Source organism: Microcoleus sp. PH2017_24_DOB_U_A (assembly GCF_020738205.1).
Taxonomy (GTDB): Bacteria; Cyanobacteriota; Cyanobacteriia; order Cyanobacteriales; family Microcoleaceae; genus Microcoleus.
This window is the reverse complement of sequence record NZ_JAEQCT010000016.1, coordinates 57,672-115,070: the sequence shown is the minus strand read 5'-3', so window position 1 is coordinate 115,070 and position 57,399 is coordinate 57,672. Positions and strand designations below refer to the sequence as shown.

Annotated in this window: 55 protein-coding genes and 1 pseudogene (2 of these 56 running past the window's edge); 27 read left to right on the top strand and 29 right to left on the bottom strand. The window is 45.5% G+C overall.

Annotated features, from left to right (window positions below; translation table 11 throughout):
• The 3 genes in view from csx10 to cas10 are tightly spaced (each overlapping or abutting the next) and all read right to left on the bottom strand, a layout consistent with a single transcriptional unit that may run on beyond the window.
• Positions 1-470, bottom strand: partial view of a CRISPR-associated RAMP protein Csx10 gene (gene csx10, locus JGK07_RS01225; protein ID WP_293241267.1) — the 5' end (the start) only. 799 nt of this gene lie to the left of the window's left edge; 470 of the gene's 1,269 nt are visible here — the first part of the coding sequence; it begins with the start codon at positions 468-470; the stop codon falls past the left edge of the window.
• Positions 457-1,182, bottom strand: a complete 726-nt coding sequence (locus JGK07_RS01220; RefSeq protein ID WP_293174784.1) for an RAMP superfamily CRISPR-associated protein — start codon at positions 1,180-1,182, stop codon at positions 457-459. The genes csx10 and JGK07_RS01220 overlap by 14 nt, the downstream gene beginning before the upstream one ends.
• Entirely contained in the window at positions 1,179-3,554 is a 2,376-nt protein-coding gene (cas10, locus tag JGK07_RS01215) for a type III-B CRISPR-associated protein Cas10/Cmr2 (protein WP_293274438.1), read from the bottom strand. Before cas10 ends, JGK07_RS01220 begins: the two co-directional genes overlap by 4 nt.
• A gap of 328 nt (positions 3,555-3,882) precedes the next feature.
• On the opposite strand from cas10, the gene JGK07_RS01210 reads away from it, so the two are divergent.
• Together JGK07_RS01210 and JGK07_RS01205 are read left to right on the top strand one after the other, a co-directional pair.
• Positions 3,883-4,209, top strand: coding sequence for an MgPME-cyclase complex family protein (locus JGK07_RS01210; RefSeq protein WP_293174790.1), 327 nt, complete (start codon positions 3,883-3,885; stop codon positions 4,207-4,209).
• Complete coding sequence (locus JGK07_RS01205; RefSeq protein ID WP_293174793.1) at positions 4,206-4,943, top strand: hypothetical protein; 738 nt, start codon at positions 4,206-4,208, stop codon at positions 4,941-4,943. Before JGK07_RS01210 ends, JGK07_RS01205 begins: the two co-directional genes overlap by 4 nt.
• Positions 4,944-5,116: 173 nt before the next feature.
• Here JGK07_RS01205 and JGK07_RS01200 read toward each other — a convergent pair whose 3' ends face one another.
• The 5 genes from JGK07_RS01200 to JGK07_RS01180 all read right to left on the bottom strand — a co-directional run bounded on the left by JGK07_RS01200 (position 5,117) and on the right by JGK07_RS01180 (position 10,832).
• On the bottom strand, positions 5,117-6,004 hold the full coding sequence (locus JGK07_RS01200) for an Rpn family recombination-promoting nuclease/putative transposase (protein ID WP_293195724.1): 888 nt from the start codon (positions 6,002-6,004) through the stop codon (positions 5,117-5,119).
• Positions 6,005-6,082: 78 nt separating this feature from the next.
• Positions 6,083-8,278, bottom strand: a complete 2,196-nt coding sequence (locus JGK07_RS01195) for a serine/threonine-protein kinase (RefSeq protein WP_293225542.1) — start codon at positions 8,276-8,278, stop codon at positions 6,083-6,085.
• Positions 8,279-8,491: 213 nt separating this feature from the next.
• Positions 8,492-9,418: an Rpn family recombination-promoting nuclease/putative transposase gene (locus JGK07_RS01190; RefSeq protein WP_293174799.1), complete on the bottom strand. Its 927-nt coding sequence runs from the start codon at positions 9,416-9,418 to the stop codon at positions 8,492-8,494.
• 276 nt (positions 9,419-9,694) lie between these two features.
• A complete protein-coding gene (locus JGK07_RS01185; protein WP_293174802.1) occupies positions 9,695-10,630 on the bottom strand; it encodes an NAD-dependent epimerase/dehydratase family protein in 936 nt (311 codons plus the stop codon).
• A 70-nt stretch (positions 10,631-10,700) separates the two neighbouring features.
• Positions 10,701-10,832, bottom strand: a complete 132-nt coding sequence (locus tag JGK07_RS01180; protein WP_293202797.1) for a hypothetical protein — start codon at positions 10,830-10,832, stop codon at positions 10,701-10,703.
• 26 nt (positions 10,833-10,858) lie between these two features.
• Between JGK07_RS01180 and dnaG the strand changes: the two genes are divergently transcribed.
• Entirely contained in the window at positions 10,859-12,859 is a 2,001-nt protein-coding gene (gene dnaG, locus JGK07_RS01175; RefSeq protein ID WP_293189657.1) for a DNA primase, read from the top strand.
• A gap of 149 nt (positions 12,860-13,008) precedes the next feature.
• Here dnaG and JGK07_RS01170 read toward each other — a convergent pair whose 3' ends face one another.
• Entirely contained in the window at positions 13,009-13,530 is a 522-nt protein-coding gene (locus tag JGK07_RS01170) for a pentapeptide repeat-containing protein (protein WP_293189655.1), read from the bottom strand.
• A 12-nt stretch (positions 13,531-13,542) separates the two neighbouring features.
• Here JGK07_RS01170 and JGK07_RS01165 point away from each other — a divergent pair, with 12 nt between their 5' ends.
• Complete coding sequence (locus tag JGK07_RS01165) at positions 13,543-14,109, top strand: YraN family protein (RefSeq protein WP_293225544.1); 567 nt, start codon at positions 13,543-13,545, stop codon at positions 14,107-14,109.
• Positions 14,110-14,305: 196 nt separating this feature from the next.
• Here JGK07_RS01165 and JGK07_RS01160 read toward each other — a convergent pair whose 3' ends face one another.
• A complete protein-coding gene (locus JGK07_RS01160) occupies positions 14,306-14,695 on the bottom strand; it encodes a hypothetical protein (RefSeq protein WP_293154581.1) in 390 nt (129 codons plus the stop codon).
• A gap of 145 nt (positions 14,696-14,840) precedes the next feature.
• On the opposite strand from JGK07_RS01160, the gene queA reads away from it, so the two are divergent.
• Entirely contained in the window at positions 14,841-15,971 is a 1,131-nt protein-coding gene (gene queA, locus JGK07_RS01155) for a tRNA preQ1(34) S-adenosylmethionine ribosyltransferase-isomerase QueA (RefSeq protein ID WP_293216404.1), read from the top strand.
• 153 nt (positions 15,972-16,124) lie between these two features.
• Here queA and rpmF read toward each other — a convergent pair whose 3' ends face one another.
• From rpmF to JGK07_RS01140, 3 genes are all read right to left on the bottom strand, one after another.
• Positions 16,125-16,298 (bottom strand): 50S ribosomal protein L32, encoded by a 174-nt coding sequence (gene rpmF / locus JGK07_RS01150; protein WP_006632406.1) that lies wholly within the window; start codon positions 16,296-16,298, stop codon positions 16,125-16,127.
• A gap of 369 nt (positions 16,299-16,667) precedes the next feature.
• Positions 16,668-17,144, bottom strand: a complete 477-nt coding sequence (locus JGK07_RS01145; protein ID WP_293174814.1) for a TM2 domain-containing protein — start codon at positions 17,142-17,144, stop codon at positions 16,668-16,670.
• 112 nt (positions 17,145-17,256) lie between these two features.
• Complete coding sequence (locus JGK07_RS01140; RefSeq protein ID WP_293174817.1) at positions 17,257-17,526, bottom strand: hypothetical protein; 270 nt, start codon at positions 17,524-17,526, stop codon at positions 17,257-17,259.
• 7 nt (positions 17,527-17,533) lie between these two features.
• Between JGK07_RS01140 and acsF the strand changes: the two genes are divergently transcribed.
• From acsF to JGK07_RS01125, 3 genes are all read left to right on the top strand, one after another.
• Positions 17,534-18,607, top strand: a complete 1,074-nt coding sequence (gene acsF, locus JGK07_RS01135) for a magnesium-protoporphyrin IX monomethyl ester (oxidative) cyclase (protein ID WP_293189653.1) — start codon at positions 17,534-17,536, stop codon at positions 18,605-18,607.
• A gap of 104 nt (positions 18,608-18,711) precedes the next feature.
• Positions 18,712-19,314, top strand: coding sequence for a Uma2 family endonuclease (locus tag JGK07_RS01130; RefSeq protein WP_293195728.1), 603 nt, complete (start codon positions 18,712-18,714; stop codon positions 19,312-19,314).
• A 58-nt stretch (positions 19,315-19,372) separates the two neighbouring features.
• Positions 19,373-19,615, top strand: coding sequence for a hypothetical protein (locus JGK07_RS01125; protein ID WP_293225546.1), 243 nt, complete (start codon positions 19,373-19,375; stop codon positions 19,613-19,615).
• Positions 19,616-19,782: 167 nt separating this feature from the next.
• On the opposite strand, the gene JGK07_RS01120 is transcribed toward JGK07_RS01125, so the two are convergent.
• Together JGK07_RS01120 and JGK07_RS01115 are read right to left on the bottom strand one after the other, a co-directional pair.
• A complete protein-coding gene (locus tag JGK07_RS01120) occupies positions 19,783-22,602 on the bottom strand; it encodes a tetratricopeptide repeat protein (RefSeq protein ID WP_293225548.1) in 2,820 nt (939 codons plus the stop codon).
• Positions 22,603-22,638: 36 nt separating this feature from the next.
• Complete coding sequence (locus JGK07_RS01115) at positions 22,639-22,794, bottom strand: hypothetical protein (RefSeq protein ID WP_293174832.1); 156 nt, start codon at positions 22,792-22,794, stop codon at positions 22,639-22,641.
• Positions 22,795-22,881: 87 nt separating this feature from the next.
• Here JGK07_RS01115 and JGK07_RS01110 point away from each other — a divergent pair, with 87 nt between their 5' ends.
• The 4 genes and pseudogenes from JGK07_RS01110 to JGK07_RS01095 all read left to right on the top strand — a co-directional run bounded on the left by JGK07_RS01110 (position 22,882) and on the right by JGK07_RS01095 (position 26,821).
• Positions 22,882-24,396 carry a phospholipid carrier-dependent glycosyltransferase gene (locus JGK07_RS01110; RefSeq protein ID WP_293225550.1) on the top strand — a complete coding sequence of 505 codons (1,515 nt, stop codon included), beginning with the start codon at positions 22,882-22,884 and terminating at the stop codon, positions 24,394-24,396.
• Positions 24,397-24,489: 93 nt separating this feature from the next.
• On the top strand, positions 24,490-25,119 hold the full coding sequence (locus tag JGK07_RS01105; protein ID WP_293213260.1) for a hypothetical protein: 630 nt from the start codon (positions 24,490-24,492) through the stop codon (positions 25,117-25,119).
• A gap of 22 nt (positions 25,120-25,141) precedes the next feature.
• A pseudogene (locus tag JGK07_RS01100) lies at positions 25,142-26,009 on the top strand (Uma2 family endonuclease).
• Between the two features lie 275 nt (positions 26,010-26,284).
• The gene (locus JGK07_RS01095) at positions 26,285-26,821 is read left to right on the top strand and encodes a lipase family protein (RefSeq protein WP_293225568.1); all 537 of its coding nucleotides are present in this window, start codon (positions 26,285-26,287) and stop codon (positions 26,819-26,821) included.
• Between the two features lie 394 nt (positions 26,822-27,215).
• On the opposite strand, the gene trmB is transcribed toward JGK07_RS01095, so the two are convergent.
• From trmB to csaB, 3 genes are all read right to left on the bottom strand, one after another.
• Positions 27,216-27,848 (bottom strand): tRNA (guanosine(46)-N7)-methyltransferase TrmB, encoded by a 633-nt coding sequence (gene trmB, locus JGK07_RS01090; RefSeq protein WP_293214159.1) that lies wholly within the window; start codon positions 27,846-27,848, stop codon positions 27,216-27,218.
• A 121-nt stretch (positions 27,849-27,969) separates the two neighbouring features.
• Positions 27,970-28,680 (bottom strand): Uma2 family endonuclease, encoded by a 711-nt coding sequence (locus tag JGK07_RS01085; protein WP_293174847.1) that lies wholly within the window; start codon positions 28,678-28,680, stop codon positions 27,970-27,972.
• A 101-nt stretch (positions 28,681-28,781) separates the two neighbouring features.
• Positions 28,782-29,828, bottom strand: a complete 1,047-nt coding sequence (gene csaB / locus JGK07_RS01080; RefSeq protein ID WP_293174850.1) for a polysaccharide pyruvyl transferase CsaB — start codon at positions 29,826-29,828, stop codon at positions 28,782-28,784.
• Positions 29,829-30,152: 324 nt separating this feature from the next.
• On the opposite strand from csaB, the gene JGK07_RS01075 reads away from it, so the two are divergent.
• The 5 genes from JGK07_RS01075 (at position 30,153) to JGK07_RS01055 (ending at position 36,281) form a co-directional block, all read left to right on the top strand.
• A complete protein-coding gene (locus tag JGK07_RS01075) occupies positions 30,153-30,461 on the top strand; it encodes a DUF2499 domain-containing protein (RefSeq protein WP_293174853.1) in 309 nt (102 codons plus the stop codon).
• A 62-nt stretch (positions 30,462-30,523) separates the two neighbouring features.
• Entirely contained in the window at positions 30,524-30,943 is a 420-nt protein-coding gene (locus JGK07_RS01070; protein ID WP_293174856.1) for a lysozyme inhibitor LprI family protein, read from the top strand.
• Positions 30,944-31,155: 212 nt separating this feature from the next.
• Positions 31,156-33,819, top strand: a complete 2,664-nt coding sequence (locus JGK07_RS01065; RefSeq protein ID WP_293174859.1) for a DNA polymerase III subunit alpha — start codon at positions 31,156-31,158, stop codon at positions 33,817-33,819.
• A gap of 1 nt (position 33,820) precedes the next feature.
• Positions 33,821-34,600 carry an endonuclease gene (locus tag JGK07_RS01060; protein WP_293189643.1) on the top strand — a complete coding sequence of 260 codons (780 nt, stop codon included), beginning with the start codon at positions 33,821-33,823 and terminating at the stop codon, positions 34,598-34,600.
• Complete coding sequence (locus JGK07_RS01055) at positions 34,593-36,281, top strand: OB-fold nucleic acid binding domain-containing protein (protein WP_293241264.1); 1,689 nt, start codon at positions 34,593-34,595, stop codon at positions 36,279-36,281. The genes JGK07_RS01060 and JGK07_RS01055 overlap by 8 nt, the downstream gene beginning before the upstream one ends.
• On the opposite strand, the gene JGK07_RS01050 is transcribed toward JGK07_RS01055, so the two are convergent.
• The 3 genes from JGK07_RS01050 to JGK07_RS01040 all read right to left on the bottom strand — a co-directional run bounded on the left by JGK07_RS01050 (position 36,258) and on the right by JGK07_RS01040 (position 37,766).
• Positions 36,258-36,494 carry a hypothetical protein gene (locus tag JGK07_RS01050; protein ID WP_293174868.1) on the bottom strand — a complete coding sequence of 79 codons (237 nt, stop codon included), beginning with the start codon at positions 36,492-36,494 and terminating at the stop codon, positions 36,258-36,260. The genes JGK07_RS01055 and JGK07_RS01050 overlap by 24 nt on opposite strands.
• Positions 36,487-36,828: a DUF3593 domain-containing protein gene (locus JGK07_RS01045; RefSeq protein WP_293206103.1), complete on the bottom strand. Its 342-nt coding sequence runs from the start codon at positions 36,826-36,828 to the stop codon at positions 36,487-36,489. Before JGK07_RS01045 ends, JGK07_RS01050 begins: the two co-directional genes overlap by 8 nt.
• Before the next feature lie 287 nt (positions 36,829-37,115).
• Entirely contained in the window at positions 37,116-37,766 is a 651-nt protein-coding gene (locus JGK07_RS01040; RefSeq protein ID WP_293174873.1) for an ATP-binding protein, read from the bottom strand.
• 858 nt (positions 37,767-38,624) lie between these two features.
• Here JGK07_RS01040 and JGK07_RS01035 point away from each other — a divergent pair.
• Positions 38,625-39,368 carry a pentapeptide repeat-containing protein gene (locus JGK07_RS01035; protein ID WP_293241262.1) on the top strand — a complete coding sequence of 248 codons (744 nt, stop codon included), beginning with the start codon at positions 38,625-38,627 and terminating at the stop codon, positions 39,366-39,368.
• Positions 39,369-39,511: 143 nt separating this feature from the next.
• Here the strand turns inward: JGK07_RS01035 and JGK07_RS01030 are convergent, their stop codons facing one another.
• Complete coding sequence (locus JGK07_RS01030) at positions 39,512-40,549, bottom strand: alpha/beta fold hydrolase (protein WP_293206098.1); 1,038 nt, start codon at positions 40,547-40,549, stop codon at positions 39,512-39,514.
• A 122-nt stretch (positions 40,550-40,671) separates the two neighbouring features.
• Positions 40,672-42,132 carry an Asp-tRNA(Asn)/Glu-tRNA(Gln) amidotransferase subunit GatA gene (gene gatA / locus JGK07_RS01025; RefSeq protein ID WP_293241288.1) on the bottom strand — a complete coding sequence of 487 codons (1,461 nt, stop codon included), beginning with the start codon at positions 42,130-42,132 and terminating at the stop codon, positions 40,672-40,674.
• Between the two features lie 217 nt (positions 42,133-42,349).
• Here gatA and JGK07_RS01020 point away from each other — a divergent pair, with 217 nt between their 5' ends.
• The 4 genes from JGK07_RS01020 to JGK07_RS01005 all read left to right on the top strand — a co-directional run bounded on the left by JGK07_RS01020 (position 42,350) and on the right by JGK07_RS01005 (position 45,816).
• Positions 42,350-42,805 carry a helix-turn-helix domain-containing protein gene (locus JGK07_RS01020; protein ID WP_293175010.1) on the top strand — a complete coding sequence of 152 codons (456 nt, stop codon included), beginning with the start codon at positions 42,350-42,352 and terminating at the stop codon, positions 42,803-42,805.
• 374 nt (positions 42,806-43,179) lie between these two features.
• Positions 43,180-44,484, top strand: a complete 1,305-nt coding sequence (locus JGK07_RS01015) for a serine hydrolase (RefSeq protein WP_293174881.1) — start codon at positions 43,180-43,182, stop codon at positions 44,482-44,484.
• A gap of 36 nt (positions 44,485-44,520) precedes the next feature.
• Positions 44,521-44,748, top strand: coding sequence for a hypothetical protein (locus tag JGK07_RS01010; protein WP_293290668.1), 228 nt, complete (start codon positions 44,521-44,523; stop codon positions 44,746-44,748).
• Between the two features lie 231 nt (positions 44,749-44,979).
• Positions 44,980-45,816, top strand: a complete 837-nt coding sequence (locus JGK07_RS01005) for an alpha/beta hydrolase (RefSeq protein ID WP_293174887.1) — start codon at positions 44,980-44,982, stop codon at positions 45,814-45,816.
• Positions 45,817-46,005: 189 nt separating this feature from the next.
• On the opposite strand, the gene JGK07_RS01000 is transcribed toward JGK07_RS01005, so the two are convergent.
• The 5 genes from JGK07_RS01000 to carA all read right to left on the bottom strand — a co-directional run bounded on the left by JGK07_RS01000 (position 46,006) and on the right by carA (position 50,881).
• Complete coding sequence (locus tag JGK07_RS01000) at positions 46,006-46,284, bottom strand: DUF1816 domain-containing protein (RefSeq protein ID WP_293174890.1); 279 nt, start codon at positions 46,282-46,284, stop codon at positions 46,006-46,008.
• Positions 46,285-46,778: 494 nt separating this feature from the next.
• Complete coding sequence (rlmB, locus tag JGK07_RS00995; protein WP_293225556.1) at positions 46,779-48,206, bottom strand: 23S rRNA (guanosine(2251)-2'-O)-methyltransferase RlmB; 1,428 nt, start codon at positions 48,204-48,206, stop codon at positions 46,779-46,781.
• A gap of 232 nt (positions 48,207-48,438) precedes the next feature.
• Positions 48,439-48,894: a ribonuclease III domain-containing protein gene (locus tag JGK07_RS00990; RefSeq protein WP_293241260.1), complete on the bottom strand. Its 456-nt coding sequence runs from the start codon at positions 48,892-48,894 to the stop codon at positions 48,439-48,441.
• 212 nt (positions 48,895-49,106) lie between these two features.
• On the bottom strand, positions 49,107-49,463 hold the full coding sequence (locus JGK07_RS00985; protein WP_293155451.1) for an STAS domain-containing protein: 357 nt from the start codon (positions 49,461-49,463) through the stop codon (positions 49,107-49,109).
• A gap of 266 nt (positions 49,464-49,729) precedes the next feature.
• Positions 49,730-50,881: a glutamine-hydrolyzing carbamoyl-phosphate synthase small subunit gene (gene carA / locus JGK07_RS00980; protein ID WP_293174899.1), complete on the bottom strand. Its 1,152-nt coding sequence runs from the start codon at positions 50,879-50,881 to the stop codon at positions 49,730-49,732.
• 137 nt (positions 50,882-51,018) lie between these two features.
• On the opposite strand from carA, the gene JGK07_RS00975 reads away from it, so the two are divergent.
• Complete coding sequence (locus tag JGK07_RS00975; RefSeq protein ID WP_293174902.1) at positions 51,019-51,744, top strand: retropepsin-like aspartic protease; 726 nt, start codon at positions 51,019-51,021, stop codon at positions 51,742-51,744.
• A gap of 255 nt (positions 51,745-51,999) precedes the next feature.
• Here the strand turns inward: JGK07_RS00975 and trpD are convergent, their stop codons facing one another.
• Complete coding sequence (trpD, locus tag JGK07_RS00970; protein WP_293175013.1) at positions 52,000-53,115, bottom strand: anthranilate phosphoribosyltransferase; 1,116 nt, start codon at positions 53,113-53,115, stop codon at positions 52,000-52,002.
• A gap of 302 nt (positions 53,116-53,417) precedes the next feature.
• Between trpD and JGK07_RS00965 the strand changes: the two genes are divergently transcribed.
• The 4 genes from JGK07_RS00965 to JGK07_RS00950 form a co-directional block, all read left to right on the top strand.
• Positions 53,418-54,311 carry an RNA-guided endonuclease TnpB family protein gene (locus JGK07_RS00965; protein ID WP_293241258.1) on the top strand — a complete coding sequence of 298 codons (894 nt, stop codon included), beginning with the start codon at positions 53,418-53,420 and terminating at the stop codon, positions 54,309-54,311.
• Between the two features lie 10 nt (positions 54,312-54,321).
• A complete protein-coding gene (locus JGK07_RS00960) occupies positions 54,322-54,504 on the top strand; it encodes a zinc ribbon domain-containing protein (RefSeq protein ID WP_363319142.1) in 183 nt (60 codons plus the stop codon).
• 267 nt (positions 54,505-54,771) lie between these two features.
• Positions 54,772-55,047, top strand: coding sequence for a hypothetical protein (locus JGK07_RS00955; protein WP_293174912.1), 276 nt, complete (start codon positions 54,772-54,774; stop codon positions 55,045-55,047).
• A gap of 332 nt (positions 55,048-55,379) precedes the next feature.
• A protein-coding gene (locus JGK07_RS00950) for a PAS domain S-box protein (RefSeq protein WP_293174915.1) crosses the window boundary here: on the top strand, positions 55,380-57,399 show its 5' portion. Its footprint extends 995 nt past the window's final position; 2,020 of the gene's 3,015 nt are visible here — the first part of the coding sequence; its start codon is at positions 55,380-55,382; its stop codon lies beyond the right edge, outside the window.

Genomic DNA, 57,399 nt, shown 5'->3' with positions numbered 1-57,399 from the left:
CCAGCAGCATCGACTCTCCCTCCGTCTTCCGGGCAATTCGGATCGTAGGGATATCCGTAACCTTCTGCACAAAAGCGATCGATCAAAGTGTCAAAAACGCCATTTTTTTCTGGATCTTTGTCTTTGCGTTTGAAACCAGGCTTATTTTTAGAACTGAGTGCAGTTGCAGGTAAAACTCCATTTTCTTCAAATCTATCTTTAGGGATGAGCTTGCCATTAATTATCAGGGCTGGATAAGCATTTTGGAAAATTGCGGGATTTTCACTCAAGAATAAAGCTTGAAAATCGCCGCCATTTTGGGTCAAATCAGTCGATCGCCCATTTGATAGATCCAAAATCTGAGCAGCCACAGCACCCCGAATCACCGTACCCGGAATATAGCCCACAGCCTCGCTAATCGAACCTCCCGGTTTCTGGCGGGCGATCGCCAAAGGAGACAAAACCTTAATTTCCAGTTCAATTCGCTGCATTTTCCCCTCCCTTCGCTAGACAATCCCAATCTGCATCAGTAACTTCAAAATTCGGTAAAGTTTCCCAACTCAGCCATCCCAAACCTGCCGATTTACTTCCACCTAATGCGTGAATGTGCTTGAAACCAGCCAACATCAGAGGTTTCGCATAACTGGGACAATTTGGTAACAGATGAATTTGACCTTTAAACTTCAGTGAAACATTCGGCGGAGAAGTCTCTAAAAAGTAAAGTTTGTTTTCTTCAGCGGTGCGACGGCGGCGATTAATTGTGACTCCCGGACGTATAAATTCAGCTAAATTTTCCGGGTCTTCTGTGCAAATTAAGTCGTCAATAATTATGCGCGACGGCAAAACTGGATCGCCGAAAATTTGACTAATTAAACAGTGATAAGTATCATTATATCCTAATACTTCGTATTCGTTGCGCTTAAATTCATTCGGTGCATTCTCTCTGCGGACAACCATTTTACCGGCATTCGGAGATTCGCAAATTTCCCACCCCAAACCTCTCGCAATTTTCTCGCATTCGTGACGGAGGCGGCCTTTGATTTGAGAACCGGGAATTAACAAGTTGTCTTCTGAATTGCGGACGATCGGCTTATCTGCAAGGGAACCGGAGGAACCGCCCGCGCCTACACACAAAGCTGTATCAATTACTGCTGTAAGTGCGTAAGTCTCTATTGACGTTGATAAAGTCCTGAGAACAATCATGATTCAACCTCCGCCTCTGCCGAGCTTTCTGAACTTAATTGGGAATCTTCTAATTCAATGAAATCGTAAATATCTACAATTTCCCGCCAGATCGTTTCATATACGGTTCGTTTATTTTCCTCTATCACAGACATCCAAGGAGCTAGATTACCATAATTTTCTGCATTTTTTGGCTTGCACCAAGCTTCTTCAAACTCTTTTTTAAGTATTTCTGAATTACCATCTTTGAGTCTGGTTCGGAAATAGCGGTAGTTGAGAATCGTTGTATTTTTCCCTTGTTCTAGGAAACTGCGAATTTGGTAGAGTTGCGATTTGGGAAATTCAGCTTCTTTCAGCGCTTTGACCGACTCAATCAATCCGCCAATTTCATGCAAAGTGTACGGTGCGGCGTACAACTTAAGTTCTTGAGGACTGTCTTTGGTTAATGCTTCCTTGCGGAAGTCCTCAATGCTAGATGAAAGGGCAGTTACCGATTTCATTACCAGAAAATCAACTGTACCTCCACAGTATCCGTGTTTTTTTAAATCCTTAGCACGTTTTTTGGCTGATTTGAGCAATTGCTCGTAAAGTTTTTTGGCATAATAAATCGGAGTTTTCTGGTCGGCAATTAACACGCCGATTGATGTGCTTAATTGACATTTGCTAGCTGCTGCATTTTGACTTAGGTAGCGGTGACACTTACTGAGATCGATCGGCTTTTCTGGCTGAGTTTTAGTTTCATAGTTTCCTTTGATTTCCACGCCCGGTATCTGAACTTGTTTGAGCAAGATTTGTTCAAACTGTTCGCCGATAGTTTTGGCGATCGCCAATGCCCGATCTGCGGGTACAATCAAGATAATGTCATCGCCACCAATCGTAATAATCTCAAAGGGATGAATCCAAGCACCATCGGGAAGAGTCGATTCTGACTTGTTATTTTCTTTGACTTGGCGGGGATGAAGATGCTCGGCTAAGGCTTGATAAACAGCATATTTAGTGGCATTGTCAACATCTTCGCTAAAATCTTGATATTTTTGGGGAGTGGTGATTTTTTGAATATAGCCACCCATGTTATTGCCGTCAGCATAGATGTAGGCTACAAAGCCTTTACTCAAACTACCAAGCTGAGTTAAAGATTGAGCTACTTCAACTGTCTCAAGGTCGTTATCGCCGCAGTATTTCTGAAGTTTTTCGGGATGCTTTTCTAAGAAATCCTCAAATTTGTCAACCCAACCTTCAATGACATCAGGACGCCATTCTGCGTACCAATGAGTGTCTTTGATTGTTCCCTTCTTAGCCCGATCGCCCGCTTTGCGTTTCCGTGCAGAAACTTCCGAAAACCAAGGATTTCCCGGAAGACCTTTTTGACTACCATTATCGGTAGCGCGCGTGATAGCCGATCGCCGATCCGACTGATCTCTTTGCAAATAAGGGTGCGTTTCCAACATCGGCGGATAGCGGCGGCTGGGACGCTTTTCAACGTCATTCCCTTCAAAGTCATTACCACTGCGCCGTTGATTAAACATCACGGCTAATTTAGTAGTTAATTCATTAAAACTCTTGCGATTTATAAACGCCTCTTCAATATGAGATGAATAGACAGGTTGATTTGACTCTTTATCCAGCTTGCCAAAATAAGCTGCAACCACCGGATTTTTATATTCTGGGCGGTATTTATCTAGCCAGAAAGTTTCTTCTATCTGGTCTCGCAGCAAGCCAAATCGAATTTCTAAAAGCTTAAACGTATCTCCCACCGCGCAGGAATTAGCAGTTATGGTTTCATGGGAATAGCGTTTTTCAATGGCATCAGTTAACTCATTCACAAAAGCTGCTGGGCAGAAAGCTAAAATATTGCCACCAGTAGAATAGACAATCATTTCGGAAATCAAAGCCTCTGAAAGCTTTGGAACTCCAGTAAAGTTTTTATCCAGCCATTTTTTTACTTCTAAAGACTGAATTTTATCACTTGCAGATTCAGGACGTTTGCCAAAAAAAGCTGGCAAATCAACTAAGTTTATGCGATCGAGTAGTGCAGATGCACCGCGAATGTCTGGCAGTTTTGCGTCTTCAAATACATACTGCTTAACCTTAGTGACACCGCCGTACACTAAACCAATTTTTCCCGGCTGATTCCACAAATTCGGGTATTTATTTTGCAAATCAATAATTGTTTCTGGAAACTCTTCTCTGGAAATATTTTCTGGAATAGCCAGAAGTTCCCGCACCCGATCGACAATTTCCCTCACCTGGGGCGGCACTTCCTCCCCAGAAGTCAACGCCCGTCGCATTTCCTGCAACACGCTTAGATCAAATTGAGGTTTCCGTCGATCGCCCCACGCGACACACCAAGCAATACCGATCGCAATACTGTCCATATGCAAACCACTCCTCATCCGGTATGACAGCCCAAGATTGCCTTAATAATTTGTAATTCTTCAACGTACAACTCTATCTAATTTACTATTGTCACCTAAATTTTCCACAAAAATCAACCCTCAGAAAAATAATCCCCAACTCCCCCAACTCCCCTCAAACCAATCATTTTTCAGACATAACTGGCGCTGCACCTACCCAAAATGACAACAAATAGGGTAAAGTAAACGGCACAATAGTCTAAGGTTCTCGAACTGCCACAACTCGGCACATTCACCCTTAATCGACAAAACTCACAGATACAGGCGACATTCACCACCAACTACCAACCCCTAACAACCGACAAAAATGCAAACCTACTACTACGTTTTAGCCAGCCAACGCTTTTTGCTAGAAGAAGAAGCCCTTGATGAAGTGTTTAAAGAAAGAACTCGCAACTACCATGAACAAGAAAAACAAATAGACTTCTGGTTGGTCAAACAACCCGCTTTCCTAGAAGCACCCGCAATGGCAGCCATTAAAGCAAAATGCCCTCAACCAGCAGCAGCTATTGTTTCCACAGATCCAGTGTTCATTACTTGGTTAAAACTGCGATTAGAATATGTACTGACAGGTGAATTTCAAGCACCGTCAGCAACTATTCCCGATGCCCTCGCATCCCTACAGACAGCATGAATAAACAAGCACAAAAATCCACAGCGAAGTTAGGAAAATTTAGGGAAGAATTGTACAATTTTATTGTGTCTATTCCCCTATTTTCTGCTACTTCGATCGCAATTTTGACATTGACAATTTTGGCGAGTTCTGTTAAAGCTCAGTCAAGCTGCGAACCACCGAAGTCCGACGAATATCTACTGTTAATTGTCACCCGAACACCGGAACAGCAAGAAAAAGCAAAACGCTCTTTTCCCGGAAATAATGACAATACAGTTTGTCGGTACATTAACGATACTGTGACGAGGGTTGGTGGGTTTCGTAACTCGCAAATTGCGATCGATTGGGTTAAATACATCAAAGATGTTGTCGGATTGCAGGCTTACGTAGTTCGATCGCCCGCAGCAGCACTTCCCCAAAACCTGCCAGTCTACAACCCCCAGCCAGCACCAGGTTCAGAACCAATCGCCAATCCCCAGACTGGGAATAGTGGGTTCAATCCCCAAGCCCTCGGCCCCGGTTACGCCGTGTTAGTAGATTACTTCAATCAACCGGAATTAGCCGGCCAAGTCAAGCAAGCATTGGGTACGCAAGTAGGCTTAGCTTCCTACGGCCAACGTCCCTTTTTATTCGTTGCTTATACAACGGATCAAAACGCTGCTACTGCGGCGGTAAAAGCATTGAGCGATCGCGGTTTTTGGCCGATGTTGGTAGATAGCCGCCGTGTTACGGTAATTAGTCCTGCTGTTAGGTAAAATAGGACTTACGCCAGCACAATATATAGCTTGACAAAAGTGACGATCGCCCGTTAAATAGAAATGAGCGATCGTCGTATTTAAAATTTTGCAAGATGCCTTCGATACCCGCTTGACTTGGATGTGGATCTCGATTCAAATGTTGCGATCGCACGGACAAGTTCGCAAAATTCTTATATTTCCGACTGCTGCGCCTCCAGCCAAGCCTGCAAATCCGCCCCAGTAGCAAAATCCAACAGCGCCTCACTCAAATCTTCGAGTATCGGCAAGGGCAGATTAGCAACGCGCGATCGCATTTCCTCAGACATTTCCTGCTGTAACCGACGAGTCAATTGTCGGACAATCAGCGCACAGGCTTCTGCTTGTCGTCCTTGCTGTAATCCTTGCTGCAATCCTTGCTGCAATCCTTCCGCTTTAGCTTCTTGATAGAACCTCGTTTCCTGTAGTGTAATTCCCAACATCGATTCCACCTCCGCTCGACTTAACTGTGTAAATTTGTATGACATAATAGTCGTCAATAGTTCTATTATGTCACGGCTGGCTTCTGGGGCAACTTCTTGCTCCATTCGGCTCAGCAAATATCTTGCTTCTGCTGGTGCTTGAGCCTCTTCGACAGTCGTCAACACCATCAGCGCAATTCCCAAAGGCAAGGCCCGAATATCCCCCAACTCATCTAAGCACACCCGATGCACTTGATTGCTGTTGAGCAGAGCTCGATAAGGATAAACATCGCTTTGTTCAATGCTACGAGATGGATAAATCACCACAGCTTGCCAATCGCTATAACGACTGCGATTGCGGTAAAAATATAAAAATGATTCGCCAAACAACCTTTCGTAAAGTTGTTCATCTTTTTGAAACTGAACTTCACAAAAATAGACGATGCCTGCACCTTCAGATTCTGGTGGCAAAAATACGCCATCAATTTCAAATTTAGGTTCTTTGACTGCAACCGAGTCAAAGCGATAATTGGCAGCATTTGCTGGAGTTGTAGCCAGTAGATCGAACAGTAAAGTTGGCGCTTGCCCGAACATTTTGTAGAAGATTGAATCTCGTCGCATGAAATATTTGCAAAGAAAGAGAGATTAATTAATAATACATCATGGGATTGGCAGATTCCTAATATGATATAAGTCCTGTTATTGTCGTTGAAGCTGTTGCGGATTGTTTCCTAACTGACTTTCGGCCCGTTTTTTTGCCTCCACAGCCGCTCCATAATCCGGCTTGTAGCGAATTGCTTTGTCGTAAGAGCCGATCGCATCTCCGAATCTTTTCACCGCTACAAGGGCGTTACCGCGGCTGTACCAGGCTTCCGAATAGTCCGGTTTGACATAGACAGCTTCGTTGTAAGAGGCGATCGCATCTTCGTACCGCTTCAAATTGTACTGAGCATTACCTCTATTGTACCAGCCTTGAGATTCTTTCGGATTTAAATCCAAGGCTTTACTGTAACACTCAATAGCTGATTCGTACTTGCGTAATTCGTGGTAAGACCAACCTAAATTATACCATGCTTGATGATAATCCGGTTTTAATTTAACAGCTTTTTCGTAAGCTTCTACCGCTTCTTCATGTCGGCGCATTTTCAGCAAAGCTATGCCTTTACTATACCAAGCTTGATAAAAATTAGGCTGAAACCGCACCGCTTTTTCATAAGCTTCAAAAGCTTCTTGGTTTTTGTTCAATTCTAGGAAAACATTGCCTAAATTGTACCAAGCATCAGAATTGTCGAATTTGATTTCAACGGCTTTTTGATAGGATTCAACAGCGCGATCGTACTGTTTCAAATTTTGGTGAGCTTGGCCGCGATTGTACCACGCAAGGTACAAATTTGGCTGAAAATGTACGGCTTTTTCGTAGGATGCGATCGCCTCTTCGTAGCGCTGCGAGTCTAACAAAGCATCGCCTCTACCTTCCCAGGCTGCGGGATAATCCGGCTGGATTTTCAAAGCATTGTCAAAAGATGCGATCGCCTCCTTTGACTGTTCTAACTTATCCAAAGCATAACCGCGTCCCGTCCAAGCCTCCAAATACTCCGGCTTTAATTCTATAGCTTTATCGTAGGCTGACTGTGATTCCTTGTATTTTTTCAACTCATATAAAGTTTTAGCTTTTTCCTGCCAAACTTCCGCATAATCCGGGCGGAGAGTTATGGCTCGTTCGTAAGCTGCTAGAGCTTCTTCAAACTTGCTTAAATTGTAAAGAGTAATCCCTCGATTGTGCAAGTCAGTTGCATTTGCAGAATTAAAAGTATTGACACCATAAATTGATGCTAGAATAGTGATACCAATAAAACTGGCGATTGCGCCAATTTTAAAATATAGTTTTTGTCGCGGTTGAGGCAGCTTTTTTGCAGCAACAACCGGAGGTAATATCGGAACAGTACCGCTGAAAGAATTTTGCAACTCTTTAATAGCTTGCAGAGTTTCGCCAGCACTCGCATAACGCTGCCGAAAATCGTACTTTACCATCCGATCTAAAATCTTCGCAAATTCAGGACTCACCGATGCTTTATCCTGCCAAATAATTTCCTCTGTATCAGGATTTTTCGGCATTTGGTGCGGATTTATGCCCGTAAGGAACTGAATTGCGATCGCACCTGCTGCATAAATATCGCTGCTGAGTTTCGGATTACCGTGAGCTTGTTCGCTGGGCATATAACCGGGAGTACCGATGCTCACACTTAGGCTATTCTTGGGCTGAGGATTAGTAATTTGAGTAGTAATTTCCTTGACTGCGCCGAAGTCAATTAACACTAACTTACCATCTCGATCTCGGCGCAGGATATTGCGCGGATTGACATCGCGGTGAATCACATTTTGCTGGTGTACAAAATCTAAAATTTCCAGAAGTTCCTGCAAAATTGCAATCACTTCATCTTCTTTCATACCTCCGGCATTTCTAGAAGAACCCCCCCCAGCCCCCCCTTGGTAAGGGGGGGAGCCAACTCCAGCCCCCCCTTGGTAAGGGGGGGAGGCAACTCCAGCCCCCCCTTGGTAAGGGGGGGTTTGGGGGGGTGTAATTTCTTGACTTAAATCGTGGCCTTCGATAAATTCTTGAACGAGATAAAACTCTTGATTTTCTTCAAAGTAAGCAAAAAGTTGCGGAATGCGATCGTGATTTCCCAACTTATACAAAACTTGTGCTTCCGTATCAAACAAACGTCTTGCTATCTGTAAAGTTTCGGGATCGGTTGCTTGAGGTTTAAGCTGCTTGACGACGCACAGGTGATTACCTGGTAGCTGCTTATCTTCAGCTAAATAAGTTTGAGCAAATCCGCCGCCTCCCAAGTGACGGATAATGCTGTAGCGAGTGCCGAGTGTGATTCCAAGCATGAAATTTACCTGATATTTCCGAGTTTTTCTCCCCTTTCGGAGTAAAACAGGGGTTTGGGGAGAGGTTTTGTATCTGATTCAGTTTAACTAATTTGCGATCGGCTTTACAGCAGAAAGTCTGTAAACTTACAAGATGATTCTGCCGACAAGTGGTAAAATAGTCAGCGAATCATCTTTGCTCTGACAGTTTTACTTCAAAAAAGAGTGGTTAGTTTATTGAGAATTAACCTCCAACCAAGCAGTCAAATCTTCCGCGTTGGAGAAATCTAACAGGGCTTCTGTTAAATCATCCAATTTGTCGATCGACAATTCGCTAATTATGATTTGACTATCGGGATTTACTTGAGCAAAACGGCGAGTCAGTAAACGCATAATTAACTCTATTTTTCGTTCTTTTCTTCCTAATTTTAGACCTTCTTGTCTGCCTTGCTCAAATAAGGTTTGTTCATGGCTTTGCTGATCGTGCGCGAAAAACTCTTGTTTCTGCAATATGTCAAATTCTTCGCGAGTTAGATTAACATCCTGGGCTATTTCAAAAGCTCTATTAATTTGTGGTACTTCGCCCAATATTGCTGGAATTTCACGTAAAATCCCGCTATTTTTGATAAAGTAAATCCACTTATCAGTAATATTTTCTAATTGGTCTAATTCCTTCTTAAATTTTGGCAACTCTACAAAAACTAACTCCATCTGAGTATAGGGATAATCAAACAAGTAAGTTGTTTCTTTCAAAGCAAAGCGCGAACTTATATTTTGATGATTTTTAAACATTTTAAAATCTGCTATTGCCAAAAAAATGACAGACTGCAATCCCTTGTACAATTCCTGAATCATGAATTGTGTTCCATAAGTTTTTGCTGTATCCGACAAAACTAGCTTGGCAGATGTCTGCACGTGCAAAACTTGTATTTTAATAATTACAGATGTGTTGTTGTTAAGTGTGGCTTGGACATCTAAATAGCTGTTTGTCGATCCAATTATTGGGTAAGTCACATTGGGATCGATTATATCTAGGCTTTCAATTATTGTTTTTCCTTGATATAGTAAAGCATTCAAAAAATTAATTAAGATATCTGTATTGTCGGATGAGCCAAATATTTTCGTAAATGCAAAATAGATTTTGGGATTGATGAATCTCATGTTACTTTTCTCCCTTCAGATGCGTATTGTGCGGACTGTGCACTTTACTTTGATTTAACATGGTTTAGACGCATGGGCTAGAAACCTGGTTTCTACGAGTTTTGCCAACAATAACGATAACTATAGCCTTTCTCAAAGAGATGAGGTATGATTGACAGCTTCTATAACCATTAAACGTATAGGGCTGAAGCCCAACTACATACCTCATCTTTCTGAGAACCGCTATATGAAGAAACCGGGTTTCTGAAGTCGCAGGTGCCTCAGTCTAATTTTAGTTTAAACGGCTTTCAAAATCTGATCGTCAACGGAAAAATCTATCTCAGCTTTGTCTCTTCCCGAAACTACATAATCATTCTGAAATGAATCTTTCAATCCCGAAACTAAGTCAAACTCCGGTTTCCAGTTAAGTTCGGTGACAGCTTTATTAACTGAGGCGAAAAAGTGCTGCAATCTCATGGGGAAAGCTTTCTTTTTGCCAAAGTCAAATTGTTTCGGATCGTAGTGTACAATCTTAATAGCATCGGGTGATTTGCCTGCGGCTTGAATGCAGGCGCGCGCTAAACCATCAAAGGTGACAAATCGATCGCCCGAAACGTTGTAAATTTGCCCGATCGCCCTTTCGTTACCCAAAACCCCCGCCATCGCCATCGCCAAATCCTGACAGTGCCCCAACTGCGTGAAGTGCATCCCGTTACCAGGAATCGGAATCGGGCGATCGCGCGCAATGCGATCGAAAAACCAAGCCTCCAAATCGTTATAATTTTGAGGGCCGTAGATGTAAGTCGGGCGGATCGAAGTCCAAGGCAAACCGGACTCTGCCAAATAATTTTCCGTGTCGCACTTACCCAAATGTCGGCTTTTCGGATCCGTAGCGTCTCCTTCGATATGAGGCATTTGGTCGGATTTCAAATAAACCCCCGCAGAACTCATATAAACAAAGTGCTGCACCCGCCCCTTAAATATCTCAGCTAAAGGCTTTGTATCGCTCAATTCCCGACCGTTGTTGTCAAAAACCGCGTCAAACTCAACCGCCGATAACTGTTCTTGCAATTGTGCAACATTTGTGCGATCGCCCAAAATCTGTTTCACCCCCGCAACCGGCACAGGCTTATTGCCCCGGTTAAACAACACCACTTCATGCCCTTGTGCTGCTAAAATCTTAGTAAGATAAACCCCAATAAACCGAGTACCGCCCATCATTAAAATTCGCATTATTGCCCATGCTCCTTAAAGTTAGTCTCAATATCTTACAATAAAGCGAGTATCTTGCTTTGCCAACACTTCACGAGCGCATCGAACTCAAATAAACCGGATTTTCAAACCGAATATCCTGGCTGACTAGAAGTATTTTCGTAAAAAACCCGGTTTCTACGTACAGAAAAACTCCAATTGTGCGATCGATCAAAACAAACATAATTTTAACTCACCTAACATAGTCCTATGCAAGTTCCTAGGCTGCACCCAGAAACAATCGAAGAAGTCAAACAACGAGCCGACATAGTAGATGTTATTTCCGGTAGAGTTATCTTAAAAAAACGCGGCAAAGAATTCGTCGGCTTGTGTCCATTCCACGACGAAAAATCTCCCAGTTTCACCGTCAACCAAGCCAAACAAATGTACTATTGTTTCGGCTGCGGTGCAGGAGGCAATGCCTTTAAATTCCTCATGGAATTAGAAAAACGCTCCTTCAGCGAAGTCGTATTAGAATTAGCTAAAAATTATCAAGTTCCCATCAAAACAGTCGAACCGGAACACCGACAAGAATTGCAGCGCCAAATTTCTTTGCGGGAACAACTCTATGAAATCTCAGCACTAACCGCCAAATTTTACGAACACGCTTTACGGCAATCTCAAGGAGAAGAACCCTTAGCATATCTCAAATCAGAACGCAAGCTCAGCGAAGAAACTATCCAACAATTTCAACTAGGTTATGCACCCCAAGGTTGGGAAGCACTTTACAGTTATTTAGTAGAACAAAAAAACTATCCGGCGCAATTAGTAGAGCAAGCAGGATTAATTGTACCGCGCAAATCAGGCGGAAGTGGCTATTACGATCGCTTCCGCAACCGCATCATGATTCCCATTCGCGATACCCAAGGCAGAGTCATCGGTTTCGGCGGCAGAGCTCTCGGCGACGAACAACCTAAATATCTCAATTCTCCCGAAACAGAACTATTCGACAAAGGCAAGACTTTATATGGCTTAGATACAGCCAAAACAGCCATTAGCAAAGCCGATCGCGCGATCGTCGTAGAGGGGTACTTTGATGCGATCGCACTTCAAGCAGCGGGCATCTCCAACGCCGTAGCTTCCCTCGGCACAGCCCTGAGCTTAAACCAAGTGCGGCAGTTATTGCGCTACACGGACTCCAAACAAATTATCCTCAACTTCGACGCCGACAAAGCAGGAACCAAAGCAGCAGAGCGTGCCATTGGAGAAATAGAACAACTCGCCTATCAAGGAGAAGTACAACTGCGAGTGCTCAACATTCCCGACGGCAAAGATGCCGACGAATACCTCAAAACTTACTCCCCAGAACAATATCGAGAATTGCTCGACAATTCCCCATTGTGGCTTGATTGGCAAATCCAACAAATGCTCGTCAATCAAGATTTGAAGCAAGCGGATACTTCCCAACAAATCACCAAAAGAATCATTAAATTATTAACTAATATTACTGACGACAATCAGTTATCACATTATCTGCAAAAAAGCGCCGAAATCCTCAGCAAAGGAGATTTTAGACTCACAAAGATGATAGCAGAAAACTTACTCAATCAAGTAGTCAGCGATTGGGGACAGCGGCTGAATCAAGACGAAGCATTGACAATGCCACTGTTAATTAGAAACAAGCTGAAGCCGAGCAAACAATATAAAAAGCAGCGTGCAAGCAGCGACAGCAAAAGTTCAAAAACAGGCTTTTCAGTAGCAGCCCGCAGTCTGTTAGAAGAAGCAGAAGCACAATTATTGCAGATTTATTTGCACTGTCCCGAATACCGTCAAGAAGTCAGAGAAGCCATAGAAGCTAGAGACGTGCAGTTTAGCTTGTCTCACCACAGATTTTTGTGGCACCTGATTTTGAATGCAGAAATACTGCACAACATCTATTTACAAGCAGCGCCTTCTGAGTTAATATTGAAATTACAAGATAGCTTTATAGAATATCCGACCCAACTCAATCAAATCTCGCATTTATTTCATTTAAACGAGTTTTCGGAAAAAAATGTGTATCGCGCGCCTTTAGTTATTCGATCGGCGATCGCCTGTATCGAGCAAATCATCAGCATCAAGCGGCGCCGGATTGCCCTCGATATGTGGAAAAAAACCGATGCTGCTATAGAATATTACCAACAACTCTGCGCCGAACAAGAATGGATAGAGGAATTAGAGCGGCTGCGTCAAGTTAATTTTTACGATTTAACCTCTGTACCTTGGGGCTAATAAGATTTTAGAAGACACGGCGGTTTCAACCGCCGTCTTATAGCCTTTCTCAAAAAGGTGAGGTATGACTGACAGGTTATATAACCACTGAAACCAAGAGGGCTGAAGCCCAACAACATACCTCATCTTTCTGAGAACCGCTATATCTTTTAATAATCACAAAACAGAGTTTCGCGAGTCTCTCTACCAGTCACCGGATTAGTACCTTTGGCAACCTTACAAAGCTTTTCGATCATATCGTCTCGGAGGAGAGTCTCAGTAAAATCAGCACCGTCAATCACAGCTCCTTCCAGTCTGGTATTGTAAGCAAAAGCACCCTCAAGGATAGCATTAGTTAAATTAGCTTTCATCATGCGAGCCAAATCCAAAGTCGCACCCCTTAAATTAGCGCCTTCAAAATTTGCCTCTTCCATATTGGCGCCAAACAGACTTACGCCTCCTAAATCTGCATTGGTAAAATTGCTGTTGCGAAGATTGGCTTTATTAAAACTGTCGTTAGTCAAAACTTGTCCGCTAAAATCAGCGCCAACTAGGATTTCTTTGTCGCGATCCAAGGCGAAAGCAGGTGCGGGATTAATCGCGATCGCCCCAGCGGCAATTACTGCTAAAATAACAAAACTCAGCAAGAAATTATAAATATTTTTGCGATGTTGGCGAATTCCAGAATTCATAAGTTAAAGCTAATGGGCAGCAATGACAGTTCAGAATTGAATTCTACCAGAAAGCGCTCCTCTTCGGTGGTTCCCGCCGCCTCCAACTCTCCCCAACCGACAAACTCTCGGGATCTCGGCACGTTGGGAGAAAACTTAGTCGCCCAGTGGTTACAGCAGCAAGGTTGGGAAATCCTGCACCGTCAGTACCACTGTCGCTGGGGAGAGATTGACATCATCGCCCTCGGAAGAGATGAAGAGGGCGAAAAAAACCCAGGAATTCGCGATCGCCAATTCCCAACATTAGCCTTTGTAGAGGTGAAAACTCGCCGTCGTGGAAATTGGGATGCTGGGGGAATCTTGGCTGTTAGTGCAGCAAAACAAGCCAAACTTTGGCAAACCGCCGAAATATTTTTAAGCACTCGTCCAGATTTAGCAAATAATTCTTGTCGGTTCGATGTCGCCTTAGTCAGGTGCGAGCCTTCGCGGCAAAAGACCAAGCAAATATTACCACCAACGACAGCGAACTCTCAATCCGCCCTTGCCGGAAACTACCGGCTTACCCTGCAAGAATACATTCGATCGGCTTTTAGTGATTAGAAATGTCAAATTAAAAATTACAGGCTAAAATTAAAAAGTAATACCGCTTGGTAATTTTTAATTGTTAACTTGCCTTGACTGTGGCCCATTGGTTTCTTCATCTTTAACGGACATGGAAAAAGCGTTAACTCCTCTGCCCCTCTTGCCTTCTCCCGCTCGGACTCTGCGATCGCAGGCAATTTATCTGCTTCCCAGTCTAGGCCAAAGTTTCCGGGCAATATCCCAGACCCTTGACAAACTGCTGGCGAAACGCTTCAATTTCTTTGCGGTCTGGGCTTCCGTGACAAACCACGGCCACCTGGTAGCGGCGCATCACGCTCAGCGGCGACTGTCCCGTTTCCAAGCTCCACAGTGCCATTTGCAAGCGAATTTCAGGATCGTAAGGAATCCCGACTTCGTTCATAAAAGCCCGAAAATCCCCGTGCATTTCTGGAGTCAAATATTGGCTCATTTTCACCTTCACGACCCAGCCGTCAATTTGGTGAATAACAGTGATAAATTGCAAAGGAAGATGACTAGCCGTGCGTAGGTAATCCACGACTCTCAGAGTGAGGCTAGTATTAGCGATGTAGTAGAGGTATTCCATAACTATCCTTCGAGCAAAGCTGATGCTACACCTCTATCGTCGCGGGCTATACCCGCCACCACAAGGGGAAAAGCACCCGACTTGGGATGGGGGTTTTTACCCAATTTGTTACCGAGTTGACAGATTTTTGACAGGAATTCACCCGATGACAGAGATTGACTGGTCTTTGGACGCTTATGACTACGAACTTCCGCCCTCGTGCATTGCCCAAAATCCGGTAGTGCCGAGGGACAGTTCTCGGTTGCTGGTGGTAGATTCTCCCAGCAGCCACCAACACCGGATTTTCCACGATTTGCCGGATTTGCTCGAACCCGGAGACTTGCTGGTACTTAACAACACCCGTGTTCTGCCAGCGAGGCTCTACGGGCACAAACCGAACGGCCCGGCTGTGGAGATATTGTTGATGGAAGAACGCCAGCACAACTGCTGGCTGGCTTTGGTGAAACCGGGGAAACGCTTAAAGTTGGGAGCCAAAATTGAGTTTGAGCCCGCCTCCTGTGATGACTCTGCGGAAGGGCCTTGCTGTTGCCTTCCCCAGGCTGTGGCAGTCGATCGTCGATTGACTGCGACAGTTATAGACAGGGACGAGCAAACTGGGGGACGGCTGTTAGAGTTTGACATCCCTAGAGATGCGACTCTGGCGAAGTTTTTGGACGAATACGGCCACGTACCTCTGCCGCCCTACATCGAAAATTCCCAAGCTGCGCCGGAACAGTACCAGACTGTTTATGCCGAAAAGCTCGGGGCGGTGGCGGCTCCGACAGCAGGGTTGCACTTCACCGAAGAATTGTTCAGCCGCTTGGAAGAGCGGGGAATCGAAAAAACTTTTGTCACCCTCCATGTGGGAGTAGGAACGTTTCGCCCGGTGGAGGTTGCAGACGTGACGACTCACAAAATGCACGGCGAATGGGTGGAAGTATCGGCCTCCACTGTCGAGAAAATCCGCGAAACTCAAGCCCGAGGCGGGCGGATCTTTGCTGTGGGTACGACAGCAGTGAGAGCTTTAGAGGGAGCTGCGGCGGCGAGCGAAGATTTTTCGTTGCAGCCTTTTTGCGGCCAGACAAATTTGTTTATTTATCCGGGTTACAAGTGGAGGGTTGTAGACGGGATAATTACCAATTTTCATTTGCCGCGCTCTACTTTGATGATGATGGTAAGCGCGATGATTGGAAGGCCTCGGCTGTTGGATTTGTACCGAGAGGCGATCGAGAATCAGTACCGATTTTATTCGTTTGGCGATGCCATGCTCATTTTACCGGAGGCAAGGAACGATTAACTCATATCTGGCACCATTCTCAAACTTTCTTTTAGGGCGGCCCAAAGTGGCCACCCCACAAGAAAATATATGTGTTCTCCAACAGCCGGCAAAGCCTGTTAACCGAGAATGGTGCAAAATATCAGAAATGCCAATTGTTAATTTTTAATCTATTTATTCTTCCTCCTCTTCTTCATTACCGGGATACACGAAGCTGTTGGAACGCCCAGTCAGAACTGATTTGCCGAGAGACAGAGCTTTCTGAGCTGCCACTACAGCTTTGCGCTTCCATGTGGCTTTACGCATATTCTTCTTGGATTTGGAGGTTTTCTTCTTAGGGACTGCCATGACGCTAAATACTTTCTGGTTGTATAGACAAACAAACATTCTAGCCGATTTTGCCTCGCTGGCTCGACAAACCACAACAAGCAATATCCAGTAGTAGGGTGCGTCAGCGACTAGCTTGTCGAACAACACATAAAATCCGCCAACTGACGCACCCTACATTTCTCTGTGACAAGTAGTAGGGTGCGTCAGCGATTAGCTTCTCCAACAACACGCCAAATCCCCCAACTGACGCACCCACTCCAGCTTAGGAACGAAAATTTAATAACTTAGACTCTTAAAAGTGGGATGGGCGTCCCGCCCGTCTATAAGGGACGGGCGGGACGCCCATCCCACAATCATTAAAATTGTAAGTTATTTAATTCTCATTCCTTAAAGCTCGTGAAAATAGTACATCACGACGCCACTAACTGGGTCGTTCTCGATGCTGACATAACCGGTTTTGAGCATTGCCGTGAAAGCCTCTTCCACTTCGGCAAAAGTAGCGCCGGTTGCCATCACCCCTTGGGTGACAGATAATCTTGCATTTTTGGTATAAGCTGCCTTCAGGAGTTTAATCCCTAACTGTTCCGGGGTTGGCTTCTGGTATGTCGAGGCGATCGCCCCGCTGGTGGAAGATAGCGGTATACCTTGGGGAGATACCCCGAGTTTGCCCCTGATAGTGGCATTGTGCTCGTCCACCATCTGCGGCAGAAGTAGCAAGTCAAACAATTGCCCGAACCCAAATAACCCAAAGGTACACAGCCACAGCAAACCCGTGCCAATCTTGCCGTTGTAGAGGCGGTGGAGTCCGAATGGGCCGAAAAAACAAGCTGCCCATAAAAGGTAACTAACACCTAAATTGCTCATTTTATGCCCGTCCTGCCTGGTTATTTAACTATTGCGCTCCCTCAATATATATTTTGTGGTTGGCGATCGGGTGTTTCAAAAGCTTGACACGGGAATTTATTTATGCTGTATCCTATAAATTGACAACAGGCAGAATTTTGTTCCCGAATCCCTTCTGTTTCAAAGCCCATAAGTAATTGTGCGTAGCAATTCTTAACGCCAGCAACATCTTTCCGGGTCGAGAGCTTGGTAAACTGGAGGGCGTGGAAATTTCAGCAGCTTTGACCTGAATTCCACAGAGAGCGCCAAAGTGCGCCGCACAGCGCTGGTCGGAGATACAAGGGCGATCGCCCGCAGTACCCGAAACCTCAAACAAGCGAGCAATTATAAGCAAAAAATCCAATAAACATATGGTAGATTCGCTCAAAAAACCCGCTTTTGCCCAGCAGCAAGAAGCGAAAACCCCAGCCAAAGAAACTATTCTCACACCGAGATTTTACACAACAGACTTTGACGAGATGGCCAAAATGGACATCTCGGTAAACGAAGCCGAACTCGAAGCAATTATCAAAGAGTTCCGCGTTGACTACAACAAAACCCACTTCGTGCGGGATGCCGAGTTCGATCAATCCTGGGAACATATCGACGGCGAAAAGCGGAAGTTGTTTATTGAATTCCTCGAACGCTCTTGCACCGCTGAGTTTTCCGGCTTCTTGCTCTACAAAGAATTGGCACGCAAACTCAAGGACAAAAATCCGGTACTCGCCGAAGGTTTCTTGCTCATGTCCCGCGATGAAGCGCGGCACGCCGGATTCCTGAATAAAGCGCTGTCGGACTTTGGTTTGTCCCTAGATTTGGGTTTCTTGACAAAGAGCCGCAGTTACACATTCTTCAAGCCGAAGTTTATTTTCTACGCCACTTACTTATCCGAAAAAATCGGTTATTGGCGCTACATCACGATTTATCAGCACTTGAAAGCCCATCCTGAAGATCAGATTTATCCGATTTTCCGATTCTTTGAAAATTGGTGTCAGGATGAAAACCGCCACGGAGATTTCTTCGATGCGGTGATGAGAGCTCAGCCTCAGATGTTGAATGATTGGCGCGCTAAGCTGTGGTGCCGTTTCTTCTTGCTGTCGGTATTTGCGACAATGTATCTCAATGATATCCAGCGCGGTGGTTTTTATCGATCGCTCGGACTCGATGCTCGCGAATACGACATTGAAGTGATCAAAAAAACCAACGAAACAGCAGGCCGCGTTTTCCCCGTCATGCTCGACGTAAACAATCCAGAATTTTATGAACGGTTGGATGTTTGCCTCAAAAACAATCAGCAATTAACCGCGATTGTTGAGTCTAAAACTCCGAAAGTTTTGCAATTGTTCCAAAAATTGCCTCTGTATTTGTCCAACGGTTGGCAGTTGGTGAAACTGTACTTCATGAAGACAATCGAGTCGCCTTCTGTTGAGGGTGCAGTCCGTTAAGTTTTGATTTCCGATCCTCTGTTACGGCGGTTCTGCGATGGCAGAGCCGCTTTTTTTTGGTATAATGTTAGTCTCATTTTGATGCGCGTCGCTCTGAGGATATTATGGTTGTACAAACAGAAAAACGCTACTGCACTCCCGAAGAATATCTGCAATTAGAGGCAACTGCGGAGTTTAAAAGTGAATACCGTGATGGAGAAATAGTGCCAATGACAGGTGGAACAACGAATCACAATGAAATCGCAGGTAATTTTTATGCCCGCTTTAAATTGACTTTGGGAAGGCCGAACTATCGCGTGTATATGGGTGACGTGCGTTTGTGGATATCGCAATATCGCCTTTACACTTATCCCGATGTCATGGTGATTTCTGGAGAGCCTGCTTATGAGGGCAGCGGTACGACTACGGTAACTAATCCGGTGCTGGTTGTTGAGGTTTTGTCAAATTCAACCAAAAATTACGATCGAGGCGATAAATTTCAGTATTATCGATCGATCCCCAGTCTTCGAGAATATATTACGATCGACCAATATAAATGTTATATCGAACAATTTGCTAAAAATTCAGAAAATAAATGGGTATTAACAGAATATACAACGGCTGATGAAGTTATGACATTAAGTGCGAGCGAATTTCAAATTCAATTGAGCGAACTTTACCAAGGAGTTAATTTTGAGATGAAGGGTGATTCAACAGTTGACAGTTGACAGTTGACAGTTGACAGTTTGAGAGCCACCTCTACCTAGAAGGAAGAGGATTGGAGTAATGAATAGTCTGATTTTAATTTCTCCCTCAAGGGGTTCCGGCTTTCAACCAATTCTTTCTGGTAATATGCGATCGGGAAGACGCAACTCTTTTGTAGACTACAAAGCAGATGCACACAACTGGATAACTTTGATGACAGTTATAAATTGTAGGGTGCGTCGCTCACTGGCAGCCTGGTTGAGGGCGAGAATTATTCGTGGCGAGGCACTCTACGTCGTTATTAATCCCGGTTATAAATTGTAGGGTGCGTCGCTCACTGGCATCCTGGTTGAGGGCGAGAATTATTAGTGGCGACGCACCCTACGTCTCTGGTTTTTCGTACTAAATTGATGCTGATTTTTCATCAACTTTATCAAAATTCAGGGTTTTAAAACCCCGCTGTCAACTGTCAACTGTCAACTGTCAACTGTTTACCGCCATTCACCCTGAAGCGTAAACGCAGCCCAATAATAGGGAGACTGCCACTGTTTCTGCTGCAACATTTCCAATTGCGCCGCCCTTAAAGCTGCTGCTGGCGTTAACCCTTTTTTCAGCATTCCCTGATAGAAACTCGACATTAACTTCGAGGTTCCTTCATCATCCACACTCCACAAACTCACCACCACTCGCTTCGCCCCAGCATACATAAATCCTCTCGTCAATCCCACCATGCCTTCGCCTTGAATGTTCTGCCCCAATCCGGTTTGACAGGCACTTAAAACTACTAATTCTGCTGCTAATTTGAGATTGAAAATATCCGTAAGCCGCAGGAATCCGTTTAAGGGTTTGCCATTTTCGTCTACTAAGGACATGAGGATTCCTGATAATTCCGGGTTAGTGCTATTCGCGAAACCGTGGGTGGCAAAATGAATGATTTTATATTGGCTTAAATTCGGGCTGGTGGCTGTGGCGCGACTGGCTGCAAAATCCAAAGATTCGGTGCGAGAATTGGCAGGAACTAAGGCTTGAATGATTTGAGCTTCTTGGCGAGTGAATTTTAAACGGTCAAACTGTACGTTATTGTTGCCTCGGGAGCGACTTAAACCGGGATTTGCTGATTCTACCGCTTGCTCAGTGGTGGCTGAAGAATAATTTTTAATTCGTTCGTCGTTACCGCTAAAAACTGGATCGGCGAGAATTGCTAAAGTGCGAGTAGGGGCTTGTCTGTCGCTATAGTTTTGTCTTAAGATTCCCAAGGTGGAAGCGGAAGGCAACAGCACAATTTCATGGTTTACTATTAAAGGCGGATTCCCATTTTCACCGGATTTTCCGGGGAGCGAAAGGGCGGCAAAGGGAAGATAATTCAAAACACCATCGCCAACAATCAGCAGGCGTTTTTGACCGAGTTGGGCAGCAACGGGCTGTAAAATAATTTGACTGAGGGCGTTGTTAGCTTCAGCGACTCGATTGGGGATGTCTCGGTAGCGCGGATCAGTGACAGCAGCACGAAAGTTTTTGGCAGTTGTCTCGATTTCGGCAGCTTTTGGTAATTCATAACTGGTAATGCTGGTTTTCGTCACAGCCCAGAGATAGCTGCGGTCTTTTCCTAAAGAATACTGGAGTAAAATTGTATTCTCGTCGAGGATTTGTTGTTGAATCTGTGAAAGAGTTAGGGGTTGCGGTTGGGTGAGGGCGGCGTACCGGGGGCTGGTGGTGCGGATTTGGGTTTGAATGTCCTGATATTGTGTGATTAAAGTTTGCCGCTGTTGTTCTAATTCTGCTTCTTGGGCGGGAGTGTGGTTGGGGCGATTTAGAACTTCGATTCGTCGTTTTTCAAGGGCATCGAGTTGCTGTTGTAAACTGCGTTCTCGCTGCAATAATTCTGGGGCGACACCTTGACGAATATCGGCGTTTGCTTCTTGCAAAAGTTCGAGGAGGCTGCGGGCGCGGGAACGTTCGCTGGCTTCAAAGGCTTTAGTATTGTAACCAGATTTGGGTTGGGTTTTGTGCAGTTGCATTAACAGGTCAATGTAGAACTGGTAATAGTTTTGTACGGTGGCAAAGTATGAGGTGCGGAGTTCTGGGCTAGCAACTTTGGTGCGAAGGCTTTCGATGATTTTGAGGGAGGTTTCAATATTAGTGAGGGCTTCAGTGAGATTGCCTCGATCGCGTTTGGCATAAGCAATGTTGTAAAGGGTGACAGCTTCCCCACTGCGATCGCCCACTGCCCGTCTCAGCGGAAGGGACTGGCTCAAATACTCTAGGGCTTTCTGCTTCTCTCCCAAATCTGAGTAGACACCGCCGATGTTGTTGAGGGTGGTAGCTTCCCCACTGCGATCGCCTACTGCCCGACTCAGGGGAAGGGACTGGCTTAAATATTCTAGTGCTTTTTGTTTTTCTCCCAAATCATCGTAGACTAAGCCAATGTTGTTGAGGGTCGTAGCTTCTAGAGAGCGATCGCCTACGGCCCGACTCAGCGGAAGGGACTGGCTTAAATATTCTAGTGCTTTCTGTTTTTCTCCCAATTCTGAGTAGACACCGCCGATGTTGTTGAGGGTGGTAGCTTCCCCTTGAGCGTCGCCCACAGCCCGTCTCAGCGGAAGAGATTGGCTGTAATACTCTAGCGCTTTCTGCTTCTGACCCAAATCTGAGTAGACTAAGCCAATGTTGTTGAGGGTGGTAGCTTCAATAGTGCGATCGCCCACGGCCCGACTCAGGGGAAGGGACTGGCTGAAATATTCTAGTGCTTTCTGTTTTTCTCCCAATTCTGAGTAGACTAAGCCAATGTTGTTGAGGGTGCGGGCTTCCTCTAAGCGATTGCCTACTGCCCGACTCAGGGGAAGGGCCTGAATGTAATACTCTAGCGCTTTCTTTTTTTCTCCCAAATCTGAGTAGACTAAGCCGATGTTGGTGAGGGTAATAGCTTCTAGAGAGGGATCGCCTACGGCCCGACTCAGTGGAAGAGACTGGCTGTAATACTCTAGCGCTTTCTGTTTCTCTCCCAAATCTGAGTAGACTTTGCCGATGTTGTTGAGGGTGACAGCTTCTCCACCGCGATCGCCCGCTTCTCGATACAGTTTTAATGCTTCTTCAAACTTGGCGATCGCACCTTTTAAAGATTCCGCCGTCCCTTGCTGGTACAGTTGGAGCCCTTCTTTCAAGGATTTTTCAGCCGCAGCAGCAGTGTTTCCCCCTCCCTGCTGCGATACCCCTTGACTAATTTGCATCGCACTGGGTGCCGCCACCGCTGGAACTCCTAGGAGGATACTTGCACCTACAGCTATCCCCCAAACCCACAGCCTGAGATTCATAAACACCCGCCTTAAACAAGACCTTGTTAACCGGTATCATAGTCGATCGCACATTGTCATATGCGTTTTTCCTGCCTGGGTGCCAATTACATAGGCAGCATATTGTGAAACAATAGTCGCTACCGCCGATCGCCCCACGTGACAAGCATTATTGCCTGCATCGGGTTTGTAGCAGCGAAGGTTAAAAGTCATAATAGTAATTTTTACGCTCTTTTCAACTGATTATTTTAAAATTAGCGATCGCCCCCAAATCTAGCATCTACTATTTTCGGTTATTTTATGCAACTCAACAAAAAACAATTCAACAGATCCACTCTTGTTTTTGGTCTAGGAATGCTCGGTGTGTTCCTATTTTCTTGGATTCTGCGCTTTTGGGAACTGGAGCGATTTAACGCTTTCGTATTTGACGAGGTTTATTACGCGAAGTTTGCCAACGATTATCTCACTAAAACACCTTTTTTCAACGCTCACCCGCCGCTGAGTCAGTACATAATTGCGATCGGGATTGCGATCGGCACTCACCTCCCCTTCGGCAAAACAGCCGTCAACGGTCTAGCCGGCTCAACGCTTTCCCCTTGGGATTACCGCTGGCTAAATGCTCTCACAGGCTCCTTTATTCCCCTAGTTGTCGGAGCTCTGGCTTATCAGCTAGTGCGACGCCACACCTTTGCTTTTCTGGCTGCTTTCTTTATCGCCTGCGACGGTTTATTTTTAGTTGAATCTCGCTACGCGCTCAACAACATTTATCTAGTTTTGTTCGGAATCTTAGGACAACTATTTATTTTAAAATCCGTAGAATCAGAAGGCAAAAAGCGGTGGCTTTGGCTGGTGCTAGCAGGAATAGGTTTCGGTGCTTCTGCTGCTATCAAATGGAATGGGCTGTGGTTTCTATTCGGTACGTATCTAATTTTAATCTGCGCTTGGGTAGTGCGTTTAATCCAAGGAAACCGAGGAGATGAAGAACAGAGTGCCGAGGTAAATCCTGCTCTCCTGCCGCCCGAAAGTCCCGTACAAAGACTGACTCAACTCAAATTCTTAGAAGTAATTTTGAGTCTAGCTGTGATTCCTGTTTTAGTTTACAGCATCTCCTGGATTCCTCACCTGCATCTCAATCCAACTCCCAACTTTTGGCAGATGCAAACGGAAATTTTGACTTATCACCAGCGGATTAAAAGCGGGCCTGACGTGCATCCTTACTGTTCGGCGTGGTACAGTTGGCCTTTGATGCTGCGCCCGATAGTCTACTTCTACAAAAGTATTAGCAGCAACGCACAATCCGATCCAGTTTTGCCGCCTTTACCCAGCGGTGTAAACCCGGTAATTCTTGATGTTCACGCGATGGGAAATCCTTTGCTTTGGTGGCTGTCAACTTTAGCTTTACTGCTAGTAATAGGAGTTTTGGTTCACCGGGTTTTTGTGTGGAGGGAAACGCGCCGGGTGGCTTCTGTTGAGGCGATCGAACAGCAGCGGCCGATTTTGTTTCCGCCGACTACTGAAATGTGGATGGCGCTGTATTTAATAGTTAATTGGGTGGCTAATTTGCTGCCTTGGGTGAAGGTGACTCGCTGCGTATTTTTGTATCATTATATGGGCTGTTCTGTGTTTGCAGCTTTAGCACTTGCTTGGTGGACTGACAGGTGGCTGCACAGCCCACAAACCCGCCTCCGAGGGATGGGGGTAACAATAATTTTTATGGTTTTGGGTGCTTTTATTTTCTGGATGCCTCTCTATTTGGGATTGCCTTTGTCACAAATAGAATGGAAAATTAGGATGTGGCTGCCGTCTTGGGTTTAGATTAGAATATATCTCTCCATAAAAGCCTGTATAGGGCAGGCATCTTGCCTGCCCCACAAGAGTTTTTATAGATTTTCATAAAGACGAAATATTATGTCTAAAAACTCCCCAAAAACCTCAGCGGAAATGGAAGCGATCGCCCGCGCACCAAACCTTGTCGAAATCAACAAAGAAATCCGCGACTTGATTATCGATTATGCCATTGGAGTTGCAATTCTGGGACTCAACCCGCTGCCGGGAAGTATGACGGTGACGCTACTGGTGGCGAGCGTGTTGCTATTAAAAATGATGCGGGATATTGGGGCAAAATGGGGCTATCCAAAAGGTCAAGATGCGCTGGCGATCGGAGGCAATCTGTTCGGGGGTTTGGGTTCTTTTTGGGTAGCGTTTATGGCTTGGATATCGATGTATGGTTTGGGTTTGTTTGTGCCGTTTGTGGGCGGTTTTGCGGTGGCTTCGTCGCTGTTTGCACTGACTTGGAGGGTGGGACAGGCGACGCACCTTTATTATGCTAGCGGCCGCCAAATGGATGCAGCGGAACTCAAGGAAGTTTTCGATAGTTCTCAACCGGAAGGGGCGGCTTTGTTTGAGGCGAATATTGGGGCGATCGCCTCTCCACCTCAAGTAACAGAAAATCCGATTAAATCTCTCACTGATGACTTGATAAATGGTAATATAAGTCAAGAGGAGTTTGAGAAAAAAATTAAAGACATTCTTGATTAAGACCTGTTACTCACATAAAACCATGAAATTCTCTCTCGATGTAGAAAACAACCCCGCAGGTTGGCCGGATCACACTCAGCTACCAGAATCCGACGGCACTTTTGTGAAAAACTTTCAAGAACATCCCCAAAGCATTCTGTTAACTGATTCTATTACTCCGATCCTCCAAAGCATTCATCCAGATGCTGATTACTGTATCGGTCAAGATAGCGGGATTTATTGGCGATTGACTGAGCCACTAGAGCGTGGTGCGGAAGCACCGGATTGGTTTTACGTGCCAAATGTCCCGCCAACATTTGACGGTCAAGTGCGTCGTTCTTATGTGATGTGGCAAGAGTTTTTAGCACCATTAATTGTGTTAGAATTTGTGTCGGGAAATGGTGCTGAAGAACGAGATAGAACGCCTTTGTTGCGAACTGGTCAACAGGAAACTAAACCTGGCAAATTCTGGATTTACGAAAATGTCATCCGTCCGGAATTTTACGGGATTTATGAGGTGACTAAGGCGAGTGTCGAAGTTTACCATTTAGTAGGCCGTAGCTATCATTTACTTCCGGCAAACGATCGCGGTCATTATCCAATTCCACCGTTAGGAGTGGAATTGGGAATTTGGCAGGGAAGGTATCAAAATGTTGAGTTACCTTGGCTGCGCTGGTGGGATAGTGAAGGGAATTTGCTGTTAACGGGCTTTGAAAGAGTTGAAGAAGAACGGCAAAGGAGAACGGCAAAGGGCTGAACAAGAACGGCAAAGGGCTGAACAAGAACGGCAAAGGGCTGAACAAGAACGGCAAAGGGCTGAACAAGAACGGCAAAGGGCCGATCGCGCTCAAGAAGAATTAGAGCAATTGCGCGCTCAATTGCGATCGGCTGGAATTGAACCTCAATTATGAGGGAAACCTTTGTTGACAGTGGGAAAGTAGCAATTAAGGACGAGGTGAGAAACTGGGTTTTTTATTAAAATCATTAGATTGCAGCCAGCAGATTAGGTAAAAAACCCGTTTTTTGATATAGCCTTTCGAGCGAAAGATGAGGTATGACTATAAATGAATTTTTTCATGCGACTTCGGTTACTATATTATACACATAAGAGGGCTAAAGCCCAACAACGTACCTGACTTTTTTGAGAACCGCTATATTGATATTTAGAGTTAGTGTATGACCAAGTATATTCCAGCAAAAATTACCTGCCTACGCTACAAAAGAAAGTAAGGTTTTCAGTAAGTCCTACGGTACAATTCATCCCGGTTTTTCAACCATCTACAGCAATATTGCCACTCAAACGCTGGACATTGCCAAAAAGCTGAATCCGTCGGTTCCTTGCTATCTATCGGGCCACAGTTTGGGTGCTGCGATCGCGACTTTGGCTGCGATCGAGATTGCGGTGAATGTTCCTCGGTTGAAAAAGCAGGTGCAGTTGTATACTTATGGCAGTCCGAGGGTGGGCGATCCGGTGTTTGCGAGGGAGCACAATCGAGTTGTACCGAACAGCTATCGTGTGGTAAATTTGGCGGATGCAATTACGCTGGTGCCTTTTACGGTGTTCTTTAAGACTGAATATGTACACGTGGGTGAGGAGTGGGCTTTTTTGGCGCCTAATGGGGATGTGATGCCGAATCATGTGGTGGATAGTTACAGAAGTGCGATCGACAAACAAGTCGAAACCAACAAACCCCGAACCTCCCCAAATTCCGGGTTAAAATAGTGTGGGCGAATAGAATTCGCGGCTACACAAACAATGTCCGCCTCCACGGACTCAATAAAAGAGATAAATGCCAATTTAAAGAAATAGTATAAAATAGACCTCTTGCAAAAATAGTTAGGACGATGCTCAAAGCCATCCCACAACAATCTTTTTTCTTGTGGGATGGGCTTCTAGCCCGTCCCAAAATTTGGTTAAAAGGATTTTTGCAAGAGGTTTAATGTAATTTTTAATGAATTTGATACGATCTCAAACACCAAATCAGCTTTTATTGATACTCTTATCTTCAGTCCGCGGAGGCGGACATTGTTTGTGTAGCCCCGAATTCTATTCGGTGGGCTTTATTTGTGAAACATCGCAATTAATTCGGAGGTCTTTATTTGTGAAACAATACCCTTTATTTGTGAAACACTGCGCGATAAACTGGTTCCCCGCGTTTGAGAGTAGCAATTTCTCTTTCAGTGGCTACAGGCATGGGATTTTCTGCTAACCATTCACCGTTATTTGTGCGTTTAAAGCTAGGATGAGATGAAAAGCGATCGCACATTTCGACTTCTACTTCCTCAATATCCGATTGAATAAACACTTCGCCGCCAACAGCCAGATAAGTCGCCAACTCGCCGACTAATTCCTGCTGTACCACCCGCCGCTTGTGGTGCTTTTTCTTGAACCACGGATCGGGAAATTGAATGCTAACTCGCTGCAAAGTACCAGCGGGAAGTGTTTCTAAAATTGGTTTCAGGGAACTATTCGCATTACAAAACAAATAGTGCAGATTTGTCAAGCCTTTTTCGTCCCGCCAAAGATTTGCCTCATCCACCAGAGGTTCCCGAATTTCTAATCCGAGAAAATTCCAATCAGCTTGTGCTTGCGCCATATGCCACAAAAACCTGCCTCTGGCGCAGCCGATATCTAAATGCAGTGGCAAATTTAAGTCGCTATATATTTTCGTCCAATCTGGGGGACTGGCGGATGTTTGATATCTCATCGATAGGGGATTTACGTGTTCCCGAACTCTAACTCTTGCCAATTTTGCTGTCTCCTGAATGTAATTTTTAACCGCTGATGCGGGCAGATTAACGTTGATTAACGCAGATATTTTTAGAAATGAAAAATCGCTGTCTTAGGATTTTTCATTTCTAATTATTGTATCAAGCTTCTGGTTCAATGCCTGCTGCTCTTAATTGTGCGGCTAGTCGATCGGCTCGCTGTCTTTCCCTTTCCACCATCTCTGCACCCCACAATAACATCTGTCCGCTTTCATCCCACCAGCGCAACCAATATCCGGTTCTTTCAGCCTTTGTTCCCTGCCAAACGCCTAGAAATAACCCAACTCCTTCTATCCAATAATGATTGTTTGCATCCGGCTGCTGTGCTTCATATCTTCCTGATGAATTCAACCGATACACTTCTAGCAATCCTGCCGCAGGCTCAAAAATACCATAGATTGGTACTCGCAGCATTTGCTCGTAAAAAAACCATTTTCCCGGGGGAAAAGTTGGTTTACTTGAATATTCGTCGTACTGATTAGCTGATAAAAACTCCAGCGCGATATCCGGGATTTCTCCTTCTAAGTTTGGGGTGTAACTGCGGCGAATTTCGGGGGCAGCAAGCGGTTGTACGTTGCGGGCATAAAACCAATCTGGCGCTTTGGTAACTAGCTTGTCGTTTAATGTCGCGCACACACACATATTCGGCGCAACTAAGATTCCCTCTAACAATAGTCCGGCAATTTCTAGGATTTCGCGCAGGGCGGCGGCGAGTAATGGTTGGTCGATATTTTCCACTGGTTCCTCGTCTAAGATGAAATCGTCTGGCAATTTTTCCCAGGTAATTTTTATGTCGGCTGTACTTACTGTCATAATATTTTACCTCTTAGCAAAAAATAGATTCAGCCTCCCCGCCATCAAAACTGTGCTGTTCCAGGTAAACTGTCAACTGTCAACTGTCAACTATCAACTGTTTACTGAGACTGCTGGAGTGCGGTTTGCAATACTTCCTTATGAAAGAGCGATCGCCCTACAATAAATTTTATCCTGTCTGGCGATAGTGCGGCGCCGTTGGCATAGTGATCCATCCAGGTTTTGCTGATTAAATAGGGATCTTCGGGCAATTCTGATAATAAGTATCCCGGCATTTCTAACTCGTCCATCAATTGGCTAACTTTGGGATCGTAGCTGAGGGCAAAACAGCGACATTCTTCGGATGCTGCCATAATTAAACTGTGGTAGCGCATCCCGATCGCCATTTCGACTCCCCGGAACACTCCTTTCAACTTTCTCGGATCGTCTAAACTAAGGATGCGGCTCCTTTTCGGCAGCGCTTCGTGCAAATGTTTGGCAATTTCTAAGTCGTGGGAAGCTTGGAAAGGCAGCAGCAAAATTAAGGTGCGAGTGGCTTTTTGAAAGTCAACTAAAGCTTGAGTTAGGATTGACAAACGGGCGGGTGTTAGTGTAGAGTGCGATCGCAAACAAACCGCAACTCTCGGCGACGGCAAATCCCACAAACCGGAGACGGGGGAATTTTCCAAAGCCCACACTGGATCGGGCGCTAATGTAAAGGGAATTTGCCAATCTGCAAGTATGGTAGCTGAGCCTTTATCGCGCACGCTGACGGCTGTGCATCCACCAAAACACCGCTGAGATAATTTACGAGTAATCTCACGATTTAAAGGGCCAATTCCCTGGGCCCAAGCAACAGTTTTTAAGCCCATCTGCTGCGCTAATCCCATCAAGCCACCATAGTAAAAAGGGCTGACAAGGCTGGTACTGTCTTGGATTAAACTACCGCCACCCCAGATTAGGGCGTCAGCGCTGCGGAGTGTATCGAGGACACCAAACGCATTCATGCGATCGCGCGCAGCTACTCCGTACCGCTGATTTGTCTCGACGGGATTGCCAGAAAGGACGATCGGCGTCACCCCATCTGGTAACATTTGCAGTAGCGAAGCCAACAGCGCCTCGTCGCCACCGTTGCCTTTACCATAATAGCCGCACAAAATTGCTCGCATTTCTACTCTTTGTTTGGAATCGAATATAACTATTACAATACCTAATTATTGTTACCAAAAGATTCTTTTTTAAAACAACAAAATATCGCAACCGCCCGATCGCTCTTCGCACAAATAACTTCATGAATAGCACCGCAAACCTGCTACCATAAATGGTGTAAATGTCAACCCTTTTCTAAGCGACCAGGCAAGTTGTCAAATCACGAAGTTAGCGAGCGGCGGACAGCACTAATGTAACGGTGAACTGTCAACTGCCAACTGTCAACTGCCAACTGCCAACTGCCAACTGCCAACTGTCACACATCTTCCTTCACAATACAAAAAATGCACGCTTTGTCAATTCCAACCTGGATTATTCATGTCTCTAGTGTCGTCGAGTGGATTGCCGCCATCTGGTTAATTTGGACTTACGGCGAAGTCACTAAAAACCGAGCTTGGTGGGGCCTTTCTGTCGGAATGCTGCCCGCCCTTGTCAGCGCTATGTGCGCCTGTACGTGGCACTTTTTCGACAACTCCCCAGCCCTAGAATGGATTGTTACCCTGCAAGCTGCGATGACTGTCATCGGTAATTTTACTCTGTGGGCGGCTGCTTGGTGGATTTGGCGATCGGCTCAGCAGTCAGTTGACAGTTGACAGTTGACAGTTGATAGTTGATAGGAAATCAGTCATTACTAACAAACTAAGGAGAAAAATCCTTGAAAAATAGCATTGTTTGGACAACATTGGCAGCTAGTTCACTGTTATTGACAGCCACATCTTTACTTCCCAGTCAAGCTAGTAATACATCCTTAATACTCGCCCAACAACCTAACTGTAAAAGTCCTCAAACGACACTGGATCAGAATGTGTGTTCCAGCCAAGAGTTTCAGGCAGCAGACAAAAAACTCAATCAAGTATATCAGCAACTTCAACCAAAACTCAACAGCAAACAAAAGCAGAGATTGATAGTCGCACAGCGAAGTTGGCTCAAGTTTAGAGATGAATCTTGCGATTATGAAGCAGGTTACTTTGAGGGTGGTAGCGTGGCTCCTTCTATCTACGGTTATTGCAGAGCCAGAGTCACAAAAGAACGTATTAAAGATTTGGAGGGTTATTTGGAACAAGCAAGTTTGTAAAAGTGCGTAGGCGTAAGCCAGGGCGTAGCCATCGCGATCGACAACAACTTACCCATTCTATCATCCATACCACAGCAAACTGATGTATTATGGTGTCATACCCCCCACCCTAAATTATCTTAAAAGTGATAATAAGCTTTGTTTTTTATTTTATCCTTTGACACGCCAATGGTGTAAGATTTAAAATCTAAAATCTACAATATAAAATCGCTATGTCTTTCGTTGGTTTGCACATTCACAGCGATTACAGCCTGCTAGACGGGGCATCTCAGCTACAGCAGCTAGCTGAACGGGCGGTGGAATTGGGGATGCCCGCGATCGCCCTTACAGACCACGGCGTGATGTATGGTGCGATCGAGCTAATCAAAGTTTGTCGAAATAAAAATATCAAGCCCATCATTGGCAATGAAATGTACGTCGTCAACGGCGACATCGAAGTCAAAGTTCGAGGTAGAAGAAAATACCATCAAGTTGTCTTAGCTAAAAATACGCAAGGTTATAAAAACTTAGTAAAACTTACCACAATTTCCCATTTAAAAGGAATGCCCGAAAGAGGTATTTTTGCCCGTCCTTGCATCAACAAAGAACTCCTCAAACAATACTCCGAAGGTCTCATTGTTACCAGCGCTTGTTTGGGTGGCGAAGTTCCCCAAATGATTCTGCAAAACAAGCTAGATACTGCCCGCGAAGTTGCCAAATGGTATAAAGAAGTATTTGGAGAAGACTATTATATAGAAATTCAAGACCACGGTTCCCAAGAAGACCGCATGGTTAATGTTGAAATCGTCAAAATTGCCCGCGAATTCAATATTAAAATAATTGCCACCAATGATTCTCACTATATTTCCTGCAACGACGTAGAAGCTCACGATGCTTTGTTGTGCATCAACACCAACAAACTGATTGAAGAAGAAAAGCGGATGCGCTACAGCGGCACAGAATATCTGAAGTCTGCTATGGAGATGGCGCAACTATTTCGAGACCATTTGGATGATGAAACGATCGAAGAGGCGATCGAAACCACCCTAGAAGTAGCAAACAAAGTATCAAGATACGATCTAACAGGAGAAGCTCGGATTCCCACAATCCCAATTCCCCCAGAACATACCGCCGATACCTATGTAGAAGAAATATCTTGGCTAGGATTATTAGAAAGACTCAAAGCCCGTACCAGAAATGAAATCCCCCCAGTCTACAAACAAAGACTAGAATATGAGCTAAAAATGATTCAGCAGATGGGTTTCTCTGAATATTTTTTAGTGGTTTGGGACTACATGAAATATGCTAGAGACAACAATATTCCCGTCGGGCCAGGACGTGGTTCTGCGGCAGGTTCTTTAGTTGCTTATGTCCTCAATATTACCAACATAGACCCGGTACACCACGGATTGCTATTCGAGAGATTTCTCAATCCCGAACGCAAATCGATGCCAGATATTGATAGCGATTTCTGCATCGAAAGACGGGACGATATGATTAAATATGTTACAGACAAATATGGTACAGACCGCGTAGCGCAAATTATTACCTTCAACAGGATGACATCAAAAGCTGTTTTGAAAGATGTTGCCAGAGTTTTAGGTATTCCCTACAAAAAAGCCGATGAGATGGCGAAAATGATTCCAGTATCGCGGGGGAAACCGGAAAAACTCAAAGTAATGATTTCCGATGCAACACCGGCACAGGAATTTAAAACCAACTACGAAAATACTATTTGTACTAATGCCGAAACTGGCACCGAAGTCCCAGTGCGTCAGTGGATTGACATGGCAATTCGCATTGAAGGAACTAACAAAACCTATGGTGTTCATGCCGCCGGTGTGGTGATTTCTTCCATCCCCCTTGATGAAATTGTGCCCCTGCAAAAAAATGAAAATGGTGCTGTAATCACCCAATATTTTATGGAAGACTTGGAATTTTTGGGGTTACTCAAAATGGACTTTCTGGGACTCAAAAATTTAACGACTCTCCAAAAAACTGTTGATTATGTTAAGCAAACTCAAGATATAACTATCAATGCTGAAGGCTTACCTTCTGACATAGAACGCAGAGCTCAAGAGACATTTACTAGGAACAACAAGTTACCCGGTGATGTAGCAAAGACTTATCAACTATTAGAAAAAGGAGATTTAGAAGGTATTTTTCAGCTAGAATCTTCTGGGATGCTGGATGTAGTAAAAAAAATCAAACCTTCTTGTCTGGATGATATTTCTTCTATTCTGGCGCTTTATCGTCCCGGCCCGCTGGATGCTGGTTTGATTCCACAATTTATCGATCGCAAACATGGTAGAGAAGTCGTTAAATACGACCATCCGCTGTTAGAACCAATTTTAAAAGAGACTTATGGAACGCTTTGTTTCCAAGAGCAAATTATGCGGATGGCTCAAGATTTGGCGGGCTATTCTTTAGGTCAAGCTGACTTGCTGCGCCGCGCAATGGGCAAGAAGAAGGCTGATGAAATGCAGAAGCAAAAGGAAACATTTATTGATGGCGCAACTAAGAATGGTGTCGCTCAAAGAGTTGCCGAAGAGTTGTTCGGACAGATGCTTCAATTCGCGGAATATTGTTTGAGCTATGACACGAAGATATTGACTATGGAATATGGGCCGATGGCTATTGGTAAAATTGTCGAGGAAGAAATTGAATGTACCGTTTACAGTGTTGATAATAATGGCCATATTTATACACAGCCAATTGCACAGTGGCATCGCCGAGGTCAGCAGGAGGTCTTTGAGTATTGTCTGGAAGATGGCTCGATAATTCGCGCGACAAAAGATCACAAGTTTATGACTTTTGACGGTCAAATGCTACCTATTGACGAAATCTTTGAAAAAGGATTAGACTTAAAACAAATCAACTCTAGCTCACATCTATAAAATGTATATAGACTATAGGAAACTAAAATCAGAACACAAGGAACAAATCATTTTAGCTTTTAACCAAGGCATGGAGTGTCGAGAAATCCCTAACTACCTTGGGGTAAGCGAGAGAGCAGTTTCAAGAGTTTTAAAAGAAGCTGACATTAATACTAAGCGACGAAACCGCTATACTTTAAATGAAAGCTATTTTGATATAATTGACTCTCAAGCTAAAGCCTATTTGTTAGGATTGCTAGCTGCTGATGGCTGCGTTACTCAAACTAATTATGTAGCTTTTGAATCAATTGACAAAGAACTCACAGAAATGCTCAGCATAGAGCTACAATACTCTGGTGAAATTAGAATTGTTCAGCCTCAAAATTATGCTCCTCACTACCGAATAAATTTTTCTTCTGAAAAACTGGCAAGCTCTTTACAGGGCTACGGCATCATAACAGGAAGGACTTTTTCAGAAGTTACCTATTTTCCTAACTCCAAATATTTAGCGTCTTATGTGTTAGGGTACTTTGATGGTGACGGTTGTGCTTATGCAAACAAAGGTAGGAGTGGCGGTTTAGTCTGCATTGTTAGTTCCTTTAAATTTCCCTGCGAACTAACAAGGCACTTAGGCATGGGTTCTGTACAAGAGCATCAATTTAAAAAAGTTTATTATTGGAGAATATTTAGTCGGAAAAATATACAAGCATTCTATGATTTTGTGTATCAGTATCCCAGATTAGGTTTACAACGAAAAAAGACTAAAATTGAAGATATTCTCAGGAGTTACAAACATGGTTAAAATCATTAGTAGAAAATCACTAGGAACTCAAGAAGTATATGACATTGGCGTTGAAAGAGATCATAATTTTACACTAGAAAATAGTCTGGTGGCATCTAATTGCTTTAATAAATCCCATTCAATGGCCTATGCCTATATCACTTATCAAACTGCTTATTTAAAAGCAAATTTTCCTGTAGAATACATGGCTGCACTGCTGACTGCTAACAGAGGCGACCAGGAGAAGGTACAGAGATATATTGCTAATTGTATCAAGCTGAAGATTGATGTTGAACCACCTGATATTAATGGTTCTGAACTTACTTTTACGCCATTGCCGATGGAGATGACAAAGGCGGAAAAACATAAAATTTTGTTTGGAATTTCGGCGGTTAAAAATGTTGGTGAGGGGGCTATTGAAAATATTTTGGAGGCGCGCAGGTCAGGGGGTGATTTTAATTCTTTACCAGATTTGTGCGATCGCGTAAATCTACATTCTGTCAACCGCCGCGCCCTAGAAGCCTTGATTCACTGTGGTGCTTTTGACAAAATCGCACCCAACCGCCAGCAATTAGTAAACGACTTGGAAGGGGTTATGAAATGGGCGCAAGACCGCAAAAAAGACCGAGAAACTGGTCAAGGTAATCTCTTTGACTTGTTAGGAGATACTAGCTTTGGGAAGTCGGCGAATAAGTATGAATCTGCGCCAAAATCAAAAACTGTGAAAGATTTTGACACACAGGAAAAATTGCGTTTAGAAAAAGAATTGCTGGGTTTTTATGTATCAGATCATCCCCTCAAGTTTCTGCTTCAATCTAATCAAGATCCAGATGTTGTGACTCTCGCACAGTTAGCCGAGAAAAAGGGTAAAGTATCGGTTATTGTCATGCTCAACGCTATCAAACTGGTAGTGACGAAAAAAGGCGATGCGATGGCAATTTTGCAATTAGAAGATTTGACACATCAAATCAAAGCTGTTGTGTTTCCGAAGGCTTACGAACAATTAAAACCGCATATTATAGAGAATGCTGTATTACTGATTAGCGGGAAAATTGAGAAGGATGGTGAGGAAATTCAGATAATTGTAGATACTGCAAAGCCTGTAGAAACACCAGAGGTTACAGAGGAAATCGAGATCCCACTACCGGAAACACAAAATTCTTGGGCGGCGCCATCGGAAATACAAAATTCTTGGGTGGCGCCATCGGAAACGCAAAATTCTTGGGTGGCGCCATCGGAAATACAAAATTCTTGGGCGAATCAACCGGTCAACTTTGGACGATCGACTAAACCAGTGGAAGTTACAGAAATGGTGATTGTCAAGTTTACACCGCCGCAGGTGCAAGATGTCAAAAACCTCAATTCTCTGAAAGCTATTTTGCAAGAACTTTCCAATCGTGGAGAGGATGCTAGCGTTTCGGTGGGGGGAATCGTTGTCGGTGAATATTGCTGTCAACCTCTTCGCATCAAGCGTCAATTGTGGGTACAAGATGGCGATGGCGCTGTTAGCCGTCTCAAGTCGGCGGGATTTGATGCTTCGGTTTTCCCTCTCGACAGTCGCGGGGATGCTGCAATATTTCGGGAAATGCGATCGCAACTTAAGATATATTCTTGGGCCAATCGCTTGCTTGACGCAGATGTCGATCGCATTTCCCAGTATCTCAGCTATCTCGCCCAACTAAACAAACGCCTGCCAAACTAACATTTGGGCCCCATCCCCACCGGTGACTAAAGTTTGACCGTCAGGACTAAAAGCCACCGGATTGCACCCAACTAGGCTGCACAAACATTCGCCTGTTTGCAAGTTCCAGACTTTAACAGTACCATCTCGACTGCCGCTAGCCATAGTTTCGCGATCGGGACTGATAGCCACCGAAATCACCGCGTCAGAATGGCCGCTCAAAGTCTTAATCAATTCCCCCGTCTGCAAGACACTCTTGCTTTTCGCCCTCATTCTGTGAGGATGCTTTGGCTTTAATCACCGCTTCCCGAAAGCCTAAAACTACTAAAATATTGGCAAGTGTCAAGAATAGTTCCGCAGAACCGTGGAGCCAATCGACATTTGCTAGCGACTCATTGTAGGCAACTTTTGCATAAATTGCTGCGGGAATAGTCACACCCACAAACACGAGAGTGCCGTAAAATCCCATCAGAGCTAAACGAGGAGTTTTTCCAGATTTCGTCAAAAACCAGAGAAAACCCAAGTAGGGAAATAGAGACAGCACAAATAAACTTTCTTTGGAAATCATTAGTATTTGGTGAGCGACCAGATACCATCATAGATTAAAAAATTAAAAATTAATGTGAATAAATTTTAACTTTTTGTGGTGAATTTTTCATGTCTAATTTAACAAAGGAACCCATTTTTGTCGAACTGCTAGAGACTCACCCAAGCCCATAGCTTTTAACCTTCTCCGCAGCAGGTCGCTAGTATTAAAAACCCCTGACCCGCGCGGAGACACAACCCGTAACTCTTCCCCTAACACCGTTATTAGTATAACACATTTTCAACCGTGCCAGTCTGTTAATTGTTACTTTACCCAGCAATCCGAAACTGAGACATTTCCAAAGTTGTCGGTCTGCTAGGTATCAAGCAAGTATCGCTCAAAACCTCTAAATCAGCAAAGCGTTTTCTATCTGTTGCGATAATTTCTTCGAGCTTAGCATCAAAATCAAAACGCGGCCCACAATCCCAAAGTTTGAATTGCCAGTGTCCGCTACATACCGTAATTTGCAGTTGAATAGGAGTTTCTGCGGGCAGATTTTTGTGAGCGTGACGAACTGCATTAGTAAAACCTTCAGCTAAAGCTAGCTGTAATTGGAACCAAACCTCATTGGGGATCGATACATCTTGCAACTGCTCCAACCAGTCCAAAACTTTAGTTAAAGCATTCATATCTGTGTTGACTTGCAGGCTGATGTTTTTCAAAGAACTTTCATTCAGTTCTGCTTCCTGCTCAATGTCATCTTGCCAATCCCACTTCTTTAACAAATTCATTAACCCATCTAAAACGCTAGCCTTTTTTATATTTTGCGATCGCGAGCGACTTTCTACTTCGTAACTTTTGCTCAGCGACAAACAATTTCGACCGTCAAGAGTCCGGGTGTAACTCAGCTCGTCTGCAATCTGCCACATGAGTTTGATGCCTCTGCCGCCTTCTGCCAGTTGATCTATGCTGTTCGACATTGATTTTCCTCGTCTGAAAGTATTAGTTGTACCCATTTTTCACACCCGCCGACACACTTTGTCGTTTTTTATACTTGCTTATTCAGTATAATTTCGGCGTTCATACCAAAATGCTATCTTTTTTGTAGAAGGCATCGCATCAGCAATATGTCTTAAGAGTCTAAGCCAATTGGCTTATTTACCGATCGCCTGTACGGAGAGCGATCGCCCCCGTAGCACAATCCGCCTGCATCCACCAGAAATTACCGAATCACTGCCGGAGCTCATTTACCCCAGCCGTCGCCAGCTACAAAATACAAGGCATTGAGCCACTGCCAACGGTGGCTCGCCGGTAGCCTGCAAAGCCGATTTGAGGTAATCGCTCTCATCCTAAAGGAGTAAGTAATATCCGCAAAGGCGATCGTCCGCCAACCTCACACCGGCGTGCCACGTCAATCGATTTTAGATTTTAGATTTTATAAATTCGGGGGAAGAGAGGATTTTCGATTTTCGATTTGGGATTGATTCCACGGATAAATCACGTGGCGGGTACCACAGGTCGAAATTCGCTTGTCAATCGACTAGACCAAGACTGCTGCAAACAAGGCCGTTTCTGCTAAAAATATTGGATTTGACAGCGAAAAATCTAGCAATAAACCCTGTTTTTAGCCCCGCGCGCGTTATTCCAGGAGAAAACTAGGCGATAAAACGCAGTTAGATGAATTACCCGGACTAAGCTTTGCTTGCATCTACATAGTCTGTTATGTTCGAGGAGATTCCGGCAGAGGGGAGAGATCCAGGGAGAAAGTCTGATGAGGAGATGATTTGACAACTAGGTAATAGGTAATTGACATATACAATTTAAACGCGCAACACCTGATGACAAAAATTAAACTGACAATTCTGGCAGCAGTGATTCTGCTACTCCCATTTGGCGCAGCAGTTCCCTTACAAGCTCAAAATCTGCCTCTAATCAAGCGGCTGCTAGCAACAAGAGGATGTCCCGGATGCGACTTATTTGGCGCTTCCTTGAGCCGTGCAGATTTGTTTGGCGCTTCCTTGAGTCGCGCCACTCTCAGCAGGGCCGACTTAGTAGATGCGGATTTGACTGCGGCGGATTTAATGGAAGCTAATTTAAATAACGCCAACATGAGAAATGCCTTTTTAATCGATGCCGACCTCAGCAAAGCCGACATGAGCAGGGCAGACATCAGGGGAGCAAACTTAGAAAATGCCAATCTCAGCGAGAGTTCTCTGCTCGACGCAACTCTCCAGTTGGCTAACTTAAAATGCAGTAATTTGATCGCAGCTAAACTAAGTCGAAGTGACCTGAGAAACGCCGATTTTACTGGGGCAAACCTCAGCGGTGCTGACCTCAAAGAAGCTGATTTAAGCGGTGCAAATCTCAGCGGTGCTGACCTCAGAGGGGCAGATTTGAGCGATGCGAGATTGAACAAAGCTAATTTTACAGATGCTAATTTATGCGGCGCCCGGATGCCGAACCGCAAAATATCTCGGCGAGGTTGTGATGTTAAAAAACAACAACCGATTAGCTCGAACAATTACTGCAATTACTGCCGTGCCGTCAATGACTGGTGGTTAGATATTTTAAGGTTGAATTAATTGGTAAGCCGTTTATAGGTGTCGATCTTTAGGTACGTAGTTGCGCTTCAGCGCTCTTTCATATATATAAGATAAGAGCGCCCAAGCGCAACTACGTACCCTTTTTTATCTTTTTTTACGATCGCACTATGAGCTGACGCACCCTACAATAAAAATTTGCTCACTACCCGCAGATATTCTGCACCGCCGATTTGTGCCGCATTATTGTGTCCTCCATTGGGAACCATGTAAAGCTGTTTGGGTTCGGGTGCTGCATCAAACATTTTTTTGCTCATTTCGGCTGGAACTACAGTGTCAGCAGTCCCGTGAATAAATAGTACCGGCATTTGCAGGCGATCGACTTTTGACAGAGAATCAAACCGCTGCGCCAGCAACAAATCTATCGGAAACGCCCTAAATAGCGGTTTTTGGAAGTCTACCATTGCCCTTACCGAAGTAAAAGAACCCTCCACAATTAACCCCGCAGCCTCCGGGTGCCGCACTGCTAGATCGATCGCAATTGCCCCTCCCAAAGAATGACCGTAAATATAAATTTGATTTGGGTTAATCCCCCGCTGTTTCACCAAATAATCCCAGGCCTGTTCAACATCCTCATAAACCCGAGATTCGCTCGGAAAATCGCCCTGACTTTTTCCATAACCGCGATAATCGATCAGAAATACTGACAAACCTAAGCCATGAAATCGATTAGCGTGTTCGACATTTGCTCCCACATTTGAACCATTACCGTGCAGGTACAAAACTACCCGCCCTAAGTTCCCCTTGTGAAGTGGGGGAACCGGAACCCCCCCTAACCCCCCCTTGTTAAGGGGGGGGACAGGAACAGCCTCTCTGACTCCCCCCCTTAACAAGGGGGGGCTGGGGGGGGTTTGGGATGGTTGAAGTGGAACCACCTCTCTTACTTCCCCCCGAAATTTGCGGGGGTTTTCCGAGGCAGGAATCCACCACCCATGTACGCTTTCCATTTCCAGCGCCGCTGTTTTAGCTGGAATTTGCAGCCAAACATCTTGATATTTCAACTTAAAATCATCTGGCGTAGTTTCGATCGCCCGCGCCGGAAAAAAGATAAACTTACCTTGCGCTACAAATAGCAATACACAAGCAGCAGAATAAGCGATCGCCAAAACTATCCCAAAAGTTATGAGGGATTTAGACAAAACAAATACCAGTAACTTGTTCATAGAAAATAAGACACGCGGGAGATTAGAAATCGGTCAAAAACTAATGACAAATGATTAATTCATATGATTAGCTTTAGATCGATTACTAACTTCCGCAGCAGCGTTCCGCCGAATTTCAAAAATTAATTCAATTCCGGGTGACGCAAGTGCCAATTAGTGGATTGTTCGTAAGCATGAGCCACTTGAAACAGCCGAGATTCTTGCAAAACATTACCAATCAGTTGTATACCCACCGGCAGTCCTTTATCATCAAATCCGCAGGGCAAACTCAAAGCTGGCAAACCAGCAAGATTCACCGGAATAGTCATCAAATCTGACAAATACATACTCAGGGGGTCGTTGAATTTTTCGCCTGCCTTAAAAGCCGTAGTCGGAGCAGTGGGACAGACCAAAACATCAACTTGAGAAAAAGCTTTTTCAAAGTCTTCTTTAATCAAAGTCCGAACTTTTTGAGCTTTGAGATAATAGGCGTCGTAATATCCAGCGGACAACACGTAAGTGCCGATCGCAATCCGGCGTTTAACTTCTGCACCGAACCCTTGAGCGCGAGTTTTGGCATACATATCCAAAAGATTTTCGGGATCGGGCGATCGGAAACCATACTTTACTCCATCATATCTCGCCAAATTCGCCGAAGCTTCCGAGGGAGCAATAATGTAGTAAGTGGGCAAACCGTAGCGGAACCGGGGACAAGAAACGACTTGAATTTCTGCGCCCAATTGTTGAAATTGCTCGATCGCCTTTGTCACGGCGTCTTTAACACCAGAGTCCAACCCGACCCCAAAAGTTTCTTTAATTACACCAATTCTAATCTGACCCTTCGGTCGCAAACTGGGTCTCAAAGCTTGGGCGTAGTCAGGAATTGGGACATTGAGACTCGTGGAATCTCTACTGTCATAACCAGCGACAGCCCCCAACAAAATCGCCGTATCCTCAACAGTCCGGCCAAAGGGCCCGATTTGATCGAGAGAAGAAGCGTAGGCCACCAAACCGTAACGAGAAACCAACCCATAGGTCGGTTTCAGCCCCACCAAACCGCAAAAAGCAGCAGGTTGGCGGATCGAACCTCCAGTATCCGAACCCAAGCTAACGACGCATTCTCCGCCGGCTACCGCTGCGGCAGAACCGCCAGAAGAACCTCCGGGCACGCGCTCCAAGTCCCAAGGATTCGCGGTAACTTGATAGGCCGAAGTTTCCGTCGAGCTCCCCATGGCAAACTCGTCCATATTGGCCTTGCCCAGAATCACCGCACCGGCTGCTTTGAGTTTGGAGACGACGGTTGCATCGTAGGGAGGGACAAAATTTTCCAAAATCCGAGAGGCGCAGGTTGTGGGAATGCCCTCGGTGCACATATTGTCTTTAACGGCGATCGGAATTCCGGCCAACAGCCCAATTTCCTCGCCTGCTGCGATTTGGGCATCCACTTTGTGGGCCTGCGCCAATGCGCTGTCTGCTGTCACGCACAGAAAGCTTTTCAATTTCGGCTCTAGCTGGGTAATTCGGTCTAATGCTTCTTGAGTAATTTCCACAGCAGAGCGTTCTTTATTGACCAGTTGTCGGTGCAACTCGCGGATGGATGCCATGCTCGTACCTTTATCATTTCTACTTTCAGCCACTTAGCCAATATAGCTGGCAATTGCACGCACTTACAGCCCTTCTTCAACTGCGTCTCTATGCTTGCATCTGCGGTAAAAAAAGCTACGTATTTGCCGCGACGATCCCCAAGAAGACAATTTCATCCGGAATTCTCCCCAAAACCAAAGATATATGGTAAGAAGTTCCCGATGCCCCGTTGGAGGAATGCCACCTAAAGCTCACTTAGAATCTCACCTGACGGCAGAGGAACTCAAAATTCGCTACCGGCAGGCACAAAACACCACAGAGTCGCGCCGCTGGCACTTGCTACTCTTAGTTTCCCGAAATTGGACTATCAAACAAGCAGCCCAAGTCGTAGGGATTAACTACGACTACGCCAAAGAAATTGTCCAGCGCTACAACCGAGAAGGGCCTAACTCTGTGAGAAACCGCAGCGGAGACCGCCAGCCCCCTCCTGCCAAATCCTTGCTGAGCCCCGAACAGCAAGAAGAACTGCGACAAGCCCTCCAAGGCCCCGCCCCCGACGGCGGAGACTGGACAGGCCCCAAAGTAGCTCGCTGGATTGCTGAAAAGACTGGTAGCGCTCATGTTTGGCCCCAACGCGGCTGGGATTATCTCAAGCGGTTGGGTGTTGATTGGCGGCGCCGCCGCAGAAAGTAGATAGTTCGCAATATTTTAAAGGGGTCGATCGCCATTGGGTGCGATCGCTCCCTTTATTTTGGCAGAAGTCATTAGTCAGTTGTCAGTATTCGTAGGGTGTGTCGCCTGCGATAAATCCCTAAATTAAATCCACAATTTTGTGGCGACGCACCTTATATGATTTATCAACAAGCTTGCTACCACAAAAATGTTGGGTTGGTTTCCTCATCCCTTGAAAAGAAAAAGTGCGTCGCTCGATCGATTGTCGCTCTTTCTTGAGGATTGTCGATGTATCCGCACCCTACGGCTGCGGCTAAAATCTAAAATCTAAAATCGTTTGAATCGTGCAATAATAGCTGATTAGATTGAATTTGGTTGTGTTGAGGATGTCGAGTATGCCAGGGTTCAGCCGTTTTTTGTCGATCGCAAACAAGATGGCGGCAGTAGCAGCCAGCATCGGACTGGTTCAGGTGTTAACCATCGCCAGTTCACTTGCTCAATCATCTAATCCGCGTTCCCTAGACGAACTCTACAAAATTCGCGATCGGCTCGTCACCCAACTAGAACAACCCGCCTCACCCTCCCCAGAACCAACCCTGCTCTCTGGCTTAGTTCCCTTCGCCGGCAATTCTCAAGAAAAATTGGTACAGCAGTTGCAAGAGGTGGAAGTTCAAATATTAGTAGAACAGAGATCTAACGACAACTTACAGCAAGCAGTCCGTTTAGCCAACCGAGCCGTAGAAACGGGAGGGAAGTCAAATCAGTCGATCGAATCTTCGCAGCAAACTCAATTTTTGTGGCACCAGGCCCTAAACAACTTACAAGAAGTTCCCCAAAATTCATTTTTAGCTCCCCTCACAGCCTCCAAAGCTCAAGAATACCGGGAAAATTTAACCGTAGCAACCTCTCAAGTCCAGCAAGCAAAATCCGATTTTTTGGCAGAGGTTGCCCGTTCAAGCGGTTTGTCGAATGAAGCGTCGATCGGGATTTGCCACCTTTCTAGAGAGTGCGTCAACCTCCGGGGCGATGTGCCTCCTATCAGCCCGGCCAGCTTAATTAAAGTGCCGATAGCTGTCGCCCTGATGCAAAAACTCGACAAAGAAAAAATCAGTCTGAACCATGAAGTATTCGTCGATCCGGGCAATTTCACCGAAGACTCATCGACAAAAATTTTGTCTAGGCGCAATTACCCGGTACAGCTACTTTTAGAAGAAATGATCGATCGCAGCAGCAACATCGCCACCAATCAACTGATCGATTATTTGGGTTCCGATTACATCAATCAATTCTTAGAAAATCGCGGCTACCAAGTCACCCGCGTGAACTTCAAATTAATGGGGGAAAAAACTATGCCCGCCAACCCCGGTTCCGGGCCCAACCGCGTAACTGCTAACGAACTCACCGAAATGATGGTGCAAATTTACAACGGCGAAACACCGGGCGCTAAACTGTTAGTAGAAACTCTCAACCAGCAGTACGATCGCGCTTTGGGATTTGCCGCCTTGAAAGGAAGTAAAGCTCAGTGGTTGGGCGAAAAAACCGGGGAGAATTCCCTGGTGCTAGGCACAACTTTAGCGATGAACATTGACGGCGAAGCCTATGTGATGACTGTGATAGACAGCCGCACCAGTGGCGATCTACAAATCCGCAAGTCTATTGCTAAAATTGCCGATTATATTAGTAATAATCCCAGCTTTTAAAAATGTCTGTGCGATCGCTACGAAATTATCGAAAAATTGGGGCGGGGAGGGTTTGCGATTACCTATACAGCTAAGGATTTAAAGCAACTAGAAAATTCTCCTTGTGTAGTCAAGGAAATTTTGCCTCCTCAATCTAAAGATTCGCAAGTTTTGCAAGGAGCAAAAGCACTATTTGAAAAAGAAGCTAAAGCCCTGGAGGAACTCTATAAGTGCGAGTGCACTCCTAGGTTCATCGCTTTCCAGAAAATGGAAATTTTTACTTAATTCAAGAATACATCGAAGGAACTCCGCTCAATGAAGAACTCTTTGTCGGAAAGCAGTTAGGCCTTGCTTTTGTTCCCGTCAAGTATCCGACAGCGGCTGCGGCAGGTTTAAAGTGCGATTAACATAATTAGGTACGTTGTTGCGCTTGGGCGCTCTTTCATATAGACAAGAGCGCTGAAGCGCAACAACATACCTTAATAACGTAGATTTATATAATCGCCAAATCAGAAAATGTCCCACACAAAACTCAACGTTTCCGTCAAAGGCGAAGGATTTCCGATCCTTTGCTTGCACGGCCATCCAGGTTCCGGCGATTGTATGTCTGTCTTCACAGAACACCTATCACAGCGGTTTCGGACGATCGCCCCAGACTTGCGCGGATATGGCAACAGTCGCACCTCAAATTCCTTTGAAATGACCGACCACTTGCTTGATTTAGAAGCACTTCTAGACCGATTAGGGGTCGATCGCACTTTAGTCATCGGCTGGTCTTTGGGAGGCATTTTAGCCCTGGAATTAGCCATGAAATATCCCCAGCGAGTCACCGGTTTGATTCTCCTCGCATCCGCCGCCAAACCGCGCGGAAGTCACCCGCCCATTTCTTGGCAAGATAATCTTTACACCGGTTTAGCCGGAATTATCAACTGGGTGGTACCCGGTTGGCAGTGGAATATTGATACTTTTGGCAGGCGATCGCTCTTTCGCTACTTGATCCAGCAGCATACAGCCACCCCTTACCGCTACTTAGCCGCAGCAGGTACTCCCGCCTACCTCCAGACTTCCCACAAGGCTACAAAGGCGTTAAATACCGCTCTCAGAGCCGGATACGATCGCTTACCACAACTCGGCGAGATTCAATGTCCGTGCTTGGTGTTGGCCGGAGAGGGCGATCGACATATCACCTCAGCATCCAGTTTAGAAACAGCCCGCCACCTTCAGGACAGTCAGTGGCAGTGCTATCCCAATACAGCCCACTTATTTCCTTGGGAAATTCCCGATCGGGTAGTCACAGATATCGATCGGTGGATTGAGAGTCACCCCCAAGCAGTTGGCAATTCCGAGTCTTGAGTTTTGAATTTTTAGAAGCAATCAATCATCCAACCGTCTAGAGTTTTGAAGCTATATCGTTGGCGTTGGCATCCGAGTTAAACAGTGCGATCGTCCCAAATGGCGATCGGGGTTCCCTTGCAGGGTATAATTCCGATATTGCCGGATTTAAATTGACAACTCAAAACTCAAAACTCAAAATTCCTGCTGCTACTGGCTGCTCAAAACAGGCAACAACCCTCCCTCACCAAACTTTCCCAAATCATCTGCAACCGTCAAAGCAATAGGTTTGCAGCGCTGAATGGAAACACTCAGACCTTCTGCACCTTCATTTTCTATGTCTTCTATATATCCTGCTTTTGCAGATTCCGCCTCTTGAGCCGTCAAGAAGGGGCCAAAATAGTAAATACACCGCGGCGCTGAAGTTTTCACTTCAACCCACCAAGCCAATCCGAAAAAGTTGAGCAAGCTAATCAAGAGTTCTTTCATCTGCTTTTCTTCTAATGTATTTAACGGTGTTTTCAGGGTGCTGCGGGCAACGCCTGCGCTTTTGTTATTTACGCGGCTTTAATGCTACAAAGAAACAATCCAAACCTATTTAAAGTCAATATCTAAATAGATTGGTGTCGATTTCCTGTTGGAAAGTAGGGAGAAGGCCCCTTCTACTTTCGCCTGTCCGTAACGGCGGCCGATGTATTATTACTTGTTCGGAGGGTACTACCGCTCAATGTTTTGGCGGCATTCGCATATTTTTGCATCACCGTAGTTGCTTACCTATTGGGAATAACCAAAGTGCTTTATCCTCAGAGTTATCTGTTTGTTATGCAGTTGGGCTCTAATTTGAGTACATATTAGGTGTTTTCTCAGGTGACATTCTACTCGATATTTTGGTAGTGAGGTCTCAGTAGCTAGAGACACCGATAACCAGGCTTTAGCTACTTACATAAATTACTCTGTTGTGCTGTTTTTTTCAACCAATTTGACTATCCGTGGACGTGAAATTTTTTCGGCCCGCGCTGGCGGTAAATTTCGTATAAAGCCATTCCCGTTGCTACCGAGACATTCAGGCTAGGAGTCTTTCCCCTTAAAGGAATTGAAACTAATCCATCACATCCGCGCTGTATCAAAAGGCTCAAACCGTCGGCTTCACCGCCCACAACTAAAACAGTCGGCCCGGAGAAGTTGATTGTCTCTAATGAGTCACCCACGCCTGCTGCTGTGCCGTAAATCCAGAATCCAGCCTCTTTCAATTCTTCCAAGGCCCGGTTAAGATTCACAACCCTTGCCACTGGCAGGCTTTCCAATGCGCCGGCTGACACTTTTCTCACTGCCGAGGTAATCCCAACTGCCCGTCGCTGCGGAATCACCATCCCCTGAGCTCCCAATGCTTCTGCGGTGCGAATAATCGCCCCTAGATTGTGGGGGTCGTTGAGTCCTTCGGCTACCACAATTACGGGATCTGCACAAGCAGCCTTAGCCTGTGCGATCAGTTCACTCAAATCCAGGTATTCGTAAGCTGATACTTGGGCGGCTACGCCTTGGTGGTTTGCCTTGCGCGTGATGTAGTCGAGGCGCAAATCGTCAACTTCGTCGATAATGCTGCCGTTGGCCTTGGCTTCGGTTAGCAAGCTGTGAAAGCGGGGATCGTAGCGCAGGTGCGGGACAACCCAAATTCGGTTCAGGACTTGGTTGCTTTCTAAGGCTGCTTGCACTGCATGGCGGCCGTAAATCATGTCATCTGTGTCTGCGTCTGGCTGCACGACTGTATTTGAGTTCGTGTCTACCGGGCGAGTGTCTCTGTCTTTGTCTCTGTCTCGGAAATGGTTGCCGCGGAATTCCGGCGGGCTACTATCTCTGTCTCTGTTTTTGTCTCTGTCTTTGTAATAATTGCCCCGGGATTCCTGCGGGCTGCTGTCTCTGTTTCTGTCTCGGAAATTGTTGCGGGCTGGCTGTGGGCTGCCGTCTCTGTCTCGGAAATTGTTGCGGGCTGGCTGCGGGCTGCCGTCTCTGTCTCGGAAATTGTTGCGGGCTGGCTGTGGGCTGCCGTCTCTGTCTCGGAAATTGTTGCGGGCTGGCTGCGGGCTGCTGTCTCTGTCTCGGAAATTGTTGCGGGCTGGCCGCGGGCTGCTGTATCCGTCTCCGTCTCTGTCTCTGTCGGGGAAATTATTTCTGCCGGTGGGTTGGCTGTCGGAATCGACTCTCCGTTTGAAAATTGCTCGCACGGGCATTTCTCGGGATTGGGGCGAAAAGGTCGATCGCTTTTGAGGGGCGTCTGTTGGGCGAGTGTCGGGACGGGGCTTGCGTTCAAATCTGGCAGAGGACGGTTGTGAGTCCTGACGGCGGCCTTCGCTGCTCCAGGGCTTGCTGTCGGAATTCGATCGCGAGGAGTTTGGTCTAGTAAATTTTCTCATTTGTTTGTTGTGGTCAACACGATTTTAGATTTTAGATTTGGGATTTAGGATTGAGGGAGCAATCTTAGGGCTTTGAGATTTTAGATGTTAGATTGAGGGAGCAAGGATTTTACTGCTGCTTAACTTGCTAAGGATCGACATATCAATCTTGTTTGTCTTCGCGAGCTTTTTGCTGTTTTAGGCTAACCGTGCCAGAATTATCAATTAATTCCTCACTCTTCCCAAATTTCGGCTAAATACTTTCAGTATCAAGTTCTAAAAATCCCAAAATTTCGGTCAATCTTTCGGGGTCTGTCAGGTACAAATATCCAACCAACGTTTCTAAGCTGGTGGCTTGTTGGTATATTTCTGGATCTGCTCGCTTAGAACGGCCCGATACGGCATTGCGGCCGCGCTTGACAATTGCTAATTCTGTACTGTTCAAGTAAGGAGAGATCGATCGCAAGTGACGCGCTTGAGTTTCTGCTCGTACTTGCCCCACCACCAATTCGTGATAAGCTTGCAATCTTCTCGGTGGCATTAAATACGAACTCCGAATGTAGAGTTCGTAAACTGCATCCCCCAAATATGCCCATGCTGCGGGCGAAATTCTTTCTATTTCTGCGGGTGTCGCCCTCGGAGGATGGATTCGATCTAAACCGAGATCTGTCAGACTCAGCTTTGGGTTGTCATCGGCGATCAGCGACATACTTTTTTAAATAAAACTTCGGCACAGCTTGGCTTTTCTACACTTACTTATTTCGTCTTTTGTCACTTCAGATAATTATAGCTTTCACAGGAGTGTGCTCTGTGAGAAACTGAGATCTTCTACAGACAAGCGAGCTGAAAACTCGCGGCACAACCATAAGAATTTGCTATCCAGCATCGATCGCCGGATAGCGAATTAAACCCACTGTAGCGTCAAGCATCCTTGACGTTTTTTACCGCCTCATCAACCGAAGGCTGCAAAGACAAAAATTTCTCTAAGCGAACCAGTTTAACAGTCTGAGTTACGCGGGGATTTGAGACAATTTGCAATGTCCCTTCCATGGTTTGGGCTTTCTTGACAAGTTGCACAAGTGCGCCCAAGCCTGAACTATCCACAAAATCTATCTGAGACAAGTCCAAAATTACGTGTTTTGGGCCCTCGTCAATACATTTGCTTAGTACCTTCCGAAAAGTGGCCTCAGAAAAAGCGTCCAGCAGGCCAGTCAAGCGAAATAACTGATGGTTATTCTTGACTTCGCGAGTGCCTCTGAGGCTAACGGTCAGGGTCAATGACTCAGGAATGACACCCTCCTAGCTAGGTATGGCTTAAAGTCGAGGCTTCATTATAGGAGTTTTTTGGTATTTTGTCTACAGTTTTTTAGTTATGGGTCATGGGGCATGGGGCATGGGGCATGGGGCATTGGGCATGGGGCATGGGGCATGGGGCATTGGTCATTGGGCATTGGCCAAACAGGTCATTGGCCAAACAGGTCATCAGTCATTGGTAATCGGTCATGTTTCCTAATGACTAATGACTATTGACTATTGACCAATGACTAAGCTGGTACTTTCTGATTGTCTCGCATTGACTGGACGAATCGATCGAACAAATAGTCAGCGTCGTGGGGGCCCGGACTGGCTTCTGGGTGGTACTGGACTGAGAACAGGGGTAAGGTTTTGTGCTTCAATCCGGCTACAGTGCGATCGTTCAAGTTGAGGTGAGTAATTTCTACTTCCGGGACTAGGGAATCAGGGTCGATCGCAAAACCGTGATTTTGGCTAGTAATTTCTACCTGCTGAGTTAAACCTGCTGGATGATTCAATCCCCGGTGCCCGAACTTCAGTTTAAAAGTTTCCGCACCCAAGGAAATGCCCAGAATCTGGTGTCCCATGCAAATGCCGAACACAGGTTTGTCCGACTTCAACAAAGCTTTCGCCGTCGCGATCCCTTCCGTTACCGCCGAAGGATCTCCAGGCCCGTTGGACAGAAAAATGCCATCCGGGTTGTATTTGAGAATTGCTTCCGCTGACGTGTCGGCGGGTACAACAATTACCCGACAGCCGTAACTCGCCAAACGGCGCAGGATGTTGCGCTTGACGCCAAAGTCTAGGGCTACCACTGTCCACATTTTGCCATTAGCAGGCTTAACTGTCGGACTGAACTCCCACACAGCATCCGTGGCTTCAGACCACTCGTAAACCTCGCGGGTGGTTACTTGCTTCACCAGATTCAGCCCGGCCATGCTGGGGGCGTCTTGGACTTGCTCCAAAAGCTCCGCCTGGTCGAGAATCACGGTCGAAATGCCGCCGTTAATGGCTCCTACGGTGCGAATTTTGCGAGTCAGGGCGCGGGTATCGATGCCGTAAATACCTGGGATGTCGTACTGTTTTAGGTAATCTTGCAGGGATTTTGAACAGCGCCAGTTGCTGGGTCGGCTGCATACGTTACGGGCGATCGCACCTCGGATTTGCGGCCGCGAAGATTCTTCATCTTCGAGGTTTACCCCGGTATTGCCCAATTCTGGATAAGTAAAAGTGACAATTTGACCGCAATAGCTCGGATCGGTCAAAACTTCTTGATAGCCCGTCATTCCCGTGTTGAATACGACCTCGCCGACGACGGTGGCGTCAGCGCCAAAAGACCAGCCGCGGTAAGCAGTACCGTCAGCTAGGACTAGGAGAGCGGGTTGTGCAGTTGAAAGTGACATGGCATCCTTAAATTACAGTCGTTTGGTTTAATTCTTACCACTGCCTGGGATTTGATGCTAGCCGGCAATATACAGATATTATTGGAATTTGTGCCAGCCGAGGCAGAATGTGTTGGTGCCGGAGTCCAGGGCTATCTATGCCAAAAGGCAGTTGTCGTTGTTACGATCGAGCTAAACCGTTTAATCAAATTATGATCGGCCAATCTCCCTTACCTTTATCCTCCAATTCAATCAAGCCTCTGCTGAACCCTCAAAACCTGCGGAAACCTTTACTGGCTTTAACAGCAGTTATTTCTCTGAGCAGCTCAATTTTACTTGACACCGCCGTCTACTCTTCGCGAGCGACAGCTCAAGAGAGCGAGGGATGCTTTATGCGGAACTCCAGCGGTCAAACTGTCAGCTTGAGTCGATCGGTATGCGGTTTTCTCCCTCAAGAATCGACTCCCGCTGCTTCGCCTGCTTCGCCTGCTTCGCCTGCTTCGCCTGATACCAAGTCGGGAGTGTTTCTAGTCAAAATTAAACGCCGAGAAGCTAATATCCCAGTCATAGAAGTCACCTTTAATGGCAAACAAAAGTTTGAGATGATGGTGGATTCGGGAGCCAGCCGCACCGTCATTACACCAGCAATGGCTACCGCTTTGGGGATAGTTCCTAAAGGAACCGTGCAAGCAAAAACTCCGAACGGAGAGGCTACTTTTTCTCTCGGCAGTCTTACTTCAATTGAAGCTGGCGGTTTGGCGATTAATAATATAGTTGTACCCATCTCCCCAGCACTAGAAATTGGGCTGCTCGGTCACGATTTTTTTGGTAATAAAGATGTGACTATTAAGCAAGATGTGATTGAATTTCGCTCGCGCTCATAGAGAGAAGTTCGGCAGCGGATTATGTAACAGATGTAACGCAATACGGTTCACTTAACACTTTTTGTTACCCACAGATTTCCCTCGCATCCCCCTTAAAAAGCAGGGTGCTTTTCTTGTCATCATGGAAATAAGTACGTAGTTGGGCTTCAGCCCTCTTTCAACATACCTGTATAGAGGGCTAAAGCCCAACTACGTACCTTGTACCTTGATTAATCCGTTAAATCCCGCACATCGATCGTTGCCGAACTTATTCCTTCACCGCAAAAACTCCACCAACTGCTGCAACTTCAACCAAGATTCACCACTCGATAAAATCTCCTTGGCCAAAGTAACTCCTGCTGCGTGGGAACCGATCGGAATTACACCTCCCACCTGAAAAGCCAAAGACGCATTCAAAGCTACAACATCCATTTGTGCTGCTGTACCTTTGCCTTGCAACACGTTGCTCAAAATCTCGGCGTTTTCCTCAACATTTCCGCCTTTTAACGAGCCGATCGCACTTGGCGTCAATCCTACCTGTTCCGGATGCAAACTTGTCAGTTCAACCTGGCCGCCCGACAAAACCGCCAAATCCGTCACATCACCCAAACCCGCCTCATCCAACTTTTCTCGGCCGTGAACGACTATCGCCAACTCAGTTCCCAACTCGCCCAAAGCTTGGGCAATAGTTGATACCAGACTGGGATCGAACACCCCGATTACCTGCCCTGTAGGGCGCATAGGATTGACGAGCGGCCCTAAAAGGTTAAAAACAGTCCGCACCTTCAAAGTGCGTCGGAGCGATGCTACAGCCTTAAGTGCGGGATGCCACCCAGGCGCAAATAAAAAGGTGATGCCCGTAGCGTCTACCGCAGCTTTTACCTTGGCAGGATCGGCGCCCAGGTTGACTCCGAGTGCTTCCAACACGTCAGCCGAACCGACTTTGCTGGATGCCGATCGATTTCCGTGTTTGGCGACTCGAACTTTGCCCGCAGCAGCCACAAAGGCTACAGCAGTGGAAATGTTAAATGTGGACGCACCATCGCCGCCTGTGCCGCAAGTATCAATTAATTTGAGATTCGAGATGGGAGATTGGCGATCGACAACGCTCTGGGACTCGCCCGTCAGGGACTGAGACTGCAATACCTGAGCCATTCCTGCTAATTCTGAGGCCGAGATGCCTTTGGCTTGGAGGGCTGCTAAAATGGCTCCTGAAAGCACGGGGGGTATGGCTTCTGCCAGCCATCCCTGCATTAAGTCGGCAGCTTGGACGTGCGAAAGAGATTGTCTGTCTAACAGTTGTTGCAGCAGGGCTGGCCACAGGGGAGAGTCCGCTGTCAAAGTTGAAGCTGCGGATATATCTGGTGTTGTAAGTACGGAAGAATCAGTCATGTAGCGACAATGAATTTTTTGCTGGGGTGGGCTGTTTGATGTCGGGCCTGGGCCGAGTGTCGATCGGGATTTTACCAGAGTTGCTGCCGACATTTGGCGCGCCCTGACCCAAATTTTTGCCAAAATGACAGCAGGGCGAAAAACTGTAACTAGATTGTTAGACAAAGTTGCCCATATGCGCCCGATCGTGGGTAGCTTTTGTCTTCTGTTAGATTTTCCATACTTGCTGCGGTGTCTGATATTGGTCACAATCAGACAGTGCAAGCAAGAAATATATGCCGCGAGCCAAATAAAGGAATGCCATGCTACTCGGATTTAAAACCGAATTAAAACTTAATGCCCGACAGCGAATACTGCTAGCCAAACATTGTGGGGTAGCTCGTCACGCTTGGAATTGGGGACTGTGGTTGACCAAAAACATTCTCGACCACAATAAAGCCAATCCCAACGAAAAACTCAAATTTCCTACAGCTATTGACCTGCACAAACTGTTGATAGCTTTGGTAAAATCAGAGAATGCTTGGTATTACGAGTGCAGCAAATCTACACCGCAGATCGCATTAATAGCATTGCGAGAAGCATGGAAACGGTGTTTTAAAAAGACTGCTGGCGTACCGAAGTTTAAGAAAAAAGGAAGGGGAGATTCTTTCACATTAGAAGGAACAGTCAAAATAAGCGCGAGCAACAAAATCCAAGTTCCTGTAATTGGCGTCATTAAAACTTATGAAAAGTTACCGCAAGTATTGACTAAATCTTGCACGATATCCCGGATTGCCGACAGGTGGTTTATCAGTTTCAGGTTTGATGTAGAACAACAAGAATCATGCCAAACAAATATTGTAGGAGTTGACCTCGGTATTAAAGCATTGGCTACTCTCTCAACAGGTGAAGTAGTTATAGGTGCTAAATCTTACAAAAAATACGCAGCAAAACTCTCAAGGATGCAATGGTTTAGTCGCCATAAAGTCATCGGTTCGAGTAATTGGCAAAAAGCACAATTCAAAATAGCTAGATTGCATAGAAAGATAGCTAACATCCGTAAAGATACGTTGCACAAACTAACGACATTACTTGCCAAAAACCACGGTGTAATAGTTATAGAGGATTTGAATGTATCCGGGATGATGGCTAATCATAAACTGGCTGCATCAGTTGCTGATATGGGTTTCTTTGAGTTCCGCCGCCAGTTAACCTAGAGCGTGCAAGTTGTACGGTTCAAAGTTGGTAATAGTTGACCGTTGGTTCCCAAGCTCAAAAACCTGTTCTAATTGTGGAACCAAAAAAGAAACACTCTCTCTGTGTGAGCGAATGTTTGAATGCAGCCATTGTGGTTTTAAGATTGACCGCGACTTAAATGCGGCAATCAATTTGTCAAAAACCGTCAGTTAGGCGGGGTTAGCCTGTGGACTGGACAAGTGCCGACACTACCAGGATGAAGCAGGAAGTAAACGAAGCCCCGAGGCATCCAACATTGCCTAATTTTGGGTCGCTTTGGGTAGGATTTATGTAACGGCTACAGAATTTATTCCACGAAACTAGCCCAATATGAATTTTTTGATACAACAATGCTCCCTCGGATTGTGACAATTTTAGATAGGGGCCTCATCTACTAAAGAGCGATCGACCGTCAGCTATATAATCTGCCAGCAAAAATCAATGGTAACTGGCACCATTGGTGGCAGCATTCAGCTAGAGTGGCGGATTGCTTGCAGCAAGTTTGCCAGCCGATGGGGCGATCGTCTAAAAAATCAGCAGTTGGTACTGTACTTTGGAGCGATCGTTGTCAAAGTCACTGCCGAAACAGGAAAAAACAGTTTACAGCTAATTTCAGCCTGTACAATTATTCCTCATTTATTCAGGAAGCTTTTAACAGACGAGTTTGGATCGAACGATCGCAACTTTCAGCAGATTGATTGGCAAATCCGATTTTGACAGTCATTTGTAGCTCAAAATAAAATAAACCCGACTGGTTAAACTTTCGTAACTCTACTAACAACTAACGGCGCAGTAGATGAAGTCAATAAATACAGCAGTGTCCGGAGAATCTCAGACTCTAGCCGTTCTCGATCGGATCCAATACACATATTCTGTAGGGACACAACACAGCGTTGTGTCCTGATATGTGTTGCAAGCAATTAAGGCTTGACAACAACGATCGCACGGCTCGGCGGTGGATTTATCGACTTGGCGATCCAGCATCTATACTACTAACAGACACTCAACAATATTGAATCTTTCACAAAAACACACCAGGGTATTCAAAAATGGCACACCAAAAATTAGCAAACAAAACGAACGACTGTAAATTAGAAAATAAAACGATAGAATGCCTGAATATAGAGGAGGCACTGCACCAAATGGAAGCAAAATATCAGAGTATGTTTGAAAATGCTGTTTCCGGCATTTTCCAAACAACCCATGACGGTCGCTACATCAGCGCTAACCCAGCTTTGGCTCGCATCTACGGATATAATTCTGCCGAAGAATTGATGGACAGTCTGACTAATATTAGCGATCAGCTTTACGTCAATCCCGATCGCCGCAATGATTTTATTTCTGCTTTGCAAGCAAAAGGCATCGTGTCAGATTTTGAGTCGCAGATTTATCGCAGAGATGGAACAGTAATTTGGATCGCGGAAAATGCCCGCGCAGTCCGCAACCCAGGCGGTCAATTGCTCTACTACGAAGGTTTTGTCGAAGATATTACCCAGCGCAAAAATGCCGAATCTAGGCTTAGAGAAAGTGAAGAACGCCTGCGAATGGTAATAGAAGGTGTTAAAGATTATGCTATATTCATGCTAGATACTAAGGGGTATGTAGCAAGCTGGAATTCGGGAGCCAAAAGAATTTTAGGGTATGAATCTAGCGAAATAGTTGGGAAAAATTCTGAATGCTTTTATACGCCTGAAGATATTGCAATTGGCAAACCCCAAGAAAAATTAATCACAGCTAGCGAAAGAGGTAGATATCAAAGTGAAGGCTACCGGTTCCGCCAAAATGGCTCCCGATTTTGGGCGAAGATTATTGTGACTCCTTTGCGGGATGAAAGCGGAGAGTTGCAGGGCTTTTCTCAAGTAATGCAGGACATTACTAACCAAAAGCGGGCTGGAGAAGAAAGAATGCAGTTGATTGCTTCTTTGCAAGCTTCAGAAAAAAAGTTTCGCACTCTGTACGAATCGACGACAGATGCGGTAATGCTGCTAGACGAAAAGAGTTTTTTAGATTGCAATCCGGCTACTTTAACTTTATTTGGATGCAGCAGTGAATCGGAGTTTTGTGGCAAGCATCCTTCGGAATTTAGCCCGCGGCTGCAACCGAACGGGCAAGATTCTATGAGTCTTTCTCTAGAGCGAATTAATACGGCTATGGAAACAGGAAATAGTCGTTTTGACTGGGTACACTGCCGTTTGGACGGTTCAGAGTTTCCGGCGGAAGTGCTGTTAACTTCTATGGATATCGGCGGCAAAATGCGGCTGCAAGCCGTGGTGCGCGATATCACTTATCGGGTGGAGGCAGAGGTTGCTCTGAAGCAGGCTAACGAGGTATTGGAATGCCGGGTTAAAGAGCGGACAAGTCAGTTGGAAGAAGCTATTAAAAGGTTGAGTTTGTCGGAGGAAAAGTTTTCTAAGGCTTTTCGATCGAGTCCAGATCCAATGACTATTACTACTTTTGCTGAGGGTCGTTTTATAGAAGCTAATGATAGTTTTTTATCGATAACTGGTTACAGTTTAGAAGAAATGACCTGCAATACAGTAGCGGGATTAAATATTTGGGTAAAGCCTCAAAACAGACTTGATTTTAGGCAATTGCTGCAAGTACAGGGTGTTGTTCGCAACGCCGAATGCGAATTTCGGGTGAAGTCGGGATCGGTGGTGGTGTGTTTGGTGTCAGCCGAATTGATTCATTTGGAGGGGGAACTCTGCGTGCTCGTGGTGATGACAGATATTACCGATCGCAAACACGCAGAAGAAGCCCTGCGGGAAAGCCAGCGCGCCTTGTCCACCCTAATGAGCAATTTGCCGGGGATGGCCTACCGCTTTCGCAACGATGCCGATCGCAGTATGGAGTTTGTCAGCGAAGGCTGCTATCAATTATCCGGCTATTCTCCCGAAGAATTTATCGGCACCCCGCAAGTTTCTCTATCGGAATTGACTCACCCGGACGATCGCGAAATCTTCTGTAATGCCGTAGAAATTGCCCTGCGAGAAAATCGACCATATCAGTTAAATTACCGCATAACTTCTAAAAACGGGGAATTAAAATGGGTTTGGGAGCAAGGTTTGG

Bases quoted from the DNA above. Each gene is read 5' to 3' on its own strand.
- JGK07_RS01200 (WP_293195724.1), bottom strand. From the start codon at position 6,004: ATGCGACGAGATTCAATCTTCTACAAAATGTTCGGGCAAGCGCCAACT.
- JGK07_RS01180 (WP_293202797.1), bottom strand. From the start codon at position 10,832: ATGTTTGTTTTGATCGATCGCACAATTGGAGTTTTTCTGTACGTAGAA.
- JGK07_RS01220 (WP_293174784.1), bottom strand. From the start codon at position 1,182: ATGATTGTTCTCAGGACTTTATCAACGTCAATAGAGACTTACGCACTT.
- carA (WP_293174899.1), bottom strand. From the start codon at position 50,881: ATGTCACTTTCAACTGCACAACCCGCTCTCCTAGTCCTAGCTGACGGT.
- JGK07_RS01210 (WP_293174790.1), top strand. From the start codon at position 3,883: ATGCAAACCTACTACTACGTTTTAGCCAGCCAACGCTTTTTGCTAGAA.
- JGK07_RS01060 (WP_293189643.1), top strand. From the start codon at position 33,821: ATGTATATAGACTATAGGAAACTAAAATCAGAACACAAGGAACAAATC.
- csaB (WP_293174850.1), bottom strand. From the start codon at position 29,828: ATGCGAGCAATTTTGTGCGGCTATTATGGTAAAGGCAACGGTGGCGAC.
- JGK07_RS00965 (WP_293241258.1), top strand. From the start codon at position 53,418: ATGCTACTCGGATTTAAAACCGAATTAAAACTTAATGCCCGACAGCGA.
- trpD (WP_293175013.1), bottom strand. From the start codon at position 53,115: ATGACTGATTCTTCCGTACTTACAACACCAGATATATCCGCAGCTTCA.
- cas10 (WP_293274438.1), bottom strand. From the start codon at position 3,554: ATGAGGAGTGGTTTGCATATGGACAGTATTGCGATCGGTATTGCTTGG.
- JGK07_RS01045 (WP_293206103.1), bottom strand. From the start codon at position 36,828: ATGATTTCCAAAGAAAGTTTATTTGTGCTGTCTCTATTTCCCTACTTG.
- JGK07_RS01190 (WP_293174799.1), bottom strand. From the start codon at position 9,418: ATGAGATTCATCAATCCCAAAATCTATTTTGCATTTACGAAAATATTT.
- JGK07_RS01035 (WP_293241262.1), top strand. From the start codon at position 38,625: ATGACAAAAATTAAACTGACAATTCTGGCAGCAGTGATTCTGCTACTC.
- acsF (WP_293189653.1), top strand. From the start codon at position 17,534: ATGGTAGATTCGCTCAAAAAACCCGCTTTTGCCCAGCAGCAAGAAGCG.
- JGK07_RS01005 (WP_293174887.1), top strand. From the start codon at position 44,980: ATGTCCCACACAAAACTCAACGTTTCCGTCAAAGGCGAAGGATTTCCG.
- gatA (WP_293241288.1), bottom strand. From the start codon at position 42,132: ATGGCATCCATCCGCGAGTTGCACCGACAACTGGTCAATAAAGAACGC.
- JGK07_RS01160 (WP_293154581.1), bottom strand. From the start codon at position 14,695: ATGGAATACCTCTACTACATCGCTAATACTAGCCTCACTCTGAGAGTC.
- JGK07_RS00990 (WP_293241260.1), bottom strand. From the start codon at position 48,894: ATGTCGCTGATCGCCGATGACAACCCAAAGCTGAGTCTGACAGATCTC.
- rpmF (WP_006632406.1), bottom strand. From the start codon at position 16,298: ATGGCAGTCCCTAAGAAGAAAACCTCCAAATCCAAGAAGAATATGCGT.
- JGK07_RS00955 (WP_293174912.1), top strand. From the start codon at position 54,772: ATGGTAACTGGCACCATTGGTGGCAGCATTCAGCTAGAGTGGCGGATT.
- JGK07_RS01125 (WP_293225546.1), top strand. From the start codon at position 19,373: ATGAATAGTCTGATTTTAATTTCTCCCTCAAGGGGTTCCGGCTTTCAA.
- queA (WP_293216404.1), top strand. From the start codon at position 14,841: ATGACAGAGATTGACTGGTCTTTGGACGCTTATGACTACGAACTTCCG.
- JGK07_RS01040 (WP_293174873.1), bottom strand. From the start codon at position 37,766: ATGTCGAACAGCATAGATCAACTGGCAGAAGGCGGCAGAGGCATCAAA.
- JGK07_RS01170 (WP_293189655.1), bottom strand. From the start codon at position 13,530: ATGAATTCTGGAATTCGCCAACATCGCAAAAATATTTATAATTTCTTG.
- JGK07_RS01055 (WP_293241264.1), top strand. From the start codon at position 34,593: ATGGTTAAAATCATTAGTAGAAAATCACTAGGAACTCAAGAAGTATAT.
- dnaG (WP_293189657.1), top strand. From the start codon at position 10,859: ATGCAAGTTCCTAGGCTGCACCCAGAAACAATCGAAGAAGTCAAACAA.
- JGK07_RS01065 (WP_293174859.1), top strand. From the start codon at position 31,156: ATGTCTTTCGTTGGTTTGCACATTCACAGCGATTACAGCCTGCTAGAC.
- JGK07_RS01145 (WP_293174814.1), bottom strand. From the start codon at position 17,144: ATGAGCAATTTAGGTGTTAGTTACCTTTTATGGGCAGCTTGTTTTTTC.
- JGK07_RS01015 (WP_293174881.1), top strand. From the start codon at position 43,180: ATGCCAGGGTTCAGCCGTTTTTTGTCGATCGCAAACAAGATGGCGGCA.
- JGK07_RS01030 (WP_293206098.1), bottom strand. From the start codon at position 40,549: ATGAACAAGTTACTGGTATTTGTTTTGTCTAAATCCCTCATAACTTTT.
- JGK07_RS01205 (WP_293174793.1), top strand. From the start codon at position 4,206: ATGAATAAACAAGCACAAAAATCCACAGCGAAGTTAGGAAAATTTAGG.
- JGK07_RS00975 (WP_293174902.1), top strand. From the start codon at position 51,019: ATGCCAAAAGGCAGTTGTCGTTGTTACGATCGAGCTAAACCGTTTAAT.
- JGK07_RS01165 (WP_293225544.1), top strand. From the start codon at position 13,543: ATGGGCAGCAATGACAGTTCAGAATTGAATTCTACCAGAAAGCGCTCC.
- JGK07_RS01105 (WP_293213260.1), top strand. From the start codon at position 24,490: ATGTCTAAAAACTCCCCAAAAACCTCAGCGGAAATGGAAGCGATCGCC.
- JGK07_RS01085 (WP_293174847.1), bottom strand. From the start codon at position 28,680: ATGACAGTAAGTACAGCCGACATAAAAATTACCTGGGAAAAATTGCCA.
- JGK07_RS01195 (WP_293225542.1), bottom strand. From the start codon at position 8,278: ATGCTTGGAATCACACTCGGCACTCGCTACAGCATTATCCGTCACTTG.
- JGK07_RS01130 (WP_293195728.1), top strand. From the start codon at position 18,712: ATGGTTGTACAAACAGAAAAACGCTACTGCACTCCCGAAGAATATCTG.
- JGK07_RS01115 (WP_293174832.1), bottom strand. From the start codon at position 22,794: ATGACTTTTAACCTTCGCTGCTACAAACCCGATGCAGGCAATAATGCT.
- JGK07_RS01110 (WP_293225550.1), top strand. From the start codon at position 22,882: ATGCAACTCAACAAAAAACAATTCAACAGATCCACTCTTGTTTTTGGT.
- JGK07_RS01185 (WP_293174802.1), bottom strand. From the start codon at position 10,630: ATGCGAATTTTAATGATGGGCGGTACTCGGTTTATTGGGGTTTATCTT.
- JGK07_RS01075 (WP_293174853.1), top strand. From the start codon at position 30,153: ATGCACGCTTTGTCAATTCCAACCTGGATTATTCATGTCTCTAGTGTC.
- JGK07_RS01020 (WP_293175010.1), top strand. From the start codon at position 42,350: ATGCCACCTAAAGCTCACTTAGAATCTCACCTGACGGCAGAGGAACTC.
- rlmB (WP_293225556.1), bottom strand. From the start codon at position 48,206: ATGAGAAAATTTACTAGACCAAACTCCTCGCGATCGAATTCCGACAGC.
- JGK07_RS01000 (WP_293174890.1), bottom strand. From the start codon at position 46,284: ATGAAAGAACTCTTGATTAGCTTGCTCAACTTTTTCGGATTGGCTTGG.
- JGK07_RS01120 (WP_293225548.1), bottom strand. From the start codon at position 22,602: ATGAATCTCAGGCTGTGGGTTTGGGGGATAGCTGTAGGTGCAAGTATC.